Below are 57,671 nucleotides of genomic sequence, written 5' to 3'. Positions count from 1 at the left end.
ACGCCAATCATCGCGCCGCACAAAGTCCTAGTATTTTTGTCGGGAAAGCGCCAGCGCTCCAGGGCCCGGTGATTCGCCGTCAATCCGGGCTTTAAGCCACCAATAGCTGCATTTCGCCACCCATTCAAAATTTGCCCACAACCTCAAACCAATGGTCACGGCGCACACGGCTGGCACTCCACCCCCCTGTAGGAGCCGGCTTGCTGGCGATGGCGGCGTCACATTCAACATCAATGTGATTTCAAGGACGCTATCGCCAGCAAGCCGGCTCCTACAGGGGGGGCGGCGCCCATAGAGACCGGCACCGGCCCGCTGTCAAAAGATCAAAGATTCTCGTAGCGGTTCATGTCCAGCACGCCCTCTTCCACCGGGTCGGTTTCGTGGACGTACCGGCTCAGGTCATGGAAGTAGAACCAGAATTGCGGATGACTGCGGCGAATCCCCCAGCGTTCGACGATTTTCTCGAAGCGATTGGCGTCCTTGGCGTTTTCCATCGCCTCGACAAAGGCCGGCACCTGATCGGCGGGAATGTTGAACATGAAGTTCGGATAGCTGCTGAGCACACCCGGAAAGATCGTGAGCGTGTCGAGCCCCGGCTGATAACGCAGAGACTCACCGAGCAGGAATGCGACGTTGCTGTGCGCGCGGTTGCGCAACAGGCTATAAACCTCGCGTTTGCCGCTCGCGGCTTCGATACGCAACATCGTCGCTTCCGGCAGTTGATCAATGACCTTCAGCCCGGCGGCGGGCCGTGAGGTCAGGCGACTCAAGGCCTGCTCGGCGCTCTGCAAATCCGGGTCGATGTTCGGCCGCGAGCAATAGGCCCCGTCGCAACGGTTGATCGGATCGGGCTTGGCATTGAGCTCGCCGTAACGGGCCAGCAGTTGCATGGAAAAGTCGCGTTTCGGGTCTTTTTCGTCGAGGTTCAGTGCCGTCGGCTTGTCGTTGTCGATGGCCTCGTAATCCAGCCACATCTTGAATTTGCCGCTGCTCTGGTACCAGTCGTCGAGATAGTCGTCGCGTGAATCAGCGGGCATCAGGCGCAGGAAATTCTGCTCGGCGCCATTACGGATCAAGTCGAAATACAGGCGCGTCTGCGCTTGATGGGAAACGTTGCCGTACACGTCGAAGTTGACCGCCAACTGATAATACGTGCGCTCCAGCAACGGGAAATCGAACAGCCACATCGTTTGCGGCACATCGCCGATCAGGCCCTTGTTCACCGAGGCGCTGTCGAAATGCCGGAAGATTGTCAGCAGCGCATTGTCGTTGCCGGCCCACAAAGTCGACCAGCTCGGCGCGGGCGCGTCGGCGTAGTTGTCGCGGCGCAGCACTTCGTACTCGTTACGTTTGTCGCGATAGTCATGCCACAGGCTCAGCACGCTGCCGACATCGTCGTTCTGCCCCGGCATGGCCAGCAACGGCGTGGCCTGGCCGCGGTAGATCGGGTCGATGATGTAGAGATCGTGTTCCGGCGCCTGGAACAGCGCCCAGAAGTTGTCGCGAATCACATCCGTGGCGATCTGCCCACGGCACACCGGCCCGCGGATAAACGTGCGCACGAAATATTCGGCGTTATCGAGCATGAACTGATAGCGCGCCTGCGCCGGAATCGCCTCGAACGTGGCAAACGGATTGGCCCGGCGCTCCGGACCGTAGCCCGGCAAGGCATTGGCCTGCCAGTTGCCGTTGTAGAACAGGCTTTTGACCCGCGCCATCTTCGCCGCGCTCAGCGGGTAGGTGATGTGGGTCTTCTGCACGATCACGCCCTGCACCGGCCACAAGCGGTAATACACCTGCGTGCCCGGATCGTCATTCGGGCGGCGGGTGTTGATCAGGTCAATCGGCTGGCCGGTCGGCGTGCGCGAACGCACCCACTGGAAGAAATGCCCCGGTTCACCGTCCTTGAAGTAAATGTGGGCAAGGAACCAGTGCTCGAACAACCAGCGCCCCACCAGGCTCTGCCGGGCGCCCGGCGAGTTGAGCAGGTTTTCCCACTGCACCACCTGCAAGGCTTCTTTCGCCGAAGGCACCAGGCCTTGTTCATCGATCGGCGCACCCGAGGCCAGCCAGCGTTGCAGCGTCTGGTACTGCTGATCGGTCAGGCCGGTGACCGCCAGCGGCATGCCTTCCTTCGGATGAGCGCCCGCGTAACCGTCGAACTCGGCCGGCATCGCGCACATGTTTTCACGATTGAGGCCCAGGACGATGTCTTCCGGCAATTTGGCATTGGGCGTCAAAGGCGTTTTGTGACCCAGTTCCAGCATCCGCGCCATCAACGCGGCCTGGCTGCCCTGGGCGTCAAGTACCGGATAGAAGCCTTTTTGCTGCCAGGCGTGCTTGCCGAAGGCGTCATAAAACAACCGGGTCGGCGCGGCCGCCTGGCTGCGGTCGCCGTCGTAAACCGGGACTTTCGACGCACCGCGCGCCGCGCCTTCGCCGCTGCCCAGGTTGAGCTGACAGGCGGCGTCATTGCAGGCATGGCAGGCCACGCACTTTTCGGTGAAGATCGGTTGGATGTCGCGGGTGTAGGAAATGGCAGCGGAAGGCGCCAGGCCCTGCGCCACGGCGCCCCAGCTTAAAAACAGCAGCACGCTGCTGATGACGACGCGATACGACATGTCCCTGTTCCCGATCCTTGAAAAAACGCAGCGATTCTACCGGGACAGCGCGCCGACCAACATGAGCGATATTCATGCAATTCCCCGACATGCTCTAAAACCGCACAGGTTTGCTATGATTCCGCCCCTTCGTCATGGTCTTTCCGAGTAGTCCCAATGTCCGATCGCAGTGTTCGCCTTCAAGCCCTCAAGCACGCCCTCAAAGAGCGCATTCTGATTCTCGATGGCGGCATGGGCACGATGATCCAGAGCTACAAGCTCGAAGAACAGGATTACCGTGGCAAACGCTTTGCCGACTGGCCAAGCGATGTCAAAGGCAACAACGACCTGTTGGTGCTGACGCGCCCGGACGTGATCGGTGGCATCGAAAAAGCCTACCTGGATGCCGGCGCTGACATTCTGGAAACCAACACCTTCAACGCCACGCGGATTTCCATGGCCGACTACGGCATGGAAGAACTGGCCTACGAACTGAACGTAGAAGGCGCTCGCCTGGCCCGCAAGATCGCCGATGCGAAGACCCTCGAGAACCCGGACAAGCCGCGCTTCGTCGCCGGCGTGCTCGGTCCGACCAGCCGCACCTGCTCGCTGTCCCCGGACGTGAACAACCCCGGCTATCGCAACGTGACCTTCGATGAACTGGTGGAAAACTACACCGAGGCCACCAAAGGCCTGATCGAAGGCGGCGCCGACCTGATCCTGATCGAAACCATTTTCGACACCCTGAACGCCAAAGCCGCGATCTTCGCCGTGCAAGGGGTGTTCGAAGAGTTGGGCATCGAGCTGCCGATCATGATTTCCGGCACCATCACCGACGCCTCCGGCCGTACCCTGTCGGGCCAGACCACCGAAGCGTTCTGGAACTCCGTGGCCCACGCCAAACCGATTTCGGTCGGCCTGAACTGCGCCCTCGGCGCCAGCGAACTGCGCCCGTACCTGGAAGAGCTGTCGAACAAGGCCGGCACCCACGTTTCGGCGCACCCGAACGCCGGCCTGCCGAACGAATTCGGCGAGTACGACGAACTGCCGTCGCAAACCGCCAAGGTCATCGAAGAATTCGCCCAAAGCGGCTTCCTCAACATCGTCGGCGGTTGCTGCGGCACCACGCCGGGCCATATCGAAGCCATCGCCAAAGCCGTGGCCGGTTATGCACCGCGTGAAATCCCGGACATTCCCAAGGCTTGCCGCCTCTCCGGCCTGGAGCCGTTCACCATCGATCGCAGTTCGTTGTTCGTCAACGTCGGCGAGCGCACCAACATCACCGGTTCGGCCAAGTTCGCCCGCCTGATCCGTGAAGACAACTACACCGAAGCCCTGGAAGTCGCCCTGCAGCAGGTCGAAGCCGGCGCCCAGGTGATCGACATCAACATGGACGAAGGGATGCTCGATTCGAAGAAGGCCATGGTGACCTTCCTCAATCTGATTGCCGGCGAACCGGACATCTCCCGCGTACCGATCATGATCGACTCCTCGAAGTGGGAAGTGATCGAAGCCGGCCTGAAATGCATCCAGGGCAAGGGCATCGTCAACTCGATCAGCATGAAAGAAGGCGTCGAGCAGTTCATCCATCACGCCAAGCTGTGCAAGCGCTATGGCGCTGCAGTCGTCGTGATGGCCTTCGACGAAGCTGGCCAGGCCGACACCGAAGCGCGCAAGAAAGAAATCTGCAAACGCTCCTACGACATTCTGGTCAACGAAGTCGGCTTCCCGCCGGAAGACATCATCTTCGACCCGAACATCTTTGCCGTGGCCACCGGTATTGAAGAACACAACAACTACGCTGTGGACTTCATCAACGCCTGTGCCTACATCCGCGACGAACTGCCGTACGCCCTGACCTCGGGCGGCGTGTCGAACGTGTCGTTCTCGTTCCGTGGCAACAACCCGGTGCGTGAGGCGATTCACTCGGTGTTCCTGCTGTACGCGATCCGCAACGGCCTGACCATGGGTATCGTCAACGCCGGCCAACTGGAGATCTACGACCAGATCCCGGTGGAATTGCGCGACGCCGTCGAAGACGTGATCCTCAACCGCACCCCGGAAGGCACCGACGCCCTCCTCGCCATCGCCGACAAGTACAAGGGCGACGGCAGCGTCAAGGAAGCCGAGACCGAAGAATGGCGCGGCTGGGAGGTCAACAAACGTCTTGAGCACGCACTGGTCAAGGGCATCACCACGCACATCGTCGAAGACACCGAAGAATCGCGCCAGTCGTTCGCCCGCCCGATCGAGGTGATCGAAGGCCCGCTGATGTCCGGCATGAACATCGTCGGCGACCTGTTCGGTGCCGGTAAAATGTTCCTGCCGCAGGTGGTGAAATCCGCTCGCGTGATGAAGCAGGCCGTAGCCCACTTGATCCCGTTCATCGAACTGGAAAAAGGTGACAAGCCGGAAGCCAAGGGCAAGATCCTGATGGCCACGGTGAAAGGCGACGTGCACGACATCGGCAAGAACATCGTCGGCGTGGTACTCGGCTGCAACGGCTACGACATCGTCGACCTCGGCGTGATGGTGCCGGCCGAGAAGATCCTGCAAGTGGCCAAGGAGCAGAAGTGCGACATCATCGGCCTGTCCGGCCTGATCACGCCGTCGCTGGATGAAATGGTCCACGTCGCCCGCGAGATGCAGCGTCAGGACTTCCACCTGCCGTTGATGATCGGCGGCGCGACCACCTCCAAGGCACACACGGCGGTGAAGATCGAGCCCAAGTACAGCAACGACGCAGTGATCTACGTGACCGACGCTTCCCGCGCCGTGGGCGTGGCGACGCAGTTGCTGTCCAAGGAATTGAAAGCCGGTTTCGTCGAGAAGACCCGCCTGGAATACATCGACGTTCGCGAACGCACTGCCAACCGCAGCGCCCGCACCGAACGCCTGAGCTATCCGGCGGCCATCGCCAAGAAGCCGCAGTTCGACTGGAGCACCTACGCACCGGTCAAACCGACGTTCACCGGCTCCAAAGTGCTGGACAACATCGACCTCAAAGTCCTGGCCGAATACATCGACTGGACGCCGTTCTTCATCTCCTGGGACCTGGCCGGCAAGTTCCCGCGCATCCTCACGGATGAAGTGGTCGGTGAAGCCGCCACCGCGCTGTACGCCGATGCCCAGGAAATGCTCGCCAAGCTGATCGACGAGAAACTGATCAGCGCCCGCGCAGTGTTCGGCTTCTGGCCAGCCAACCAGGTGCGTGACGACGACATCGAAGTCTACGGCGATGACGGCAAGCCATTGGCCAAGCTGCATCATCTGCGTCAGCAGATCATCAAGACCGACGGCAAGCCGAACTTCTCCCTGGCCGACTTCGTTGCACCGAAGGACAGCGAAATCACCGACTACGTGGGTGGTTTCATCACCACCGCCGGCATCGGCGCCGAAGAAGTGGCCAAGGCGTATCAGGACGCCGGCGACGATTACAACTCGATCATGGTCAAGGCCCTGACCGATCGTCTGGCCGAGGCCTGCGCCGAATGGCTGCACCAGCAGGTTCGTAAGGATTACTGGGGTTATGCCAAGGACGAGACGCTGGACAACGAGGCGCTGATCAAAGAGCAATACACCGGCATCCGCCCTGCCCCGGGCTACCCGGCGTGCCCCGATCACACCGAGAAGGCCGCGCTGTTTGCGCTGCTCGACCCCGAAGCCGCCGAAATGCGTGCCGGCCGCAGCGGCGTGTTCCTCACCGAACACTACGCGATGTTCCCGGCGGCGGCGGTCAGCGGCTGGTACTTCGCTCACCCGCAGGCGCAGTACTTCGCAGTGGGCAAGATCGACAAGGATCAGGTGCAGAGCTACACGTCGCGTAAAGGTCAGGAGTTGAGCGTGACCGAACGCTGGCTGGCGCCGAACCTGGGTTACGACAACTAACCACTCTTCGCGCTGAGCATCGCCTCTGTAGGAGCGAGGCTTGCCCGCGAAGAACGATGACGCGGTTTTCCTGTAGGACTGCGGTGGCTTCTTCGCGGGCAAGCCTCGCTCCTACAGGATCCGGTTGGAATGTCTATGCTTACGATTCACACACAAGTGACGAGGGGTTTATGGACGATCCAGTCGACAACAAACCGCCAACCTTCTGGCAAATGCTGCACAGCGTCATGGCGGCGGCGTTCGGGGTGCAAAGCGGAAAGAACCGTGCGCGGGACTTCACCCACGGCAAGCCGAGTCATTTCGTGATTCTGGGGATTCTGTTCACGGCGGTGTTTGCGTTGACGCTCTACGGCATCGTGCAACTGGTGATCACGCTGGCCGGGGTTTAGCGCATCAGGGTTTGCAAGCTGAACGGGTAACGATAGGACACAGGCCGGCCCTTGGCCGACATTCGGCGGAAGTTCACGCCGTAGTCCGGCGATTCACCCATGGCCAGCATTCGCCTGGCGGTTGCCCTGTCGACCAGTTGCAGCAGCGGAATCTGGCGGTCACGGCCGCCGTACTGGCTGATGTCCACGCCCCGATCAAGGTCGTGCACCTGCACCAGCGCCCAACCACCCAAAGTGAAATGCCCGCCCAACAATACGCTCAACTTTCCATCGACCTTTGCCTGCAACGCGGCCGTCGAGGTATTGACCGCGCTGAACAATGCGTCCTTTCCGGGCACACCGCCCGTCTCCGAGTACGCCTGCATGGCGCCAAACGCCATTTCGTCATTGGCTGACCACACCAGCGAGACTTTCGGGTAGCGCCGGAACAGCAACTTTGCCTGTTCATATGCACGTTCGCGGGTCCAACCGCTGTAAACCAGTTGCCGCAAACGCACTTGCGGGTGCTCGGCCAGCGCTCGCATCATGCCTTGCTCACGCAGTTGCGCCGACGGCGTGATCTTCAGGCCGGAGAACGCCAGCAACTCAATCACCTGGCCGGGCGCCACGGGCGGATGCTGGCGAATCAGCTCCTTGGCCATCAGGTAACCGCCCTCCTCGTCGTTGGGCACCAGGCTGCCCAGTCGATCAGGGCGTTCACCCAACAGGCTCATTTGGTTGGCCGTCAGCGACGCGTTGACCATAAACAGCTTCACGCCGCTGCCTTGCGCCAGACGCAACACTTGCGGGGCAATGTACTGTTCGTTGGCGAAGATCAGATAGTCCGGACGATCGGGACCTTGCAGTGCACGGCGCGCTTGCGCCAGCGTGAGTTCCGGCATGCGCCGGGAATAGAGAATCCGCAGGTCGATACCCAGGTCCGTGGCGGCCGCCTGCATGAATTGCGAATAGCTGACCCAGAAGGCTTCGTCAGTTTCCCCGGGATTCAGGAACAACACCGATTCCGCACGCACAGCAGGGCCGTAAACCGTGCCGAGCAGCAACAGGAAGGTGTAGAAAAACTTCGACATTGATCGTCCGAGCCCCCGGAAATTCGCCGCGCATTATAGCCAGCGAACACCCGTAAAACGGCGTTTATTGCAGTTTTTGTCCGACAATTGTCGGGACCGGGCCCGGACGGGGTCGGTTATTGATGGCTGACCCAGAATACCGCTGTCCCCACGACCAGAATGATCAGAAACAGAATGGCCCAAGCATCGACCGTACTGTCAGGCTTTGAAGCTTTGGTAGGGTTGCTCATTGCATCGCCTCTTGTCGGTTTTATCGGTGATTGCATAAAGACTCGACCACAGTTAAGACGATGATTGCCCACACCACAAATACGGGTTTAGTAGTAACGATTCTCGTTAGTCGATTTGGTTCTTTACATATACTCAAACATCACTTTTGCGCATAACTCCAAACTGGTATCTTGCCCCGGCTCCGTTGGGAGTGCGCGGCCGTGCGCGCAGAATTGCCGAGGCAGTATCGGAGACTTTCCAGGCGAAAAACGCAACTGGATCCGACCGGCCCAAGCCTGAGAACAGGACTTATATGTACGTATACGACGAGTACGATCAGCGGATCATCGAGGACCGCGTCAAGCAGTTCCGTGATCAGACCCGACGCTATCTGGCAGGCGAGCTGAGCGAAGAAGAATTCCGCCCTCTGCGTCTGCAAAACGGGCTTTACATCCAACGCTTCGCGCCGATGTTGCGAGTGGCGGTGCCTTACGGCCAGCTGACTTCGCGCCAGACGCGAATGATGGCGAAGATTGCCCGCGACTATGACAAGGGCTACGCCCACATCAGCACCCGCCAGAACGTGCAGTTCAACTGGCCGGCGCTGGAAGACATCCCGGACATCCTTGCCGAACTGGCGACCGTGCAGATGCACGCGATCCAGACCAGCGGCAACTGCCTGCGCAACGTCACCACCGACCAGTTTGCCGGTGTCGCTGCCGACGAGCTGATCGATCCGCGCCCATGGTGCGAGATCGTCCGCCAGTGGACCACGTTCCACCCGGAATTCGCTTACCTGCCGCGCAAGTTCAAGATCGCCATCAACGGTTCGACTTCCGACCGTGCGGCCATCGAAGTCCACGACATCGGCCTTGAGCCGGTGCACAACGCCGCTGGCGAACTGGGTTTCCGTGTGCTGGTCGGTGGCGGCCTCGGTCGTACGCCGGTGGTCGGGGCGTTCATCAATGAATTCCTGCCGTGGCAAGACCTGTTGAGCTACCTCGACGCCATCCTGCGCGTGTACAACCGCTATGGCCGTCGTGACAACAAGTACAAGGCTCGGATCAAGATTCTGGTCAAGGCCCTGACGCCTGAAGTCTTCGCGCAGAAAGTCGACGCGGAAATGGAACACCTTCGCGGTGGCCAGACCACGCTGACCGAAGCCGAAGTGCATCGCGTCGCCAAACACTTCGTCGACCCGGACTACAAGGCGCTGGACAACCAGACTGCCGAACTGGCCGAACTCGACAAGCAACACCCGGGCTTCGCCCGCTGGCGCACCCGCAACACCCTGGCGCACAAAAAGCCGGGCTATGTTGCCGTGACCCTGTCCCTGAAGCCGACCGGCGTTGCGCCGGGCGACATCACCGACAAGCAGCTCGACGCCGTGGCCGACCTGGCCGATCGCTACAGCTTCGGTCAACTCCGTACGTCCCACGAGCAGAACATCATTCTGGCCGACGTCGAACAGTCCCAACTGTTCGCCATGTGGGGCGAATTGCGCGAGCAAGGTTTCGCCACGCCGAACATCGGTTTGCTGACCGACATCATCTGCTGCCCTGGCGGCGATTTCTGCTCGTTGGCCAACGCCAAGTCGATCCCGATCGCCGAATCGATCCAGCGCCGTTTCGACGACCTGGATTACCTGTTCGACATCGGCGAACTGGACCTGAACATCTCCGGCTGCATGAACGCCTGTGGTCACCACCACGTCGGCCACATCGGTATTCTCGGGGTGGACAAGAAAGGCGAAGAGTTCTACCAGGTATCCCTCGGCGGCAGCGCCAGCCGTGATGCGAGCCTGGGCAAGATCCTCGGCCCGTCCTTTGCCCAGGACGCCATGCCAGACGTGATCGAGAAACTGATCGACGTGTACATCGAACAACGTACCGAAGACGAGCGTTTCATCGACACCTATCAGCGTATTGGCATCGACCTCTTCAAGGAACGCGTCTATGCAGCGAATAATTAAGAACAACGAAGTCGTCGACGAAACCTGGCACTTGCTGCCCAAGGATTTCAACATCGACGAGATCACCAACTGCGACGACTACATCGTCCCGTTGCAGCTGTGGCGCGAACACAGCCGCATGCTCCTGGCCCGCGACGGCGGCCTGGGCGTGTGGCTGGATGCCGACGAAGAAGCTGAAGAAATCGGTGAAGACGTGGCGAGTTTCCAGGTCATCGCCTTGAACTTCCCGGCCTTCACCGATGGCCGCAACTACTCCAACGCCCGCCTCCTGCGTGATCGTTACGGTTTCAAAGGCGAACTGCGGGCGATCGGCGATGTGCTGCGCGACCAGTTGTTCTACATGCATCGCTGCGGTTTCGACGCCTTTGCAGTGCGCGCCGATAAAGACCCGTACGAAGCCCTGGAAGGTCTCAAGGACTTCTCGGTGACCTATCAGGCCGCCACCGACGAACCGCTGCCGCTGTTCCGTCGCCGCTGACCACATAAAGCCCTGACCCCATGGGGTCAGGGCTTTATCAGCTCCACCAATCTGCTATCGCTCGATCGGAATCGGTTGCCCCAAGGCCACCCAGTCCCGGTATAGCTGCGCACGGTTTTCCAGCACCGCGAAAACTGCAAGAGGGTTGTCGAAAGCGCCCTCCGGCATAGGTGTATTCCTGCTCAATCGCCCCCACAACTGGTCCGAAGCGTCTGCTTCCGTCAACAGTCGCCATACCCGTGCCTGAAGGTCTGGATAGTTGACCTGGAAATCCGGGGTGAGCGTCAATGTGTTCATGGTCCCTAAAAACCGCCCGCCACCTGGCTTGAGCGCCAGTCGCTGCCAGATTTGCAGCCGGGCATCGCGCAACCCTGCTTCAGTCCCGTTCAACCAGGCCAACGGATTCCCATAGTCAGGCCCCGCCGCACTCAACCACAAGTTGATCCCCGTTTGCTCTCGATGTGTTTTCAGTCGTCGCAACGTGTCTTCATCGGTCAACGGGTTGTTCCACAGCAGCACCCGGTCCCTGGCGATGGCCTGGTTCAGCACCGCCTGGGGGACCCGCGTGATCTGGTTATCGCGCAAATCAAGGGAGGTCAGGTACGACTCAGGCATGATCCCGACCGGGCATCGACTTATTCCGGTATTCCTCAGGTTGAGCTGGCGCAGGTTGTTCAAGCCGAGCACCACAGGCGGTACACCCAACGGGTTGTCGCTCAGGTCGAGGCTTTGCAGACTGGTCAGGTCGGTCAGTTGCGAAGCGGCGCGCTCACTGAATACCAGTTGGGTGGCGCGCAGATTGAGTGAGGACAGGTGTCTCAGCCCGCAAAGGGAAGGAGGCAAGGCGCACCCCTCGTGGCCGTCCCCGGAGAAATGACGCAAGTCGACGTTTTCCAGATTCAACATCTCAAGATTCGGAAAGCTCTCGAGAAAGCCGTTCAGACTGCCCTCCTCGGTCAGATGGAAGCCTTGCATCGACAATTCGAGCACATCGTCCAGCCGGACACTCAGGGTGGGCAGTCGGTGATAGTTCTCGAAGGCAAGATCGAGCCTGATGCCGCGCAGTTGCTCGCCTGAGTACAGGCGATTTAGTGGTGGCCCGCGTTTTTGCCAGATGGCGACAAGCTCTACGGCGAGCTCTGTCCTGATCGCTCGCTCCTCATTAAAGCCCGTTTGCAGGACATGCGCATTGTGCACGGCGATTTGTGCATGGCTCATACCCGCAGCGGCTTCGTCGCCCATGCCCAGCAAGGGAAGTTCGATGTCGGCAATGTCTTGCGCGGCTTGATCGACCCAGTCAATCAACTCGGTGTTGAGTTGGTGCAACTGCAGATTCAGCCCGTCGATGTGCGCCTGTACGGATACACCCGCGCGCTGTATGACCTGATCCGCGTCCGCGTCGGTGAAGTCCGGGTAAATGTCTTTGATCTGTAACCGGGTGGCCTGCAGTTTCATGGCGTCACCCTGAGGCGTCGTCGGGTAGCCTCCACCGCGCAGCCCCTGCCGTTCGAAGGTCAACCCGGAGTCGAGCCTTTGCAAGCCAAGCAGGGTTTCGGTTCGGGACAATGCATGATCGCTGAGGTTGAGCCGCAACTCGCTGGCTGGATCCAGCGACGTGAGATGCAACACTGAGCGCTCCTCCTCCGACAGCACGCTGAGGATCGCGTCGTAGAAATCCGTTTGCCTGCCTTGCCGCAGATAACGGTCTCCCACCTTGATGACGTTTCGGGAATGCGGGGTATCGAGGGGACCGCAACGGTCAAGAACCCGGCCAGTGGACGAACCGTCGAGGACCTCGATCCGTAAATCCTGAGGCCAGCCGGGCAGGTTTTTCAGGGAGTGCAATGCCAGCCTGTCCGAATCGACGTTCACCACCGAGCGCAGATAAAAGCCTTCATAGGCACGATTGAGCCGCACATGCTGTTGGTATTGCCGCGCCTTGCTGTCCAGACGTGCGAAAACCTGCCTGGCCTCGGCCATCTCGGGCGCTCTTTGGAGATCCACGCCATAGCGGTCGAGCATTTGTTCGATTGCGCTTGTTGGCAGGTCCGGGTATTGGTCCTGGAACAACCGGACCCATTCAAGCTCTGAACGTTGAAGTTCAGCGTAACGTTGGCCGAATAGAGCTGGGTCCCCGGCCGGCCCGAGATCCTGATCGATCCTGAAGCGATTGATGGTGTCAGCCAACAAGGGCGTCGGCGAGCGGCCAGTCTGGATCAACCGCAGCATGTCGTCGTCAATTGTGCTGACCTTGCCGATCTGCGCCAGCACTTCATCGCTGAACGACGCCACAGAGGGGCCAATTGCGCGCATGAGCTCGACGCGGGTCGCCGGCACCACGTTCGAAGGGCCTGGCGTTGGAGCAACGGCCACTTCCGGCACGGGCCTTGCGCCTTCCTCTGCTGAATCGACGATGACTGCGTCACCTTTTTGCGCCACCTCCGCGACGATCGGCAAGGCATTGAGCAAGCCAAAAACAGTGCGCGTCACGCCCTCTGAGCGTTCGCTGGATGTCTTGCCATTGACCACCTGATCAATGCCGTAGCCCGCATCGATAAGCCCGGCCAACGCCAAGATCCCCTCGCCTCCCGGAACGAACAACGCCAAGGGCCCAAAGCGGTTGACCCACTGCACAAGCGGCTCAACGACCGCGCTTAGATTGTCACGATTGACCTGGGCATCGTCACGGATGCTTTTGATGCTGGCCCGGGCGGCCTGCTTCATCGTCAGCACGCACTGGGCAAACGGGTCGGTGTCAGATGCCGGATCGTCGTAGCCAATGTACTCGTCCGGGTTCCAGTAGCCGTCGTTGTTGAAAAAACCGGCATTGTTCGTCAGCCAGTGTTTTGCCGGATACAACGCCATGCCATCCAGCGCCGTCAGAACACCGGCATGAAACGTACCGTCTTCGCGGTCATCTTCAGCAAAGTGGGCGGCCAATGCCTGCCTGGTCTCACTCACCCGGCCTTGAGCGACAATCCATTGGTGCAGTTGAACGGCATCGACGAATTCGTGCAGCGGAGAAGAGTTGCCGGGAATGTACAACAGCACTCTGGGGCTTGCTGTGTCACGAAAGGCCCAGATTTCGGTCGAGGTATAACGGTAGAGCTTTAGCCGGCCGATCCTGACCGAGGAAGGCGTGTGAGTCGGTGCTTGCAGCTGCCCGGTGGTGAGTGTTTCCCATGGCTGATCCGCTGGCAAACCCGCCGCTTGCATCGCCAGTTCCAGGCCTTTTGGCGACAGGCGCTGTTCGTGAAACTGCAACCAGGCGGCCATGACGAACGCCGCTTTGACCGACGTCCTCAGTGCGTAAGGTTCGGCTGCAACAAGCACGTCGTCGGCTGGCCAGGCCTGACCGAGATACGCTTCGTACAAGTCCTTCAGTTCCAGTTCCCAGACCCATTTCTTGTAATCGGCGGGCCTCAGGTTGATCTGTGTTGAAGGCCCGTAAACTTGCGGTGTGGTTTGGCGATAGATGCCTTCATACGTCTGGTGATTGCCGCTGCCGTGATCGGCGAACTCATCGACGTTTCTCACAATGCGTACGGCAGGCCCGATATCCGGCGGCGTGTACAGGCCGAACACGGTTTCAGCGAAACGCCCGTCACCCACAGACTGATAGTTGGATAACAACGTTTGCAGCAGCGATTGTGAGCTCGCCACTTGCCCTTGCTCAGTACCATCAATGGCAGGATGGCCCTTGTAGTTGTAATCAAGCGTAAACAACAAGGCTGTCTGCGGATCAATACCCTGGCCCCATTTCTCCTTGATCAGGTGTTCGCCAAACTGGCCGGGGGTTTGGGGCAGCGCGATATCCAGCGCGGCTTTCAGTTCGTCTCGCATTCGTGCAGAGGGCGCAGGATGCGGGCCGGCAGCGTTGTTATGAGGGAGCTCTTTCATGGTGCATTCCATTGCAATCATTTCAGGAACACCACCCTACCCAACCCGGGCTGCCGAAAAAGCCGGACCGATTGACAGTGACGATAGGAAATTTCGCTGCATGCGCACGGAAAGCGCGGCCTTGCGAGAGGCAAAAAAAACCGTGGAGGCTATCCACGGTTTCATTTTTCAGACGACGGTGTTTTGAAAAATCACCAGAAGCGTTGCTGGGTCAACCGACTCCACCAGCTCAGCAATACGCGGTCGACCGAACCGCTGGCCGCCATGCCGATGCGCTCTTGCAGGCTTTTGCGTTCAGCGTAGTGCAGGTGATAAAGCTCTGATTTCTTCGCGCGCTCGGCGAGGTATTCATCGCTGGTCTTGAGCTCGTCCACCAATTGCTTGTCCAGCGCCGCGATGCCGAGCCAGATTTCGCCGGTCGCCACTTCGTCGATGGCCAGTTGCGGGCGATAGCGGGAAACGAAGTTCTTGAACAGCTGGTGAGTGATGTCCAGGTCTTCCTGGAACTTCTCACGGCCCTTCTCGGTATTTTCGCCAAACACGGTGAGGGTGCGTTTGTACTCGCCGGCGGTCAGGACTTCAAAGTCGATGTCGTGCTTTTTCAGCAGGCGATTGACGTTGGGCAACTGCGCCACCACGCCGATCGAGCCGAGAATTGCGAACGGCGCGCTGATGATCTTCTCGCCGATGCACGCCATCATGTAACCGCCACTGGCCGCGACCTTGTCGATACACACGGTCAAAGGCACGCCCGCATCGCGGATGCGCGCCAGTTGCGAGGATGCCAGGCCGTAGCTGTGAACCATGCCGCCACCGCTTTCCAGACGCAGCACCACTTCATCCTTTGGCGTGGCCAGGGTCAGCAGCGCGGTGATCTCGTGACGCAGGCTTTCAGTGGCCGATGCCTTGATGTCACCGTCGAAATCCAGCACGAACACCCGCGGTTTTGCTTCGGGTTTCTTCTTTTGCTTTTTCTCGGATTTAGCCTCGACCTTGCGCAAGGCCTTGAGCTGGTCCTTGTCGAGCAAGGTCTGCTCCAGGCGTTCGCGCAGCCCTTTGTAGAAATCATTGAGTTTGCTGACTTGCAACTGGCCGGCCGACTTGCGTCGACCTTTGCTGCGCAATGCCGCGAAACTGGCCAGGACCACCAGAATGGCGATCACCAGTGTCACGGTTTTAGCCAGGAAACTGGCGTACTCGGACAGAAAATCCACAGTCACTCCTTCAATACAATGCGCAGCATAAACGCGCGCGGGATACCATCAGCATACCCATGCGCCGGCTTGGCGACCAGCCGTGAAACCTCTGGCAACAGGCCTGTAACGGGCATTTCAAACAAGCGTATGTTTTTTCATTGACAGCTCACCGCCATCCTCATAACCTCGCCGAACCTTCAACGTACCGGGATGACGCGGACGTGGGCACTATCTATTTGATTCGACATGGCCAGGCCTCCTTTGGTGCAGACGACTATGACGTCCTGTCGCCGACCGGTATTCGCCAGGCAGAAGTCCTCGGCCGGCACCTCGCCGAACTGGGTATCAGCTTCGACCGCTGCCTGTCGGGCGACCTGCGCCGTCAGCAGCATACGGCCAACAGCGCGCTGGAACAGTTCGCGGCCGTGGGCCTGCCGGTGCCGACCGTGGAAATCGATTCCGCGTTCAACGAATTCGACGCCGACGCGGTCATCCGCGCGCTGTTGCCGGCCATGCTCGACGATGAGCCCGAAGCGCTGGACATCCTGCGCAATGCCGCGCAAAACCGCGCCGAGTTCCAGCGTATTTTCGCGCTGATCATAGAGCGCTGGCTGGCCGGTACGTATGACACGCCGGGCCTGGAAAGCTGGCTGGGCTTTGTCGAGCGGGTGCAGGCCGGCCTGCATCGCATCCTCGAAAGCGCCGACAACACCCAGAAAATCGCCGTGTTCACCTCCGGTGGCACCATCACTGCCCTGCTCCACCTCATTACGCAAATGCCCGCCAGGCAGGCCTTTGAACTGAACTGGCAAATCGTCAACACCTCGCTCAACCAACTGAAATTCCGTGGTCGCGAGGTGGCACTGGCTTCTTTCAACAGTCATGCGCACCTGCAACTGTTGAAAGCACCGGAACTCATCACGTTTCGCTGAGTCCGGACTATTGTGACCCTGGCTGTAATCACCCAGCTCTAATTACCCAAGAAAGGATCGAACCATGACCTCCGTAGCTGATGCCGTACAAGCAATGAAAGCCAAGTTCAACCCAGCCGCTGCTGCCGGCCTGGACCTGGTTTTCGGTTTCCGCATCGACGACACCAAGAACTTCTCGCTGATCGTCAAGAACAGCACCTGCGAACTGCAAGAAGGCGAAAACCCGGACGCCCAGGTCACTCTGGTGATGGACGGCGAAACCCTGGAAGGCATCGTTGACGGTTCGACCGACGGCATGCAAGCGTTCATGGGCGGCAAACTGCGCGCTGAAGGCGACATGATGCTGGCGATGAAACTGTCCGAGCTGTTCCCAAGCTAAGACGGCGGTTCCCGCGCTCGGGAGCCTCTCTGGTTGCATACGAATCCCGCCCCTTGTGGCGGGATTCGTCGTTTTTCACCTTTGGAAAACGGCTGTCGGTGAATTTGCGGTCTATATTCCTTCTGGCCGCATGCGTCAGACATCGGCTGTTCTGTCCCCTTTTTCTTCTATGAAAGAACCGAGCGGAGAACACTGCATGAGCCCACCTGACGAGCACGACGGTTTCAACCGTCGACGTGTACTGCAAGGCCTTACGGCAGGTGCCGTCGGCGCCTGGATCAGCCCGCTAATCGCAGGGAGTAAAACCATGCCAGATGCCCCGGCCGACCTCATTCTGTACAACGGACGCCTGCACACCGTCGATCGCAAGAAACCCCAGGCCAGCGCCGTCGCGATCAAAGACGGACGCTTCGTGGTGGTCGGCAGCGACGCTCAGGCCATGGCCCTGCAAGGTCCCGGCACGCAAATCATTGATCTGCACGGTCGCACGGTGATTCCCGGCCTCAATGACTCGCACCTGCACTTGATCCGTGGCGGCTTGAATTACAACCTTGAGTTGCGCTGGGAAGGCGTGCCGTCCTTGGTCGATGCCTTGCGGATGCTCAAGGATCAGGCCGACCGCACACCCACGCCGCAATGGGTACGGGTGGTCGGCGGCTGGAACGAATTCCAGTTCGCCGAAAAGCGCCTGCCAACGATTGATGAACTGAACAAAGCCGCGCCGGATACGCCGGTGTTCGTGCTGCACCTCTACGACCGCGCCCTGCTCAACCGCGCCGCGTTGAAAGTGGTCGGCTACACCCGCGACACGCCGAACCCGCCGGGCGGTGAAATCCAGCGAGATGCCAACGGTGACCCGACCGGCATGCTGATCGCGCGCCCTAACGCGATGATTCTGTATTCGACCCTGGCCAAGGGCCCGAAACTGCCGCTGGAGTACCAGGTCAACTCGACCCGACAATTCATGCGCGAACTCAATCGCCTCGGCGTCACCAGCGCCATCGACGCCGGCGGTGGTTATCAGAATTATCCGGACGACTATCAGGTGATCCAGCAACTGGCCAAAGACCAACAGCTGACGGTGCGGATCGCCTATAACCTGTTCACGCAGAAACCCAAGGAAGAGCTGACCGACTTCAAAAACTGGACCGGCACGTCGCATTACGGCCAGGGCGACGATTTCCTGCGGCACAACGGTGCCGGGGAAATGCTGGTGTTTTCAGCGGCGGATTTCGAAGACTTCCTGGAACCACGCCCGGACCTGCCGCAAACCATGGAGCAGGAACTGGAGCCAGTGGTCCGGCACCTAGTGGAACAGCGTTGGCCATTCCGCCTGCACGCTACGTACAACGAATCCATCAGCCGCATGCTCGACGTGTTCGAGAAGGTCAATCGCGACATCCCGTTCGACGGTTTGCCATGGTTTTTCGACCACGCCGAAACCATCACCCCGCAGAACATCGAGCGCGTCAAAGCCTTGGGCGGCGGCATTGCGATTCAGGACCGCATGGCCTTTCAAGGCGAGTACTTCGTCGACCGCTACGGCGCCAAGGCTGCCGAACACACACCACCCATCGCGCGCATGCTCGCCGAAGGTGTACCGGTTGGTGCCGGCACCGACGCCACGCGGGTGTCGAGCTACAACCCCTGGACTTCGATGTATTGGCTCGTCAGCGGCCGCACCGTCGGTGGTCTGGAGTTGTATCCGCAAGGCTTGAGCCGCGACACGGCGCTGGAATTGTTCACCCACGGCAGCGCCTGGTTCTCTTCCGAGCAGGGCAAGAAAGGCCAGATCAAGGTCGGGCAACTGGCGGACCTGATTGCGCTGTCGGCGGACTATTTCCACATCGAGGACGAAGCGGTCAAATGGATCGAGTCGGTGCTGACGATTGTCGACGGCAAGATTGTCTATGGCACCGCCGAGTTCGAGAAACTCGGGCCGCCGCCTGTACCGGTGGTGCCGGAATGGTCACCGGTGGTGAACGTTCCGGGCCATTGGAAACCGTTGGCGCCGATGACGGCGCAGGTTCATCAGTGTGTCGGGGCTTGCGCCGTGCATGCCCATAGCCATGAGCGGGCGCGATTGTCTTCGGCACCGGTGAGTGATTTTCAGGGATTTTGGGGGGCGTTTGGTTGTTCGTGTTTTGCGTTTTGAATTGAACGGTGGAGAGCCTGGCCTGAGATTGACGTTGCTCCCACAGGGTTAACTTTGGACCCTGTAGGAGCTGGCTTGCCAGCGATGGCTGCGTATCAGGTGACGAGTTTTTTGTTGGTGTACATATCCGTTTCTGCGGTTGCTGCTGCTATTGGTTCCGCCCTTACGGCGGGTTACTTGGAAAAGCGCCAAGTAACCAAGCGCCCGCGCCCCTGACGTACGGTGGCTCGCTAAGGCTCGCCATACCCTCGCTCCGGTCCTGCTCCGTGGGCCCGCCGCCATCGGCCATCCATGGCCGGGGGCGGCTAACCCGGCATCCATGCCGGGTTGCCCACTGCGCAGAACCTCCACTCGGCCTTCCGACGGGGCAGATCAAGATCAAAAACCAAAGCAAAAGCGAGGCGGCCTGCCAGCCGACCTGGCTGTTCAGTCGTATACGCGCTCCCGCACGGTGGTGGTCCCACTAATTTTGAATGTTTGCACATCCCCTGTAGGAGCCGGCTTGCTGGCGATAGCGTCCGTCCAATCAATAAACAGGTGACTGACCCACCGCCATCGCCAGCAAGCCGGCTCCTACAGGGTTGTGCGTTTGCTTTCGCTTTTCACCACTCATCAGGCCGAGCGTTAGCTCGCCTTCCGCTTTTGATCTGAGCGCCCCCTCGAGAGGCCGAGCGCAGGTTCTGCGCAGTGGGCAACACGGCATGGATGCCGGGTTAGCCGCCCCCGGCCAGGGATGGCCGATGGCGGCGGGCCCACGGAGCAGGACCGGAGCGAGGGCATGCCGAGCCATAGCGAGGCACCGAACGAAAGGGGCAAGAGCCCTTTGGTTACTTTGGGGCTTTTCCAAAGTGACTCGCCGTAAGGGCGAAACCAATAGCCGCCGTTACCCCAACAACGGATATACACCCAATCAAAAAATGAGCCCCCCACAGTATCCGTTTACAATGCCAGCACCTCCCGCACCGGCCGCCCCATGGACATCGACCTCGCCCGCACCTTTCTGGAAATCGTCCGCCACGGCAGCCTCGCCGCGGCCGCTGAAAAACTCCACGTCACCCAGACCGCGATCACCGCACGCGTGCAGAAACTCGAAAGCCAACTGGGCAGCACACTGTTCGTGCGCAACCGCGCCGGCGCCCGTCTGACTCCGAACGGCGAAGCATTTGTGGTGTACGCCAATCAACTGGTCGAAACCTGGGACGCCGCGCGCCGGGACTTGCCACTGCCTGAGGGTTATCACGACGTATTGCACATCGGTGGCGAAGTCAGCCTGTGCAACCCGCTGATGCTCAGTTGGGCCGGCGAGCTGCGGGAGAAGATTCCCAGCCACGCGCTGCGCATGGAGATCCGCGACGGCGAAAACCTGCTGCGCCAACTGGAACTGGGGGTGTTGGACGCGGCGCTGGTCTACCAACCGGAGTATTGGCCGCGCCTGCAAGTCGAACAGGTGCTGGAGGAAAAACTGGTCCTCGTACGGTTTCCCGGTAAACCCGATCCCTATGTCTACATCGACTGGGGCCCGGATTTCCGCCGCCAGCACGATGCGGCTCTACCGGAAAAAGCCAAGGCCGCCCTGAGCTTCAACCTCGGCCCACTGGGCTTGCAATACATCCTTGAAAACGGAGGCAGTGGCTATTTCCGTACCCGCGTGGTGCAGAGTTATCTGGAAAGCGGCGTACTGGAACAGGTGCCCAAGGCCCCGGAATTCAGCTACCCGACTTATCTGGTCTATTCCCGCGACCGCGACTCGGCACCCCTGCAACGGGCCTTCGACCTGCTGCGTCAAGTCATCCAGTCCGATGAAGACTGGTCGCAACGCTGGAACCCGCTGACCTGAGTCCGCTTTTCACCGGATCATGGCGTTTGTGTCCTCAAGCTTCGGTCCGCCTTACACGGCGGGATCGTCTAATCTGCTGGGACAACAATAACCACAGGTGACCGCAGTGAGGCAGACCACCGAGGCTTTTCGCAACCGCTATCGCGCAGACATTCATCCCCTCTACAACCCCTGGTTGCACGGCGCCTTTGTGCTGCTGTTCGGTTTGCTGGCCATCGGGTTGTTCTGGAGCACCGTGCATCAGGTGCAACCGCTGGAATGGCTGGCGGTGCCGCTGACGTTATTGTTCTTCAACTTTGGCGTGTACATGGTGCATCGCCACCTGGGGCATCACAAACAGAGCTTCGCGCGGATGTTCTATGCCCGTCACGCCGGTGACCATCACAGCTTCTTTGCGCCCGGGCACATGACCTACGACAGTGCCCGTGACTGGCGGGTAATCCTGTTTCCGGCGTGGCTGATCGTGCTGCACACGCTCGTCATTACCCTGCCCGTCTGGTGGCTGCTTGAGCAGTTCGATGCCAACGTCGCCGGGCTTTTCGGTGGCTGCCTGGTCCTTGGTTACCTGACTTATGAAGTGTTTCATGCCTGCGAGCACCTGCCGCCCGAGAACCCGGTCACACGCTTGCCGTGGATCCGCCAGATGCGTCGTCTGCATGAACTGCATCACCGTCGCGAGTTGATGCAGGAACGCAACTTCAACATCGTTTTTCCGCTGATGGACTACCTGTTCGGCACGCTCTATTGGGAGCCCGAGCCGACCTACCTGACGAGAGCGCCCATGACCAGCATGCAGCATCAGATCAACATTGCCGGCAACCCGATTGACGTGCTCGCCTACGCCAGCACCGTGACCCGTTGGCCCGAATGGCACCCGTCGTCGCTCAAGGTCGATGGCCCGGGCGGCTCGCTGCATGCCGGGGCGCGGTTCGAGGAAGACATCCGCGCCGGCGGGCGCGAGGGGCATCTGAGCTGGGTGGTCGACGAGTACCTGCCCGGTCGCCGCTGGATCGCGCGGGCTCATGGTGACAACGGACTGTCGCTGGTGGTGACTTACGAATGCACGGCCGAGGGCGATGGCACGCGGTTTGTCCGTACCCTGGACTATCAGTTCAGCGGCCTGGCAATGCGCATCGCCAATCAACTGCTGCTCAAGCGGCGCATTGACCGTGAATCGGCAGCATCGATGCAGGCCTTGCGCGAGATGGCGCACAAACACCTGACCACCGCAGGAGCCAACGCGTGAGTCGAACCGTCAAGTTTCGTCATGTCGTGTTGTTGGTGATCGTGGCCATCGCAGCCTTTCTGCTGCTGATGCCGACCAAGGTGCAACCGGTGGCCTGGACTCCGCCGCCGGCACCGTCCCTCACCAGCGGCCCCTACGCCGACAATCAACGCCTCAAAGGTGTGGAGCGTGTCGGCGCGGCGGATATCGACGGGCCGGAAGCGTTGCTGCTGGAGAACAATGCGCTCATTACGGGCCTGCATGACGGCCGTCTGATCCGCACCAGCCTCGACGGCGAAGCCACCAAGGTGCTGGCCGATACCGGCGGCCGACCGCTGGGCCTGGCGCGTCACCCCAATGGTTTGCTGGTGATCGCCGACGGGATCAAGGGCTTGCTGTCGCTGGACGCCCAGGGTCGCTTGATTCCATTGACCACAGAGGCCAACAGCGTGCCCTTCGGCTTCACTGATGACGTGGTCATCGACAAGTCGGGGCACTACGCCTATTTCAGCGATGCTTCCAGCCGCTTCGGCTATGGCAGCGATGGCGACGCGATCATCGAGCATGGCGGCGACGGTCGCTTGCTGCGTTATGACTTCCAGACCGGTAAAACCACGGTCCTGCTGGATAAGCTGGAATTCGCCAACGGCGTAACGCTGGGCCCGGACGATGCCTTTGTGCTGGTGAACGAGACCGGCGCCTATCGCATCAGCCGTTACTGGCTGAGCGGACCCAAGGCAGGCACCCACGATCTGTTTATCGACAATTTGCCGGGCTTGCCGGACAACCTGGCGTTCAATGGCCGGGACCGTTTCTGGGTGGCGCTGTATGCACCGCGCAACGCCCTGCTCGATGCCACGGCGCCGCATCCCTTCGTGCGCAAGATGATTGTGCGGGCGATGACGGTCCTGCCCAAACCCATAGAGAAACGCGGGTTTGTCCTGGGGCTGGATCTGGAGGGAAAAGTGATCGCCAATCTGCAGGATGGCAGCAGCGGCAACTACTCACCGATCACCACGGTGCGTGAATATGGGGAGTGGTTGTATTTCGGCTCGTTGAAGGCCAGGCACATGGTGCGATTACCGCTCGCCACCGCGTTGTCGAACTGACCTGTAGGAGCTGGCTTGCCAGCGATGGCGTCATCGGGGCCACCATCGCTTCGCCAGCAAGCCAGCTCCTACAGGTTCGGTGTCGTTCAAAAGTTAACGGGGATCCATTTCGCTATGGGGTTCTGCGTTGTCGGTTTCCTTTCGGGAGCGACACGTCAGGACGGGACCTGAAGCTGTTGGACGATCTTCTCCTTGACCTGAAAGCGCTTCTCCTTGAGCTTCTTCACTGAGTCATCGCTGGACTTGGCCTGCTCTGCCTTCACCACTTCGGCATCCGCCTGCGAATACTTGTTGATCAGTGAATCCAGTAACGGATCCTTGGTGCGTTTTTGCTGGATATCTTCCTTTGAAAGTTTCAAATCCTGATAAAGGTCGTGTGGCACCGGCATGGAACACCTCCGTTTGTTGATCGGTGGCAAACGCGATCGATTGCGTTCACCAACTATCAGAATGGCCTCGGTTGGCGGGTTCTGTCGACCGCCTATCAGACCAGCGGTGTCCGTTCGTCGTCCTGGCGCTAGGTATTGAGGGTTCTGGCGAGGAACGGCGCGGTCCGGCTTTTTTTGCTGCTGGCGACTTTCTGCGGCGGGCCCGCCACCACAATCTTGCCGCCCTGATCCCCTGCACCCGGCCCGATGTCGATCACCCAGTCACTTTGGGCCACCACGCGCATTTCATGTTCGACGACGATCACCGTGTGCCCCGCCGTCACCAGCGTGTTCAACTGTTCGAGCAAGCGATCGACATCCCGCGGGTGCAACCCGGTGGTGGGTTCGTCAAGCACGTAAAGCGTTGCCCCGCGCTGGTTGCGTTGCAGTTCGGTGGCCAGTTTGATGCGCTGGGCTTCGCCGCCCGACAACTCGGTCGCCGGTTGGCCGAGCCGCAGGTAACCCAGGCCGATATCGCGCAGCACTTCCAGTGAGCGGCGAATACTCGATTGCTCAGCAAACACCTCGACCGCTTCATCTACCGTCAATTGCAATACCTGCGCAATGCTCAATCCCTGCCAGGTAATCGCCAGCGTCTCGGGGTTGTAACGGGCGCCGTGGCAAGTCGGGCATGGTGCGTAGACGCTGGGCATGAACAGCAATTCGACGCTGACAAAACCCTCGCCTTCGCAGGTCGGGCAGCGACCCTTGGCGACGTTGAAGGAGAACTGACCGGCGTCGTAGCCCTTGGCTTGCGCCTCGGGCGTGGCGGCGTAGAGTTTGCGCACGTTGTCGAACAGCCCGGTGTAAGTCGCCAGGTTAGAGCGCGGCGTGCGGCCGATCGGTTTCTGATCGACTTGCACCAGCCGCTTGATCGACTCCAGCCCTGCGCTGACCTGACCGCCACTGACTTGCGGTGCATCGTCCTCAAGGCTCAACTCTTCTGCCTCGCTGTCACTGGCGGCGCGCCCGAGATGCGCGCCCACCAGTTCCAGCAACGCCTGACTGACCAGGCTTGATTTACCGGAACCCGACACGCCGGTCACCGAGGTGAAACAACCCAGCGGAAACTCGACACTGAGGTTATTCAGGTTGTTGCGAGTGATGCCTTCCAGCCGTAGCCAATCGGCCGGCTTGCGGCTGGCTCGCGGCAGCCTGACCTGATCGGCAAACAGGTAAGCGCGGGTCTGCGAGTGCGTCACGTCGGCCAGGCCCTGCGGTGGACCGCTGTACAGAATCCGGCCGCCATGCTCGCCCGCCGCCGGCCCGACATCGATCAGCCAGTCGGCGCGGCGCATAGTTTCCAGATCATGCTCGACCACAAACAGCGTGTTGCCCGCCGCTTTCAAACGTTGCAGGGCTTCGAACAGCGCCTCGCCATCCGCCGGGTGCAGACCGGCCGACGGTTCGTCCAGCACGTAAATCACCCCGAACAACTGCGAACCCAATTGCGTCGCCAGGCGCAGGCGCTGCAATTCGCCGGACGACAACGTCGGCGTGCTGCGCTCCAGTGCCAGGTAACCGAGCCCCAGGTCCGTCAACGTGCTGACCCGCTCCAGCAAATCCTGGGCGATGCGTTGCGCGGCCAGGCGTTTTTCCACCGACAGGTTCGGCGTGTGGCGCACATCCGGTGCATGGGCGTGACCACTGGCGCCGTGGGCCACTCGCTGCTCACGGGCCTCGCGGGTCTGCTCGTGGGTCAAGACCTCGCCCGCCTCATCGGCCTGGTCGAGGTAACTGTGCGCCGCCACTGGTTTCAATACGTCGGCCACTTGCAGCAACGGCATTTGCGCCAACTCGCCGATGTCGTAACCGGCAAAGGTCACCGACAACGCCTCGCGTTTCAGGCGCTTGCCGTCGCACAGCGGGCAAGGGCTGCCGAGCATGAATTGCGAGACGCGCTTCTTCATCAGCGCACTTTGCGAGTGGGTGAACGTGTGCAGGATGTAGCGCCGGGCACCGGTGAAGGTGCCCTGGTAACTCGGCTCCATGTTGCGCTTGAGCGCGACTTTGGTTTCTTCGGGTGTGAGCCCGGCATACACCGGAACGGTCGGGGTTTCTTCGGTGAAAAGAATCCAGTCGCGCAGCTTTTTCGGCAGGTCGCGCCAGGGTTTATCGACGTCGTAGCCCATGGTCACGAGGATGTCCCGCAGGTTCTGTCCTTGCCACGCCGTGGGCCAGGAAGCGACCGCGCGCTGGCGAATGGTCAGGCTCGGGTCCGGGACCATCAGCGCTTCGGTGACTTCATAGACCCGGCCCAAACCATGACATTCAGGGCAGGCGCCCTGGGGCGTGTTCGGTGAAAAGTCTTCGGCGTAGAGCATCGGTTGCCCCGGCGGATAGCTGCCGGCGCGCGAATACAGCATGCGGATCAGGCTCGACAACGTGGTCACGCTGCCCACCGAAGACCGCGTGCTCGGCGTGCCCCGTTGTTGTTGCAAGGCGACCGCTGGCGGCAGGCCTTCGATGGAGTCGACATCCGGCACACCGACCTGGTCGATCAGACGCCGCGCATACGGCGCCACGGATTCGAAATAACGGCGTTGCGCTTCGGCGTACAGGGTCGAAAACGCCAGGGATGACTTGCCGGAACCGGAGACGCCGGTGAACACCACCAGCGCATCACGGGGGATATCGACGTCGATGTTCTTGAGGTTGTGTTCACGGGCCCCGCGTACCCTGACCATGCCGGAAGGAGGATTGGAGGTGCGCTTTGAAGTCATCAGGTGGCCTTGATCAAAAAGTTCGAAGGATTAACGCATTGCCAGGAATTTACGCAGATCCAAACTGTAGGAGCCGGCTTGCTGGCGATGGCGATTTCAAGTACGCCATCGCCAGCAAACGGAACGCCGCCCGGCCGCTCCTACAATTGGATCGGGGTTCAGCCGTTGAGGACGGTGCGGACCATTCGGGTCAGCGCCTCGGGACCATAGGGTTTGCTCAGCAAAAAGGTATCGGGGCTGAGCTGGTGATTGCGCGAAATAATGTCACGAGTGTGGCCGGACGTGAACAGTACGGCCACCGGTGGCGTTTGCACTTTGGCCCAGGCGGCAAGGTCCGAGCTTTTGATCAGGCCGGGCATGACCACGTCGGTGAAAATCAGCTGAACCACCACGCCTTCGAGCAACATCTGCATGGCGGCATCACCGTTGGCGGCGGTCAGGACCTGATAGCCCTCCTCGCTCAATAATTCCACCGCCGAAGCGCGCACCGCTTCATTGTCCTCGACCACCAAAATGGTTTCATGCCCACCGCGTTGCTGCGTGTCATGGGTCGCTGTTTCACTGAGCAACGGGCGCAGGCTGCGCGGAAAATACAGCTGCACCCGAGTGCCCTGTCCTTCGACGCTGGACATCTCGATGTGCCCGTCACTCTGTTTGACGAAGCCGAACACCATGCTCAACCCCAACCCCGTACCCTGACCATCGGCCTTGGTGGTGAAAAACGGTTCAAACGCTTGCGCGAGCACTTGCGGTGGCATACCAAGGCCGGTATCCGCCACGGCGACGCGCACGTAATCGCCAGGCGAAATACCTTTGCCCGCGCAAAACTTGCGGTCGAGGGTAACGTTCTCGGCGCTCAATTCAATGGTGCCTTCGCCCGCCATGGCGTCACGGGCATTGATCGCGAGATTGAGAATGGCGTTTTCCAGTTGGTTTCGATCGACGTTGATGTGCCAGGACGCTTGAGGCAACCGCACATCGATCTGGATGGTTTCACCCAACGCCCGTTGCAGCAGCTCGCCCAGGCCTTCGAAGATATGTCGTGGATCGCAGACCGCTGGCGACAGCGGCTGACGGCGGGCGAAAGCGAGCAACTGCGAAGACAGTTTCGCGCCACGCTCCACCGCTGCAATCGACGCAGAGACTCGACGCTGCACGTTGGCATTGTCCGGTTCATGCCGCGCCAGCAGGTGCAGGTTGCCGGCGATCACTTGCAGCAGGTTATTGAAGTCATGGGCCACGCCCCCCGTGAGACCGCCGATGGCTTCGAGCTTCTGCGACTGACGCAGTTGCTCTTCCGCCGCCAGCCGCGCTTCGACTTCGTCGGCGACGCGCTGCTCCAGGTTTCGGGTGAATTTGAGCAGGGATTCTTCGGCGGTCTTGCGTTCGTGGATGTCGATCAACACGCCGGGAAAGCGGAACGGCTCACCCTGCTCATCGAATTCGCAGCAACCGCTGGCCTGCACCCACAGGTAACTGCCGTCGGGACGCAGGACCCGATATTCGGCGTTGAAAGGCTCACCGGTGGTGATGGATTGATTGACTTGCTCATTGACCCAACTGCGGTCGTCGGGATGAATCCGCGCTTCGGCGAACTCCGTTGGCAGGTTGCCCAGGTCATGCTCGGCCGGGAAGGAAAAGGTCCGGGCAAAGCGTTCATCGCCGGAGAGCCGATTGCCTTTGATGTCCCAGACGAACGAGCCGAGCAAGGCACCGGCGTTCAACGCCAGCCGCACCCGTTCATTGTCGGCGTGGTAGGCGTCTTCGGCCTCCTGGCGCCGGCGTTCGGAAATCACATGCTCCGTGGTTTCGACCACCATCGCCATGACCCCGGCCGGCGTCCCCTCGTCATTCGCCACCGGGCTGTAATAGAGGTCCAGCCAGACGTTTTCGGGGACGCCGTCGCGCAACAGCACCAGCTCTTTGTTGCGATAGGACAACGTGCCGCCCGCCAGGCAAGTGTCGACTACGTGACGATTGAATTCGGCGACTTCCGGCCAGCCCAGCTCCACCGGAGAGCCCAACAGATAAGGATGTCGGCCACCGGCGAACGACGAGTACGCATCGTTATAGATCATGTAGCCGGGGCGGCCCCAGAGCATCACCATCGGCAGCGGCGACGCGAGCAGCAATTGCACCGCGCTGCACAGGCTGGCGGGCCAGGTCTCCAGGCTTCCCAGTTCAGTGCGACGCCAGTCGAACGCACGGATGCGTCCGGCCATTTCACCGTTCCATCCAGCACACCCGTGGCTATCGTCTAGAAACTGCATCGACTGGCTCTGTGTCCTGTTATTGGCGCCCGTTTGTTTCGAGCACTGCGGATGCCAATGGTTTCATAGAGGTTAGCTGATTCTGACGGCAATCTTTGCCCACCACAGATCCCTGTGGGAGCGAGCCTGCTCGCGAATGCTATTTGACATTCAACAATGATGTCGGCTGACACGACGCCATCGCGAGCAAGCCGGTCTCGCTCCCACAAGGTGCAACTTCAGATTCAGGTTTTGTGGCTACACCTCGATCAGGTGTTTGAGCGGGTGATACCCCGTCTTCAACGTGGCGGCGACGTCCAGGATCGCCTTCTCGATGCCGTTCAAATGGATGCATGTCAGTTCGATGGCGGCGCTCTGGTTGCCGGCCTCGATGTACTCGATCAAGCGCAGGTGCTCATCGTCGCGGCAGGCTTCGTGACTGTCGTCGTCCAGCGCGGCGGCGTACAGCGAGGCGCGGGAGATCAGTTTGCGGAACCAGTCCAGCAACACCGGGTTGTTCAGGCTTTGCGCGAGTTTGATGTGGAACTCGCCGAGCAGATGGATCAGCCGTTCATGGTCGCCATTGCGGTGCGCTTCATCCTCGAGCAACAGGTGATCGCGCAGGTCCCGGGTCACGGCGGTGTCACGACGCCGGCAGAGCTCGGTGACGATGCCGATCTCGATCAGGCGTCGCGTTTCAAACAGCGAACGGATCTCTTCATCGCTGGGCAACGACACCGATGCACCCTTATTGGGCTCGGTCGTCACCAATCCATCCGCCTCCAATTGCTTGAGCGCGGCACGAACCGACGTTCGGCTGACATTAAAAAGTTCGGCCAGCGAAGTCTCTCCAAGCTTCATGCCAGGACGCAGCGAACGCTTGCTGATCGCCTCGTAAACCCCTTGGTAGACGCGGTCGACCGTGGTCTCGAGTTTCTTCTCGGTCATCTCAACACTCCTTTAGCGCTAAACAACCGGCCCCAGGCGATGAGCAGCCTTTGAAAAAGGGGGTTGCACGAGCAGATTAATCCGGTTATTTGTAGATTGCATCCAGATATTGCATACAATAATTAGAGGATTGCACCATTATGGGTCAACCAATAGCTATCGAAGTGCGTAACGTCTCCAAGCGGTATTCCGACGATCCGGGGCTGGCTCCAGCCCTCGACAACGTGTCAGTCGACATTGCCGACAACGAATTCTTCACCCTGCTCGGCCCGTCCGGCTGTGGCAAAACTACCCTGCTGCGCACCATCGCCGGTTTCGAACACGTCAGCGATGGCGAGATCCGTCTCGCCGGCGAACCGGTCAACGACCTGCCGCCGTTCAAGCGCCGGGTCAATACCGTCTTCCAGAGCTATGCGCTGTTTCCGCACATGAGCGTCGCGCAGAATATCGCCTTCGGGCTCGAGATGCAGGGCCTTGATCACAAGGTTATTCCTCGGCGTGTCGATGAGATGCTGGCGCTGGTGCAAATGCAACACCTGGCCAGGCGCAAACCCGCCGAGTTGTCCGGTGGCCAGCAACAACGCGTGGCTCTGGCGCGCGCCCTGGCGCCAAAACCGAAAGTGTTGTTGCTCGACGAACCCCTGTCGGCGCTCGACCTCAAGCTGCGTAAAGAGATGCAGGTCGAACTCAAGCGCGTGCAGAAGGAAGCCGGGATCACCTTCATTTTCGTCACCCACGATCAGGAAGAAGCCCTGACCCTGTCTGACCGCATTGCCGTGATGTCCGCCGGCAAGATCCTGCAGATCGGCACCCCCAACGATATTTACGAACGGCCGCAGCATCAGTTCGTCGCCCAGTTCATCGGCGACATCAATTTCCTGCCCGGTCATCTCAAGCGCGGCCAGCAGAACGAAAAGCTCTTCGTGCCCAGCGGCATGCCGGTGGAGATCCCCTGCCCGGCCCAGGGTTTCGACGGCAACAACGTGCAACTGGCGTTCCGCCCGGAGCGCTCGCAACTGGTCGACGTCGGGCAGCCTCATCACCTGCGCGGCGTGATCGAAGCGGTGTTGTATGTCGGCACCGCGACGCTTTATCAGTGCCGATTGAACAATGACATCAAGGTCATGCTGCGCGAGAACAACGAAGGCCTGAACCGTGGCCGAGCGGTGGGTGATCGTGTCGCGGTCAATCTGCCGCCTCACGCCTGCTTGTTGATGGAGGCCTGAGATGAGCGTCAGCAGCACTTCCCCCGCTCTCAACCGCGCGCTGTTGCTCAGCCCGGTGGTTCTGACTTTGCTGGCACTGATCGCCATTCCGCTGGGCATCATGGGCTACATCAGCCTGTTGCCGCGCAACGTCTACGGCGGCGTCGACTGGCAAGCCAACTGGCAATTGCAAAGCTACGTGCAGCTGTTTTTCCAGGAAGGATTCGACGGTGAACTGGAGCTGAACTGGGTCTACGCCCAAGCCTTGTTGCGCTCGGTGTTCCAGGCCGGCGGCACGACGTTGTTGTGTTTCCTGTTCGGCTTCCCGGTGGCGTTGTGGATGTCGAGCCTGACCCCGCGCCGGCGCAACCTCATGGTCTTGCTGATCACCATTCCGTTCTGGACCAACCTGCTGATCCGCAACTACGCGTGGCTGATCATCCTGCGCGAACACGGTTGGGTCGCGCAGAGCCTCAACACGCTGTTCCCGCAGGCGGGCGGCATCACCCTGCTCTACAACGACTTCGCCGTCAGCGTCGGGCTGGTTTATAGCTTCCTGCCGTTCATGATTTTGCCGATCTATTCGACCCTGGAAAAACTCGACTGGCGCCTGGTGGAAGCGGCCTACGACCTGGGCGCCAACCGCTGGCACGCGCTGAAGCGAATCATCCTGCCGCTGTCGATGCCCGGTGTGATTGCCGGCGCGCTGCTGGTGTTCGTGCCGAGCCTCGGCGCCTTCATCACCCCGGCGATTCTCGGCGGCGGCAAGACGCTGATGATCGGCAACCTGATCCAGCAACAGTTCGGCACCGCGCGCAACTGGCCGCTGGGCAGTTCGCTGTCGTTCCTGTTGCTGGGGATTCTGCTGCTGTCGCTGGTGGGTTACGCCCTCTATAGCCGCAGCGCCGCCAAAACTCTACGTCGGGGAGCCACCGCATGATCGCCCTGCACCTGAAAAAACTGCCGCTGACCCGCGAAGTCAGCCTGCTGATCCTCGCGTACCTGTACGTACCGATCTTCGTGCTGATCGCCTACAGCTTCAACGCCAACCGCTCGGCGACGGTGTGGACCGAGTTTTCGTTCGCCTGGTACGGGCGGATTCTGGCCAACCCGTCGATCCAGACCGCAGCGCTGAACTCGATCATCGTCGCCAGCATCGCCACGGTCTGCGCCACGGCCATTGCGCTGCTCGCGGCGCTGGCGACTTACCGGCCGTTCTACGGGCAGAAAATGGTCGAGGGCGGGATCAACCTGCCGCTGATCCTGCCGGAGATCGTCACCGCTGTTGCCACGCTGCTGCTGTTCATGGCGCTGGGGATCAAGCTCGGTTTGTTGACGGTGATTGTCGCGCACATCGGCTTCTGCATTCCCTTCGCGTACCTGCCAATTCGTGCACGGCTCAATGATCTCGACAAAAGCCTGCTGGAGGCGGCGAACGATTTGTATGCCAACCCGTGGCAGGTGTTTCGCCGGGTGACGTTGCCGTTGCTGTGGCCGGCGGTGCTGTCCGGTTCGGTGCTGGCGTTCGTGGTCAGCCTCGACGATTTCATCATGACGTTCTTTGTCGCCGGGCCGGGTTCGACGACCTTGCCGGTGTACATCTTCTCGGCGATCAAGGCCGGCGTGACGCCGGAGATCAACGCGATCTCGACCCTGATGCTGGTGATTTCCATCGTGCTGGTGGTGCTGGCCTTCTGGCTGGGACAGCGCGGCAAAAACCAATAAATCCTGGAGCGCACAAAAACATGAAAATGAAAAACATGTGTTTCGCCGTCACCGGTCTGGCCCTGAGTTGCTTCACGGCGTTCGGCGCACAGGCCGCCGAGCCCAAGGAGTTGTTCTTCTACAACTGGACCGATTACTACCCGGTGGACCTGCTGGCCAAATTCGAAAAGGAGACCGGCATCAAGGTCACCATGGACGGCTACGACAGCAACGAAACCCTGCTCGCCAAGTTGCAGGCCGGTGGTGCGGCGTATGACGTGATCGTGCCGTCGCAGTCGATCATGCGCACGCTGATCAATCAGAACCTGCTGCTGGAAATCGACGCATCGGCCCTGCCCAATTTCCAGCACGTCAAACCGGCGTTCCGCGACCCGAGCTTCGACCCTGGCCGCAAGTTCTCGGCGCCGTACCTGTGGGGCACCACCGGGTTTTCCTATGACAGCGCACGCGTGCCGGGCGGCAAACTGGACGATTCGTGGAAGGAATTCTTCGAGCCACGCAAGGAACTGCAAGGCCAGCTCGCCGCACTCGACACCTCCAGCAGCGTGATCAACGCCGCCAGCCACTATCTCAACGTCGACGAATGCAGCGAAAACCCACAGGACGCCAAGCGCATTCTGGAACTGCTGCAAAAGCAGAAACCGTTCCTGAAGATGTACAGCTCGGACAACACCGTCGACCGCATGGCCTCCGGTGAAGTGATCATGATGCAAAACTGGAACGGCTCCACCGCCCGGGCCACGTTGCAGAAGAGCAGCATCAAGTACGTGTATCCGCGCGAAGGCCTTGCGATGTTCCAGGACAACTTCGCCGTACCGAAAAGCGCGCCGCACCCCGGCAACGCGAAGATCTTCATCGACTGGATGATGAAACCGGAAAACGCCGCCGCCGTGTCCAATGCGATCGCCTATGCCAACGGCATTCAGAGCGACAAATTGATCGACGCCAAATGGCGGGTGATGGACGCGATCAACATGCCCGACGAGTTCGCCTCGCGCCTGCGCCCTGAGAAAGAGTGCAGCAACAAGGCGCGTGAGCTGCAGGACCGGATCTGGTCGAAGCTCAAGGGCTGATTGCTCGGCTTGAGACCGAGTTGCGGCCTTCGCGGGCAAGCCTCGCTCCTACAAGAGCAGCGCAGGACCTGTAGGAGCGAGGCTTGCCCGCGAAGAGGCCCGCCCAAACACCACAAAACTCGAGGTTTGAAATGAATCACCCCCGCTGGCTGCGCAACGTGCGGCCCTACGGTTCCACCGCTGAAGACCTGCTGATCGAAAACGGCCTGTTCAAACAACGCCGCCCGGCATCGTCCGCGCCACTGAATGCCACCGACATCGACGGCCAGAACCAGCTCCTCACCCCGGCCCTGGTGGAAAGCCACGTCCACCTCGACAAAACCCTCTGGGGCCAACCCTGGCGCCCGAACAGCGCCGGCCCGACGCTCAAGGACTACATCGCCAACGAGCGCCGCGTGCTGCGTGAAGTTCAGAGCCCCATCGCCGAGCGTGCCGGTGCCCTGCTGGAAAACTGCATCGCCCGTGGTTCGCTGACCATGCGTTGCCACGTCGACATCGACCCGGATTTCGGCCTGCGTCATGTCGAAGCCATGCAACAACTGCGCGAACGCTACCGCGACCTGATCGACCTGCAACTGGTGGTATTCCCGCAAACCGGCCTGATCAGCCGCCCCGGCACCGCCGAGCTGATGCGCGAGGCCATGGCCCTGGGCGTGGAAAACGTCGGGGGGCTCGACCCGTGCGGCATCGACAACGACCCCGTCGCCCAACTGGATTTCGTGTTCAAACTGGCCAGTGAATTCGACCGTGGTGTCGATATTCACCTGCACGACAAAGGTGAACTGGGCCTGTGGCAAATCGCGCTGATCGCCGATTACACCGAGCATTTCGGGCGCCATGGCCGAGTGATGATCAGCCACGCCTATTGCCTCGGGATGTTGCCTTGGAGCCAGGTCAAACCCGTGGCCGAGCGCTTGGCGGCGTTGGGCATTTCGTTGATGAGTTCGGCACCGGCCGATTGTGCGGTGCCGCCGTTCCTGGCGTTGCGCGAGGCCGGGGTGAACGTGTGCCTGGGTTCGGACGGCATCCGCGACGCCTGGTCGCCCATGGGCAACGGCGACATGCTGGAACGGGCGATGCTGCTGGCGTTCCGTTTCGACTTGAACAAGGACGAGGAACTGGCGGCGGCGTTTGCAGCGGCGACGGTGAATGGTGCGCTGGCGTTGGGCTGCGAGGATTATGGCGTGGAGCTCGGTCAACCGGCGGACTTCCTGTTGATGCCGGTGCAGACGCTGGGTGAAGCCGTGGTGTCGCGGCCGCTGCGACAGGTCTATCGGCGCGGCGAGCTGATTGCCGCGGGTGGTCGACTGCTGGAAAGCCGGTTGTGAAGCGCATCGCCCTGAAAAGCAGCTGCGTGGTCGGTTTCGACGGCACGCAGCATGTGCTGTGGCGCGACGGCGAAGTGGTGTTCGAGGGCTCACGTATTGTGTTTGTCGGGCGTGGTTATTCGGGGCCGGTGGATCAGTGGATCGATTACGGCAACGCGCTGATCGGTCCCGGCTTCATCGATCTGGATGCACTCGGCGACCTCGATTCCACGGTGCTGACGCTGGACAACTGCGAAGAACGCGACATGGGGCGGATGTGGTCCGAGGACTATCTGGCGGCAGGTCCACGGGAGAGTTACAGCGCGGATGAAGAGGTTTTCAAATACCGCTACGCCTTCACGCAACTGATCCGCAACGGCATCACCACCGCCATGCCGATCACCTCGATGTATTACCGCGAGTGGGCCGAGACCTACGACGAATTTTCTGCGGTGGCTGGCGTGGCGGCCGAGCTGGGACTGCGGACTTACCTCGGGCCCTGCTACATGAGTGGCATGAGTTATTGGCGCGCCGATGGCAGCCTCGGGCATCACTGGGATGAAGCGCGGGGCCTGGCCGGGCTCGACGCTGCGGCCCGTTTTTTCCAGGATTTCGACGGTGCACATGACGGTTTGATTCGCGGCGCGCTGCTGCCGGATCGCATCCAGACCTGCACCCCGGCGCTGTTGCAACGCACTGCCGCACTGAGTCGCGAGCTGAATGCGCCGATGCGCTTGCATTGCTGTCAGGGCCTCGGCGAAGTGGCGATGGTCGACCAGTTGCGGGGCGTTTCGCCGCTGGCCTGGCTGGAGCAGTTGAACCTGCTGACCCCGCGCAGCCTGCTGCCCCACGGCATTTACACCCAAGGTGATGCAGACCTGCAACGGCTGGTGGATGGCGGCGCGAGCCTGGTGCATTGCCCGGTGGTGTTTGCCCGGGACGGCGAGGCGCTGAACTCGTTCGGACGCTATCGGGCCAAGGGCATCAACTTTGCGCTGGGCACCGACACCTGGCCGGCGGACCTGCTGGAGAACATGCGTCAGGGGTTGAACATCGCTCGCTTGATGGAGGGCGGCGGTTCGCTGACCAGCGCCCTGGATTTTTACAACGCGGCCACACTCGGGGGCGCCAAGGCTTTGGGGCGTGACGACATCGGTCGTCTGGCACCGGGAGCCAAGGCCGACATCACGGTGTTCAACCTTCGCGGTCTGCACCTCGGGCCGCTATTCGACCCCTTGAAAAACCTGGTGCTCGCCGGACGCGGTGATGACTGCATCGCCAGCTACATCGACGGCCGCTGCGTGATGCAGGACGGGCAGGTTCAAGGCGTCGACTACCCCGCCCTGCAACGCCAGGCCCAACGACAATTCGAAACACTGATGCGCAGCCACAGCGACCGGGCCTTCGGCCGACCGGACTGGAAAAGCCTGTTCAAACCGGCCATCCCGTTCGCCGATGACTACAGCGCACAAGCGCCGCTGAGTGCGATTGATCCCCTTCCTTAGAGATTTCTGCCCATGCAAAGCTTCGACTTCAGCACCCTCAGTGCGCGGGACAAATACAAGATTCTGATCGGCAGCGTGGTGCCTCGGCCCATCGCGCTGGTCACCACGATTGATGGCGAAGGACGGATCAACGCCGCGCCGTTCAGCTTCTTCAATGCGCTGTCCGCCGACCCGCCGATCCTCGCACTGGGCGTGGAAAACTATGGGGACCAGAGCCCCAAGGACACCACGCGCAATATCCAGCTCAATCAGGAATTCACCGTCAATATCGTCAGTGATGCGCTGGTGGAAGCGATGAATGTCTGCGCCGTGCCTTTCGCTCCTGGTTTCGACGAACTGACCGCCGCCGGACTCACTGCGATTCCCGGCACCACAGTCAAATGCCCGCGGATCGGCGAGGCGCCCGTGGCGCTGGAATGCCGACGGATGATGGCGCTGTCCATCGGGCAGTCGCGGGAGATTATTTTTGGTGAAGTGCTGATGGCGCATGTGCGGGATGAACTGATCGACCCGAAAACCCTGTACATCGATCAATTGGGGCTCGATGCGATCGGGCGAATGGGTGGGCATGGGTACGCGCGTACGCGGGATTATTTCGATTTGCCGACCCGGTCGTTGCAGGCGTGGACGGATGCGCCGGGCGGTGGCGAACGGTTTTGGCCAGAGGCTAAATAATCAGAAAGTCACCACAACCTGTAGGAGCCGGCTTGCTGGCGATGGCGCCATCATGGCCACCACCGCTTCGCCAGCAAGCCGGCTCCTACAGGTTCGGTGTTGTGCAGAAAATTAACGGCATGATCCTTCAATGGAAATCCCGGCTGCGTACGTTGATGCCATCCAGTAGCGGACTCAGGTCGCTCAAGCGTCCGGCAATCAAATGCCGCACCTCGCCTTCCTTCTCCCAGCGCCCGTCGACCTTGAGCAACTGCGAGCCGACCAACACCTGCCGTTGCCGATCAGCCAGGTCACGCCAGACCACCACGTTGACGTTGCCGAACTCGTCTTCAAGGGTGACGAAAGTCACGCCACTGGCCGTGCCCGGACGCTGCCGACCGGTCACCAGCCCGGCGACGCTGACCGGGCGGCCATGCTCGACGTCCAGCAACTCCCGCGAACTGCGACAGCGCCGGGCTTTCAACTCACCCCGCAACAGGGCCAGTGGATGCGGGCCGAGGGTGGTGCCGAGACTGTTGTAATCCGCCAGCAGATCTTCGCCCACCGTGGGTTTGGGCAATGCCACCGCGTCCTCTTCCTGGCTCGGCAAACCGGCGAACAAGCCCAATTGCTTCTGCACCCCCGCCACTTCCCAGCGTGCTCGATGACGATCACCGGCCAGCCCACGCAACGCGCCGGCATCGGCCAGTTGCTCCTGCGCACGGGCATCGAGCCGCGCCCGTCCGCCGAGGTCGGCGATGTCGATAAACGCCCCCTTGGACCTCGCGGCTTCGATACGCCGCGCATCATCTTCGCGAAAGCCCTTGATCATCCGCAGCCCCATGCGAATCGCCGGCTGCGCACCGATGACGGGTTCGAGGCTGCAATCCCAGTCGCTGGCACGCACGTCCACCGGGCGGATCTGCAAATGATGCCGGCGCGCATCCTGCAGAATCTGGTCCGGGCTGTAGAAACCCATGGGCCAGCTGTTGATCAGCGCACAGGCGAAGGCCGCCGGTTCGTGGCATTTCAACCAGCAACTGGCATAGGTCAGCAAGGCAAAACTGGCGGCGTGGGACTCGGGAAATCCGTAGCTGCCGAAGCCTTTGATCTGCTCGAAAATCTGCGCGGCGAATTCGGGTGTGTAGCCGTTTTTCTTCATTCCGGCGGCCAGGCGATCCTTGTGTGGTTCCAGTCCGCCATGGCGTTTCCAGGCGGCCATGGAACGGCGTAATTGATCGGCTTCACCGGGGCTGTAGTCGGCAGCAACGATGGCGATCTGCATCACCTGCTCCTGGAACAGCGGTACGCCGAGCGTGCGCTTGAGTACCGCTTCCAATTCTGGAGACGGGTAAGTCTCGGGCTCCTGTTTGTTCCGCCGTCGCAGGTACGGATGCACCATGCCACCCTGGATCGGCCCCGGCCTGACGATCGCCACTTCGATCACCAGGTCATAAAACTTCCGGGGTTTAAGCCTCGGCAGCATCGACATCTGCGCCCGGGATTCGATCTGGAACACGCCGATGGTGTCCGCATGACCAATCATGTCGTAGGTTTGCGGGTCTTCGGACGGGATCGTCGCCAGGCTTAAATCAAGGTTGCGGTGCCGTCGCAGCAGATCAAAGCAGCGGCGGATGGCGCTGAGCATGCCCAGCGCAAGAATATCGACCTTGAGCAAACCGACCGCGTCCAGATCGTCCTTGTCCCACTGGATGATGGTGCGCTCGGCCATGGCGGCGTTTTCCACCGGCACCAGACTGTCCAGCGGCTGTTCGGAAATGACGAAGCCGCCCGGGTGCTGGGACAGGTGCCGGGGGAAACCGATCAGTTGCCCGGTCAGGCTCAGCACCCGGTGCAACACCGGGCTCTCGGGATCGAAACCGCCTTCACGCAGGCGCTCCACCGGTGGTGTTTTATCACTCCAGTGGCCGCAGCAATCGGCCAGGGCATTGATCTGGTCCGGCGGCAAACCCAACGCCTTGGCCACATCGCGTACCGCGCCGGCCGCGTGGTAGGTGCTGACCACCGCAGTCAGCGCCGCACGGGTCCGGCCATAACGCTGAAACACGTACTGCAAGACTTCTTCGCGTCGCTCGTGCTCGAAATCGACGTCGATGTCCGGCGGCTCGTTGCGCTCTTTGGAGAGAAAGCGCTCGAACAACAGCGTGGTGCGATCCGGATCGATTTCCGTGATTCCCAAGGCATAACACACCGCCGAGTTGGCGGCTGAACCACGGCCCTGACAGAGGATTTTTTGCTCACGAGCAAACCGGACGATGTCGTGAACCGTCAGGAAGTAACTTTCGTAGCCCAGTTCGGCAATCAGCTCCAGTTCCTTGTCGATCTGTTTGAGCACCTTGGCTTGCGGGCCTTTTGGCCAGCGCCATGTGATCCCCTCTTCGGTCAAATGACGCAACCAGGACGAGGCCGTCTGGCCTTCGGGCACCAGTTCGCGGGGATACTGATATCGCAACTGGCCAAGGTCGAAGGTGCAACGCCGGGCGATGGTCAAGGTTTCATCGAGCAATGCTTGCGGGTAGATCGATTGCAGCACGTCGAGGCTGCGCAGATGGCGCTCGCCGTTGGGGTGCAGGCGCAACCCGGCCTCGGCCACCGGCAGGTGATGACGGATTGCGGTCATGGTGTCCTGCAAGGCGCGCCGCCCGCGCGTGTGCATGTGCACATCGCCGCTGGCCACTGCCGGGATTCGCAGCTCCCTTGCCAACGTCATCAACGCACTCAATCGCCCGGTATCGTCCTGGCCGCGATGTAACTGGACCGCCAGCCACAGGCGTTCGGCGAAGGCTTGCTTCAGCCAGTGACCGGTTTGAAAATCATCCGGCGCATCCGGCACCCACAACGCCAACAGCCCCGGCAAAGGCTCGCTGAAATCCTCCCGCAGCACCTGATACCGGCCTTTCTGCGAACGACGCCGCGCCCGGGTAATCAGCCGGCACAGGTTTTGGTAGCCCTCAAGGCTCTCCACCAGCAGCACCAGTTTCGGACCGTTCTCGATGCGCACTTCGCTGCCGATGATCAGTGGCAGCTCCACGGATTTGGCCGCTTGCCAGGCGCGGACAATGCCCGCCAGCGTGCATTCGTCGGTGATCGCCAGCGCCTGATAGCCCAGTTTTTTCGCCCGCTGAAAAAGTTCGAGGGCGCTGGAGGCGCCACGCTGGAAACTGAAGTTCGACAGGCAGTGCAGCTCGGCATAATCAATGCTCATGCAAACCACCCCTGCAACCACAACGGGCCGTCCTCACCGACCGTACGATAGGCCCAGCCCTGTTGGCCGGAACGGGTTTCGATCAGGTAGTAGTCGCGGCGCACATCGGCGCCGTCCCACCAACCGGACTCGATGCGCTCCGGCCCCATGAGGATGCGCGTCGAACCTTCGTGTACCGCTTGCGGCTCCGTCAGCAACCAGCCCGGACGCTGCACGCCAGGCATCACCGCGCAGCGCTGGCTCTCGGCACTGGCCTGCCACGCGCACTCCGGCCGGTGATCGGCCTGGAACCGCAGGCCCTGCACCGCGTCATCCCCCAACCGCGCGCGCAAGCGTTCGCGCAGTTGTTCCCAGGGCAAGGACTGCTGCGGACGATCATCGAACAGCTCCTGATACTGCGGAACGAAGGCCGGCAAGTCTTCGGCGCGCAAACGAAAACCGCGCACCGGCGCCTCGACCTGAACCTGTTCCAGCCGCCCTCGGGCCAGTTCGAAGAGCATCGCCGGATCGCGCTCGGCGCTGAGCAGGCCGACCTTGATCACGCTGTCCGGCAAGCCGGCATGTTCCAGATGCAGGTCAAAACGCTGCACACCGCTGTCGCGGCCGCACAGGAACGCCGACAGATCGCCGGTCAGCCGACGTAACGGAAACAGCAGCGCCTGATGGGATTGCACGTCGAAATTGAGTTCGATGCGCACATCGAAGCGGTCCGGCGGCAGGTAGAACGCCAGCGCCAGCCGTCGTTCGCCAGACAGCGCGTCCAGGTGCTTGAGCACCTGAGCCTCGAAACGCCGTGCCAGACTCTGTCGCGGTAACGCCTGCACTTGGCTCAAGGTGCGCAACCCCATGCGCGACAATGCCGTGGCCACTGCCGGCTCCAGAGCGATCCGGTCGACAGGCAATTGTCCCAGATGATGCTGCAAGGCTTGAGCGTCCGGCACCACCAGACCGTCATACGCATTGGCCAATACCCGCGCCGCCACCGGGTTCGGCGCGGCAACAATCCGATGACGAAAGCCCAGTTCGCCGAGTTCGGTGCGCAAGCGCGCTTCGAATTGCGGCCAGTCGCCAAACAATCCCAGGCTGGACTCGATCTCAAACACCACCGCACGCGGGTAATGCACGCTGACCTGGGAGCTGAAGCGGTAGGCCCAGGCCGCGAGAAACTGCTGCCAGTGCTCGATCTCGGCCACGTCGTATTCCGCCGTGACAAAGTCTTTGCTCAAGGCCTGTGCGGCGGTCATCGACATGCCAGGGCGCAAGCCCAGCGCCCGCGCCGAAGCGTTGACCGCCTGCAACACCCGACGCTGCGCCGAACCGGTCAGCAGCGCCAGCGGCTCATCGGGATCGGGGCGCTGACGCAGTACCGCGTCCAGCGCCAATTGCGGGAAGAGAATGCACACCCAGCGCATGGCAACCTCAATGCCCCACAGGGAAGGCAATCGGCGCCGAGCGGGCTAACCCGCCCCGGCACTTGAGCACGCGCAATTGTGCAGGCCTGGCATCGATGGCGATGCGCAGCGCGGCCGGTGACGGGTTGATCGCTTCATGGATCGAGCGGTAGGCGAATGCCAGGGTCGAGCCGGTTTCCGCCGCCACCTGCAAGCGCCGCAAGGCGCGGTCATCCGCCTTGTGCGGCCAGCACAGCACTGCGCCGCAACTGCCCGAACGCAGGCATTGTTCCGCCGCCCACAGCGCATCGCGCTCGCTGGCCTGGATGATCGACAACTGGCGCAGATCAACCCCGGCGTTCTGCCAGGCTTGCGGATACGGCACGTACGGCGGCGCCACCAGCACGATGCGCTCACCGGCCGCCGACAACCGCGCCAGCGCCGGCCACACCAGTTGCAACTCGCCGACGCCCTGCCCGGCCAGGAGGATTTCGGTCAGCGCCGCTTCCGGCCAGCCGCCAGTGGGCAACGCCGCATCCAGCGCCACATGCCCGGTGGGTTGCGGGCTGACCGTTGGTGGCGCAGGCCGGCCCTTCCAGACCTGGCCGCCATTGAACAGCGTGTCCAGCGCAACGACGGCGCCCATCACCCTTGCCTCACCAGACCGCAGAACACCCCTTCGATGGCCAGGTCCTGATCGGCCTCGACGATGATCGGCTTATAGGCCGGGTTGCGCGGCAACAGGCGCACCGCATCGCCGACCCGCTCGAAACGCTTGATGGTGACTTCGCCGTCAAGCCGCGCCACGACGATCTGGCCATTGAGCGCTTCGGGATTGCGATGCACGCCCACCAGGTCGCCATCGAGGATGCCGTCCTCGATCATCGAGTCCCCCTGGACCCGCAGCATGTAATCCGGCACCCGGGAGAAGATCGACGGGTCGAGCAGCAAGCGGCTGTGCACCTCGGCATCGGCACCGATCGGCGCCCCCGCCGCCACCCGGCCGAGGACCGGAATGTCCAGCAGCTCGGGGCGCGCCGGTTGCCCGAGCAAACGAATGCCTCGGGCCTGATGCGGATTGACCTCGATAAAACCGGCTTCGGTCAGCGCCAGCACATGCTTGCGCGCCACGCTACGGGAGGCGAAACCAAAGGCCTCGCTGATTTCAGCGAGGCTCGGGGACTGACCGTGCTCCGCGATTCGATCACGGATAAACGTCAGGATGGCAGTACGGCGGGGAGTTAAAGTCGTCATGGAGTACATTTGTACTCTTTTGACTTTTTTATGGCAAGGCCCGCCAGTCAGCTCCCCTTTATCACGGGGCCCGGCATACCGCACATCCGGAGTCAGGCCCTACAACGTCCGCTGGCCATTGCCGATATCCTTGGCTTTCTCGATCCCCCACTCCATCGCGGCCTCCATGTCGAGAAAATGCAACGCCGGGTGATCATTCTCCTCAATGGCCGAGCCATCGGGTCGGTATACCCCGATGAACATTCCCAACGAACCGTCTCGCAGGATCTCGGCCTTGACCTTGATGCTGCAATCGTTCGACAGCGTTTCCGTATGAACCATGTGGCGCTCAGTCATCATCGCGTTCCTCCGGGTGATTGAATCCAGTAAAGGCGATCTGCAGTCCCTGTTTCAAGTTCGACCCATCCGCCAAAAGGCGTGATTTATGGGGCACAAGACAGCGGCGTAATGCCACCTATACTACAAGCCACCGCCCCCTCGGGGTCTGCAATCCCAACAATAAAAAGCAGAGGTGGAACATGGTCTGGCAGCAAATCTACGATCCGTTCGGCAACCCGGTCATTTCAACCATCATGGCAGCTGTGCCGGTCGTGGTGATGCTCGCAGCCCTGGCCTTTTTCCACATCAAGGCCCATCTGGCGGCCTTGCTCGCCCTCGCCTCGGCGCTGGTCATCGCGATTTTCGCCTTCGGCATGCCGGCGAACATGGCAGGCTCGGCCGCCCTTTACGGCGCCGCCAACGGCTTGCTGCCGATCGGCTGGATTGTGCTGAACATCATCTTCCTGCACCGACTGACCACCGAAAACGGCTCATTCAAAGTGCTGCAGGACTCGCTGGCGCGCATTACCGACGATCGCCGCCTGCAACTGCTGCTGATTGCCTTCTGCTTCGGCGCCTTCTTCGAAGGGGCTGCCGGTTTCGGCACACCCGTGGCGGTGACCGGCGCGATTCTGATTGGCCTGGGCTTCTCGCCGCTGGCGGCGTCGGGCCTGGCGTTGATCGCCAACACCGCGCCCGTGGCGTTCGGCGCTCTCGGCACGCCGATCATTACCCTGGCCAAAGTGACCGGCCTGGACGAAATGGAACTGTCGATGATGGTCGGCCGGCAATTGCCGTTTTTCTCGGTGATCGTGCCGTTCTGGTTGATCTGGGCCTTTGCCGGGTGGCGCAAGATGCTGGAAATCTGGCCGGCCATCCTGGTCGCCGGGGTCAGTTTCGCCGTACCGCAGTTCCTGGTCTCCAACTATCACGGGCCGATGCTGGTGGACGTGATCGCCGCGCTGATTTCCATGGCCTGCCTCACCGGTTTTCTCAAGGTGTGGAAACCCGCGACCGTGCACACCTCCGCCGCGCTGTCCGGGCGCGTCGACAACTCCAAAATAGCCGAAGAGCATGACGAGAAACCCATCGCCAGCGCGACCTTCGCCAGCGATGCCAAGCCTGCGGTCATGCGCGCGTGGATGCCGTGGATCATCCTCACGGTGTTCGTGTTCGCCTGGGGCACCCAAGGCTTCAAAAACCTGTTCGATACCCGCCCGGCGATTGATCCCGTGACCCACTCGGCCAAGCTCGACCCCCAAGGCAAACCGCTGCGCGAAGCGAACCCGATCTTTGCGCCGGTCGTCACCTTCGGCACGATCCACCAGCAAATCGAAAAGGTCCCACCGGTGGTGCCTGCGCCTAAAACCGAGGACGCGGTCTACAAGTTCACCTGGCTGACCAGCACCGGCAGCGGCATCTTGCTGGCGGCGATCTTTGGCGGGCTATTGATGGGTTACTCCATCCCGCAGTTGGTCAAACACTATCTGCGCACGATCTGGGTCGTGCGTTACTCGCTGATTACCATCGTCGCGATGCTCGCGCTCGGCTTCCTCACCCGTTATTCGGGGCTGGACGCGACCATGGGCCTGGCGTTCGCTGCGACGGGCATCTTTTACCCGATGTTTGGCACCTTGCTCGGCTGGCTCGGTGTGGCACTGACCGGTTCGGACACGGCGTCCAACGTGTTGTTCGGCGGGCTGCAGCGGGTGACGGCCGAGCAATTGGGGCTGAGTCCGGTGTTGATGGCTGCTGCCAACAGTTCCGGTGGGGTCATGGGCAAGATGGTCGATGCGCAGTCGATCGTGGTGGCTTCCACTGCTACGCGTTGGTATGGGCATGAGGGGGAAATTCTGCGTTATGTGTTCTTCCATTCCGTCATTCTGGCGATTCTGGTGGGGGGGTTGGTGACGTTGCAGGCTTATGTGGCACCGTTTAGTCATATGGTGGTGGGTGGGCATTGAGCGCTGGGGGCATATCCGTTTCTGCGGTGATGGCGGCTGGCGGTTTCGCTCTTACAGCGAGTCACTTGGAAGAGCCCCAAGTAACCAAGGGCTCTTGCCCCTGTCGTTCGGTGGCTCGCTAATGCTCGCCATGCCCTCGCTCCGGTCCTGCTCCGTGGGCCCGCCGCCATCGGCCATCCATGGCCGGGGGCGGCTACCGCGGCATCCTTGCCGCGGTGCCCACTGCGCAGAACCTCCACTCGGCCTCTCGAGGGGGCGTGTACCGCAAAAGCAAAAACGAGGCGGCCTGCCAGCCGACCTGGCTCTTCTGACGTGTGCACACTCCCGCACTGTGGCTGCCGCACTAATTTTCGATGTTTGCACATTCCCCTGTAGGAGCCGGCTTGCTGGCGATGGCGGAGGGTCAGACACCTGTTTGTTGACTGAACGGACGCCATCGCCAGCAAGCCGGCTCCTACAGTTGATCGTGTATGTTCCGAACACACATGCATTTCCCTTGTAGGAGCCAGCTTGCTGGCGATGGACGTCAACGATAACGAGGGCTGTCTGAATGAACGCGTTGCCCCGACGCTTTTCGCCGGCAAGCCGGCTCCTACAGGGAATCGCGTTTGCTTTTGATTTTCACCACTCATCAGGCCGAGCGTTAGCTCGCCTTCAGCTTTTGATCTGGCGGTACACGCCCCCTCGAGAGGCCGAGTGGAGGTTCTGCGCAGTGGGCAACCCGGCATGGATGCCGGGTTAGCCGCGCACGGCCAGGGATGGCCGATCGCGGCGGGCCCACGGAGCAGGACCGGAGCGAGGGCATGCCGAGCCACAGCGAGGCACCGAACGAAAGGGGCAAGAGCGCTTGGTTACTTGGCGCTTCTCCAAGTGACTCGCCGTAAGGGCGAAACCAATATCAGCCATCACCAAAATAACGGATATACACACAAAACCTGAGTAAACAGCCCGCTGCCCGGACACACACGATCGGAGTATCGTAAAACGACCATGAACATTCTCTACGATGAACGCGTTGACGGAGCGCTGCCCGACGTCAACAAGTCAGCACTGTTGCAAGCCCTGCAAACCCGTTTGCCGGCCCTGGAAGTGCTGCATCAGCAAGAAGAACTCAAGCCATACGAATGCGACGGACTCTCGGCCTATCGCACCACGCCCCTGCTGGTGGTCCTGCCACGCCATCTCGACGAAGTACAAGGCGTGCTCCGGCTCTGCCATGAAATGCACGTGCCGGTGGTCGCCCGTGGCGCCGGCACCGGTTTGTCCGGCGGCGCGTTACCGCTGGAAAAAGGCGTGCTGCTGGTCATGGCTCGCTTCAACAACATCCTGCACATCGACCCGGCCGCCCGCACCGCACGGGTCCAGCCCGGCGTACGCAACCTCGCTATTTCCCAGGCAGCAGCCCCCTTCGGCCTGTACTACGCGCCCGACCCTTCCTCACAGATCGCCTGTTCCATCGGCGGCAACGTCGCCGAAAACGCTGGCGGCGTGCATTGCCTGAAGTACGGCCTGACCGTGCACAACTTGCTCAAGGTCGACATCCTGACCGTGGACGGCGAGCACCTGACATTGGGCTCCGATGCCCTCGATTCACCCGGCTTCGACCTGCTGGCACTGTTCACCGGTTCCGAAGGCATGCTCGGGGTGATCACCGAGGTCACCGTCAAACTGTTGCCCAAACCGCAGTCCGCCAAGGTGCTGCTGGCGGCGTTCGACTCCGTCGAAAAAGCAGGACGAGCGGTAGGTGACATCATTGCCGCCGGCATCATTCCAGGCGGTCTGGAAATGATGGACAACCTGGCGATCCGTGCCGCTGAAGACTTCATCCACGCTGGCTACCCCGTGGACGCCGAAGCCATCCTGCTGTGCGAACTCGATGGCGTCGAAGCCGATGTCCACGATGACTGCGACCGCGTGCGCCAGGTGCTGGAACAGGCTGGCGCCACCGAAGTGCGCCAGGCCAGGGATGAAGCCGAACGCGTGCGTTTCTGGGCCGGACGCAAGAATGCCTTTCCGGCGGTGGGTCGGCTCTCGCCGGATTATTACTGCATGGACGGAACGATCCCGCGCCGCGAGTTGCCCGGCGTGCTGCGCGCCATTGCCGCGTTGTCCGCCGAGTATGGCTTGCGCGTCGCCAACGTTTTCCACGCCGGTGACGGCAACATGCACCCGTTGATTCTGTTCGACGCCAATCAAACGGGTGAGCTCGACCGCGCCGAAGCGCTGGGCGGCAAGATCCTCGAATTGTGCGTGAAAGTCGGCGGCAGCATCACCGGCGAACACGGCGTGGGCCGCGAGAAGATCAATCAGATGTGCGCGCAGTTCAACGCCGATGAGCTGACGCTGTTCCATGCCGTCAAAGCCGCGTTCGATCCCGGCGGTTTGCTCAACCCCGGCAAGAACATTCCGACGCTGCACCGCTGCGCCGAATTTGGCGCCATGCACGTGCACCTGGGTCAGTTGCCCTTCCCTGATCTGGAGCGATTCTGATGCGCAGCGAACTCGATATCGATGACAGCGGCGTGCTGCTGGAGCAGGTCAATCAAGCGCTGGAAAACGCCACGCCGCTGCGCATTCAGGGCTCCAACAGCAAGGCGTTTCTGGGGCGCATCGTTGCGGGCGAAGTACTCGACACGCGCAGCCACCGAGGCATCGTCAGCTACGACCCGACCGAGCTGGTGATCACCGCCCGCAGCGGCACACCCTTGTCCGAACTGGCGCACGTGCTGGATGAAGCACAGCAAATGCTGCCCTGCGAACCACCGTCCTTTGGCGACGATGCCACCGTCGGCGGGATGATCGCCAGTGGCCTGTCGGGACCGCGTCGTCCCTGGTCAGGCTCGGTGCGCGACTTCGTCCTCGGCACACGGGTCATCACGGGGCACGGCAAGCATTTGCGCTTTGGCGGCGAAGTGATGAAAAACGTCGCCGGTTACGACCTGTCGCGCCTGATGGCCGGCAGTTTCGGCTCCCTTGGGGTGATCACCGAAGTCTCGCTCAAGGTCCTGCCCAAACCACGGCAAACCCTGAGCATCAGCCTGGAAATGGACAGCGATCGTGCCTTGCTGCGTCTCGCGGAATGGGGCCAGCAGCCGTTGCCGATCAGTGCCGCGTGCCACGACGGGCAACGCCTGCACTTGCGGCTTGAGGGCGGCGAAGGCTCGGTGGCGGCGGCTCATGACCGTTTGGGCGGTGAGCTTCTGGACGCCTCGTATTGGGCGGATCTCAACGAGCACCGACTGAGTTTCTTCGACGAGGGCCAGCCACTGTGGCGCCTGTCCGTGCCGCACAACACGCCGCGGTTGTCCCTGCCCGGCCGGCAACTGCTCGACTGGGGCGGCGCCCAGCGCTGGCTCAAGTCTGACGCCGAAGCGGCGTTCATTCGCCAGGTCGTGGATGAGGTCGGCGGCCATGTGACCTGCTACAGCCATGGCCTGATCGACAGCCCGTTCCAGCCGTTGCCTGCCGCGTTGATGCGCTACCACCGCAGCCTCAAACAACAACTCGACCCACGGGGCATTTTCAACCCGGCACGCTTGTACGCGGAGCTTTGAACCATGCAGACAACCCTGAGCGAAACCGCCCGGCAGCTGCCCCGCGCCGAAGAAGCCGAAAGCATCCTGCGCACCTGTGTGCACTGCGGCTTCTGCAATGCCACCTGCCCGACCTATCAATTGCTCGGCGATGAACTCGATGGGCCACGGGGCCGCATCTACCTGATCAAACAGGTGCTGGAAGGCAATGAGGTCACGCAGAAAACCCAACAGCATCTGGACCGCTGCCTGTCGTGCCGCAATTGCGAAACCACCTGTCCTTCCGGAGTCGATTATCACAACTTGCTCGACATCGGCCGGGCGGTGGTCGATGCGGCGGTGCCGCGCTCCATCGACCAACGTCTGTTGCGTGAGGGATTGCGCGGCGTCGTCCTTAATCCGGGACTGTTCAAAGCGCTGATCAACAGCGGTCAGGTTTTTCGGGCACTGCTGCCCAACACCTTGCAGGCAAAGTTGCCTCGCCATGTTTATCTCCCCCGGCCACGCCCCACCACGCGCCATGCCCGTCAGGTGCTGATGCTCGAAGGCTGCGTACAGCCGAGCCTGTCGCCCAACACCAATGCGGCGGCGGCGCGGGTGCTGGATCGACTGGGTATCAGTGTTACTCCGTCCAGCGAAGCCGGATGTTGCGGCGCGGTGGAATATCACCTCGACGCTCAGGCAGCCGGCCTCGACCGCGCTCGCCACAATATCGATGCGTGGTGGCCGAGTATCGAGAAAGGTGCGGAAGCCATCGTGCAAACCGCCAGTGGCTGTGGCGCCTTCATCAAGGACTATGGCCATTTACTCGAACGCGATCCGGCCTACGCCGAGAAGGCAAAAAGAGTCAGCTCGCTGGCCAGGGACCTGGTGGAAGTGTTGCGCGACGAACCGCTGGAAACACTCGGCATCCACAGTGACCAGCGCCTGGCCTTCCATTGCCCCTGCACTTTGCAGCACGCGCAAAAGCTCGGCGGCGCGGTGGAAGCGCTCCTCGCTCGACTCGGTTTCAACCTCACACCTGTGCCCGACAGCCATTTGTGCTGCGGGTCGGCGGGCACTTATTCGATCACCCAACCCGAACTGTCCCGGCAACTGCGCGACAACAAACTGAATGCGCTGGAAAGTGGCCATCCTGAAGTTATCGTTACCGCCAATATCGGCTGTCAGTCGCATCTCGACGGCGCGGGCCGGACCCCGGTGCGGCACTGGATCGAACTGCTCGACGCGGCGCTGCCCTCATCGATCACCGGAGATTCCCCATGAAAAGCAAAGCCGTCCTGAGCCAGACCGAAGTCAGCCGGATCCTCGCGGCCGCACGCACCGAAGCACAAAATAACCAATGGGCCGTGACCATCGCGATCGTCGACGACGGCGGCCATCCCCTCGCCCTCGAACGCCTCGACGGCTGCGCGCCCATCAGCGCTTACATCGCCACCGAAAAGGCACGCACCTCGGCGTTGGGCCGGCGCGAATCCAAAGGTTATGAAGACATGGTCAACGGCGGGCGCTTCGCGTTTTTGTCGGCCCCCTTGCTGACATCCCTGGAAGGCGGCGTGCCGATCATCGTCGACGGTCAGGTGGTGGGTGCGGTTGGCGTGTCTGGCGTAAAAGCCGAGCAGGATGCGCAAGTGGCGAGCGCCGGGGCGCAATGCCTGAACTGAACCGTGCTCGATGAACGTAATCAGAAGAAACAAAAAAGAGACTTACGTCTCTTTTTTTATGCGCGGCTAGAATTGATAGTTGTCGCCGCTTTTTCGAACTGACAGAGCAACCGTCCACTTCAAAGGAAGCGCAAAGATGAATCGTCTTACTGCGAAAGACTTTGCCCCTGAGCTGCTCGAACTCTACGACTACTACGCCCACGGTATGATCAACCGGCGAGAGTTTCTCGACCGGGCGGCGTTATTCACCCTTGGCGGCCTGACCGCCAGTGCGCTCCTCGCCGCCCTGAGTCCCGACTATGCCTTGGCCGAACAAGTGGCGTTTACCGACCCGGACATCATCGCCGAGTACGTCAACTACCCCTCGCCCAAGGGCCACGGGCAGGTTCGGGCCTATCGGGTGCGTCCGGCAAAAGCCACCGGCAAAGTGGCGGCCGTGGTCGTCGTGCATGAAAACCGCGGGCTCAACCCCTACATCGAAGATGTTGCCCGACGCGTGGCCAAGGCCGGGTTCATCGCCCTTGCCCCCGATGGCCTGACGTCGGTGGGCGGCTATCCCGGCAACGACGACAAAGGCCGGGAGCTCCAGGCGACCGTTGATCCTGAAAAGCTCATGAATGACTTTTTCGCCGCGATCGAGTGGCTGATGAAACTCGATACGACCACCGGAAAAGTCGGCATCACCGGCTTCTGCTATGGCGGTGGCGTCGCCAACGCGGCTGCCGTGGCCTATCCCGAACTCGGGGCTGCCGTGTCCTTCTATGGCCGGCAACCAGACGCCAGGGATGTCCCCCGGATCAAGGCGCCGGTGATGCTTCACTTTGGCGAACTGGACACACGCATCAACGAAGGATGGCCCGCCTACGAGCAGGCATTAAAAGCAGCCGGCAAAACCTATGAAGCCTACATCTACCCCGGCGCCAACCACGGTTTCCATAACGATTCCACGCCTCGATTCGATGAGGCCGCAGCCAAACTTGCCTGGGAAAGGACGCTAAACTGGTTCCGGCGATACCTGTCTTAGCGCCGCAAGCAATAAGTGGTCTTGAATTTTTATTGCTGTTTCCAGGTTTTTAAAGAGTGCATCACACATGAATAACAATGATTTTCTGTCGCAACAGAAACCACCCTTCAGCATTGTCCTGGTCAACTACAAAACCATCGAAATAACCCGGATTTGCCTCGACCTGCTACATCAGCACCTGGGCGACAGCAACATTCCGGTCTGGGTGGTTGATAACGACTCGGCCGATGAAAGCACCGACTATCTGCGCACACTGGACTGGATCAACCTGATTGAGCGAAAAGCTCCCGAACCGGAACATGGTCATATCGCGCATGGCAAAGCACTCGACCTGGTGCTGGAACGGGTTGAGACCGACTTTCTGTTCCTGCTGCACACCGATACGTTTATTTTCGACAAAAATGTATTTTCAATGATGTTGAACAAGTGCATTAAAAACCCGAATGTCGTGGCCGTCGGGTGCACAGAACAACTTAACCGCGGCACCACCAGAACCCTTTGGCGCTTTAGCTCACGACTGGTAAAACATCACGTCAGACGCCTGAAACTGTCCTTGGGACTACGTTCCAGAGAGCCAAAGCCCTACAGGGAAGTTTATTTGAAAAGCTTCTGTACCTTATGGAACTGCAAGCTGATGAAGCAACACGGCATGCATTTCCTGATGGATGAGCGCGTACCCGGTTATACCCTCCAGGACCGTATGACCCAGTTGGGCTATGTTGTTGAGCTGTTGTCCCCGCGCAAGATATTCAGCTACCTCGACCATATTCAAGCGGGCACCGTCGCGGCCGCTGGCGGTTATGCGACAACGCACAGACGAACGAAGATGTACAACGACATCCTTAAACGTTTGAAAGGTGACAACAACCAGGTATCGGCAGCGCGTAACAAGTAGCGCGCCCCTCTTGCCGGAAGCACTCGCAGGTTGTTATGAACAGACAATTGGAGCGGTAATGACACCGATCACTCAGACACTCCCCATCGTCACCACCCCGGAGCTGGATTTTGACCAGAACGCTGCCAGCACTTTCGGTCACTCGCTAGCCAGTACTTATGCTCAAGCCACCCCCTTCCCACACATCGTCATTGACGATTTTTTACCGCAGGACCTGATTGCGAGCATCTGCGCGCATTTTCCCGTCGAGCCAACCAACAACGAAATGCTCTATGAGCGCGGCTATAAGGGTCAGCACAAACGGCAAGTCAGCCCCAACGAATGCGATCCCTACTTGAAGACGGTTTTCAACGCTTTCAACTCGGCGCCCATGTTGCAGTTTCTTGAAAAACTCACAGGTATCGAGGGTTTGATTCCCGATCCTTACTTTACCGGCGGCGGACTGCACGAAACGAAAAAGGGCGGTTTTCTGGGGGTACACTCGGACTTCCGGCTCAACAAAAAGTTGAATATCGAGCGCAGACTGAATGCCATTATTTACTTGAATCAGGATTGGCAAGAGGCGTACGGCGGCAACCTGGAACTATGGGACGTCGGGATGAAGACGTGCCTCAAGAAAGTCCTGCCGATCTACAACCGCTGTGTCATTTTCAACACCGACAAGGACAGCAATCATGGACACCCGGAGCCTCTGACGACGCCGGAACACATCACACGCCGGTCCATCGCGCTGTACTACTACACCGCAGCAACCGTGGTGGCTGATCCTGCGCAAAGAAACAAAACCCACTACAAACCAAGGCCCAAGGATCGCTTGAGCCTCAAGTACTACCTCAACAAACTCATCAAGAAAAAAAACTGACGGCACCTGCGGTTATCCGACCACATCGATCAACTGCTCGCGTTGTGCCCCCGTCAGCATCGGGCCGAAACCGGCACCGGCGTTGTCCGCCATGTAACGCGGGTTGCCGGTGCCGGGGATGACGCAGGTCACTGCCGAATGCGCCAGCAAATACTTGAGCGCCAATTGTGCCCAACTGGTGACGCCGACTTGCGAGGCCCAGCCGGGCAGCGGTTTGCCCTTCAAGCGGGCAAGCAAATCACCGCCGCCAAATGGCCGGTTGCAGATCACCGCCACGCCGCGTTCGCGACACAGCGGCAGGATGCGTTTCTCGACCCCGCGATCGTCCAGCGCATAGTTGATCTGCAAGAAATCCAGTGGCTCGGCTTTGAGCACCGCTTCCACTTCCTCATATGCCGACGCGGTGTAATGGGTGATGCCGATGTAGCGAATCCGCCCTTCTTCCTTCCACTTGCGCAATGTAGGCAAATGGGTTTTCCAGTCCAGCAGGTTATGAATCTGCATCAGGTCGATCCGGTCGGTCTGCAGCAGTTTGAAGGATTGTTCCATCTGCGCGATGCCTTCTTCGCGGCCACGGGTCCACACCTTGGTGGCCAGGAACGCTGGTGAACGCGGCTTGTGGATCGACAGCAGTTCGCCGATGGTCTGCTCGGCGCGGCCATACATGGGTGAGCTGTCGATCACCGTGCCGCCCTTTTCAAATAACGCGCTGAGAACGGCGGGCAGGTTTTTGTAGGCCGGATCGGCAGGTGCGACATCAAAGCCGCGATAGGTGCCCACGCCGACAAGGGGCAATGGCTCGTTGCTGGAAGGAATGGCGCGGGTCAGCATGTTCTTGCCTCCTGTTTCCTTCGACGGCGCGGTGGCTGCAAAGGCCGGATCGAAAGTGAGCACCGCCGAAGCACCGGCAGCCAGCGTGAGTATTCGTCGACGCGTGTATCCATCAGTGTGGCTCATGGTGGTGTCCTTCCACTCTTTTGCGCTTGTTGCGCGGCAAACGGCACGATTACCAGCGCCACGAGTCCTCTGTTAGCCAAGAGAATAGCTGCCGGCGGTAATTCGTCCTTGCTTGAAATACAACGAGGTCGCAAGTGCTGGTGGGCGGCAGCAATTGCTTGGGTGTATATCCATTATTTTTTGTGATGGCGGCTGGCGGTTTCGCCCTTACGGCGAGTCACTTGGAAAAGCCCCAAGTAACCAAGGGCTCTTGCCCCTTTCGTTCGGTGCCTCGCTAATGCTCGCCATGCCCTCGCTCCGGTCCTGCTCCGTGGGCCCGCCGCCATCGGCCATCCCTGGCCGGGGGCGGCTAACCCGGCATCCATGCCGGGTTGCCCACTGCGCAGAACCTGCGCTCGGCCTCTCGAGGGGGCGCTCAGATCAAAAGCTGAAGGCGAGCTAACGCTCGGCCTGATGAGTGGTGAAAAGCAAAAGCAAACACGATTCCCTGTAGGAGCGAGGCTTGCCCGCGAAAAACGTCCGGACAACGCGTTCATTCAGGCAGCACGCGTTATCGTTGACGCCCATCGCCAGCAAGCTGGCTCCTACAATTTTGAGTCGTGTGAACCCAATCCCCGTGTAGGAGCCGGCTTGCTGGCGATAGCGTCCGTCCAATCAATAAATGCGTCGACTGACCCACCGCCATCGCCAGCAAGCCGGCTCCTACAGGGGATCGGTGTACATGTCCGGAATGGGTGAGCGCAGCAGAGAAGGACAACGCGTACCCCCAAAGAGCCAGGTCGGCTTTCAGGCCGCCTCGGCGGCTGTGGCGGTAGTCGCCCCCTCGAGAGGCCGAGTGGAGGTTCTGCGCAGTGTGCAACCCGGCATGGATGCCGGGTTCGCCGCGCACGGCCAAGGATGGCCGATCGCGGCGGGCCCACGGAGCAGGACCGGAGCGAGGGCATGCCGAGCCACAGCGAGGCACCGAACGAAAGGGGCAAGAGCCCTTTGGTTACTTTGGGCTGGGCCGGCACTCCGGCTTTTCCAAAGTGACTCGCCGTAAGGGCGAAACCGCCAGCCGCCGCAACCCAAAAAACGGATATGCACACGGCCAGCGTTTTTATGACATGGCACCTGATCCAGAACACCTGTCCCCAAGGATAAACAGCTAAGCTGCGGCTGCATCGGCGCACCGTAAAGCGCCGTCTCTGGAGACGCAACATGGCTCGTGCCCCCGGCGCATCGGCGCAACCCCGTGCCGATACACCTGACCGTTGGCTGGACGTACTGGCCGGTCTGTCGATTGCCGGTTTGTTGCTGCCCGAGGCAGTCGCCTATTCCAGCATTGCCGCGTTGCCGCCACAGGCCGGGGTGATTGCCTTGTTTGCCGGGCTGCTGTGTTACGGACTGTTCGGCACCAGCCGGTTTGCCATCGTGTCCGCGACCTCGTCGTCAGCGGCCGTTCTGGCTGCCGCCACCGCCACGCTGGCCAATGGCGATCCGGCCTTGCGCATGAGTCTGGCGATCGGCCTGGTGCTGATGACCGGAGGTTTCTTCCTGTTGGCCGGGTTATTCAAACTCGGCAGCGTCACTTCATTCATCGCCAAACCGGTGCTGCGCGGCTTTGCAGTGGGGCTGGCCGTGACCATCATCCTCAAACAAGTGGCGAGCATCGTCGACGTCCACTTGACCACTGGCAACCTGATCCGTTTCCTGCCGCAACTGCTGGAGCAGTGGCCGCAGTGGAATAAAGTCGGGGCATTGGTCGGGGCGGTGGCGTTGCTGGTGTTGTGGCTGTGCGCGCGGGTCAGGCGTTTGCCTGGCGGTTTGTTGGTGGTGACGCTCGGCATCGCGGCGGGCCAATGGCTGAACCTGCCAGCCTACGGGGTCAAGCTGATCGGCGTCATCGATCTGAGTCTCGAAGTGCCGCAGCTCCCGGTGTTGCCGTTCACTGACTGGTTGCGCTTGGGTGAACTGGCGTTCGCCATGGTGATGATCCTGTATGCAGAGTCTTACGGCTCGATCAGCTCGTTTGCGCTCAAACACGGCGACCGGGTGTCTTCCAACCGCGATTTGCTGGCCCTCGGTGCGGCCAATCTTTTATCGGGACTGTTTCATGGCATGCCCGCAGGCGCTGGTTATTCAGCGACATCGGCCAATGAAGCGGCGGGGGCCGGTTCGCGTCTGGCCGGGATTGTGGCGGCCGGGGTGGTGCTGCTCATCGTCCTGACGGTGTTGCCGTGGATCGCCCTGACTCCCGAGCCGGTGCTGGCTGCCATCGTCATTCATGCCTTGGCCCGTGGCTTGAGCCTGCAACCGTTGGGCCGGTATTTCATCTGGCGTCGCGACCGCCTGCTGGTGATTTGCGCGGTGGCGGCGGTGCTGGTGTTGGGCGTGCTGGACGGCTTGCTGCTGGCAGTGGCAATCAGCGTGGTGCTGATGCTGAAGCAGATGTCATCGGCGGATATCCAGGTGTTGGGGCAAATGGCCGGAGGTCACGATTTTATTGACCTGCAACGACATCCCGACGCGAAGGAAATCCCCGGTGTGCTGATCGTGCGGCCCAGCGAGGCGCTGTTTTTCGCCAATGTGGAGCGCATTCTCGGTGGTGCATTACGCCTGGCGCGGCACGCACAGCCGCCGGTGCATACGGTTATCCTCAGTCTCGAAGAGTCGCCCGATCTGGACGGCACCAGCATCGAAGCGCTGGAAGCGTTCTTTTTGCAGGTGCGCGCCGAGGACAAACTGCTGATCCTGGCGCGGCTCAAGCATCAGGCAAAAGCGGCGCTGTCGAAGTTGCCGGCGCAAGAGCTGGAGCAGGTGATTCTCAGCGGCCTGAGTGTGGACGGGGCGGTGCAACAAGCCCTCAAACCAACCACATAAACCTGTAGGAGCGAGCCTGCTCGCGATAGCGGTGGGTCAGTCAAGGGAGGTATTAACTGACCCACCGCTATCGCGAGCAGGCTCGCTCCCACAGGGGATTGGTGCAAACCTTTCGGGCATAAAAAAACGCCGCTCATCTCACGATGGGCGGCGTTTTTTACAGCGTTGTAACGTTAGGCTTGAACGACCGGGATATTGGCGTTCGCAGCAACTTCACGGAACTCGGCGATCTGGTCGAAGGACAGGTAGCGGTAAACATCAGCCGCCATGCTGTCGATCTTGCCAGCGTATTCCATGTACTCCTCGACGGTCGGCAGGCGACCCAGGATGGACGCAACGGACGCCAGCTCGGCCGAAGCCAGGTAGACGTTCGCGCCGTCACCCAGACGGTTCGGGAAGTTACGGGTCGAAGTCGACACCACGGTGGAGTTCGGCTCTACACGTGCCTGGTTACCCATGCACAGCGAGCAGCCTGGCATTTCCATGCGTGCGCCAGCCTTGCCGTAGATGCCGTAGTAGCCTTCTTCGGTCAGTTGGTGAGCGTCCATCTTGGTCGGCGGCGAC

Annotated in this window: 42 protein-coding genes (1 of these 42 cut by a window edge); 27 read left to right on the top strand and 15 right to left on the bottom strand. The window is 60.9% G+C overall.

Features of this window, described 5'->3' with window-relative positions:
- Positions 1-323: 323 nt before the first annotated feature.
- Positions 324-2,621 carry a fatty acid cis/trans isomerase gene (locus IB245_RS09645; protein ID WP_192227414.1) on the bottom strand — a complete coding sequence of 766 codons (2,298 nt, stop codon included), beginning with the start codon at positions 2,619-2,621 and terminating at the stop codon, positions 324-326.
- 156 nt (positions 2,622-2,777) lie between these two features.
- Between IB245_RS09645 and metH the strand changes: the two genes are divergently transcribed.
- Both metH and IB245_RS09635 read left to right on the top strand, forming a co-directional pair.
- Positions 2,778-6,488: a methionine synthase gene (gene metH, locus IB245_RS09640; protein WP_192227413.1), complete on the top strand. Its 3,711-nt coding sequence runs from the start codon at positions 2,778-2,780 to the stop codon at positions 6,486-6,488.
- Between the two features lie 170 nt (positions 6,489-6,658).
- A complete protein-coding gene (locus IB245_RS09635) occupies positions 6,659-6,877 on the top strand; it encodes a DUF2970 domain-containing protein (protein ID WP_192227412.1) in 219 nt (72 codons plus the stop codon).
- Here IB245_RS09635 and IB245_RS09630 read toward each other — a convergent pair.
- Positions 6,874-7,947 carry an ABC transporter substrate-binding protein gene (locus tag IB245_RS09630; protein WP_192227411.1) on the bottom strand — a complete coding sequence of 358 codons (1,074 nt, stop codon included), beginning with the start codon at positions 7,945-7,947 and terminating at the stop codon, positions 6,874-6,876. The genes IB245_RS09635 and IB245_RS09630 overlap by 4 nt on opposite strands.
- Positions 7,948-8,470: 523 nt before the next feature.
- Here IB245_RS09630 and IB245_RS09625 point away from each other — a divergent pair.
- The gene (locus tag IB245_RS09625) at positions 8,471-10,129 is read left to right on the top strand and encodes a nitrite/sulfite reductase (RefSeq protein ID WP_008035698.1); all 1,659 of its coding nucleotides are present in this window, start codon (positions 8,471-8,473) and stop codon (positions 10,127-10,129) included.
- Positions 10,113-10,607 (top strand): DUF934 domain-containing protein, encoded by a 495-nt coding sequence (locus tag IB245_RS09620; protein WP_008035700.1) that lies wholly within the window; start codon positions 10,113-10,115, stop codon positions 10,605-10,607. The genes IB245_RS09625 and IB245_RS09620 overlap by 17 nt, the downstream gene beginning before the upstream one ends.
- 54 nt (positions 10,608-10,661) lie before the next feature.
- Here the strand turns inward: IB245_RS09620 and IB245_RS09615 are convergent, their stop codons facing one another.
- Positions 10,662-14,507, bottom strand: a complete 3,846-nt coding sequence (locus tag IB245_RS09615; protein ID WP_192227469.1) for a leucine-rich repeat domain-containing protein — start codon at positions 14,505-14,507, stop codon at positions 10,662-10,664.
- Between IB245_RS09615 and IB245_RS09610 the strand changes: the two genes are divergently transcribed.
- Positions 14,506-14,694: a hypothetical protein gene (locus IB245_RS09610; protein WP_192227410.1), complete on the top strand. Its 189-nt coding sequence runs from the start codon at positions 14,506-14,508 to the stop codon at positions 14,692-14,694. The two genes, IB245_RS09615 and IB245_RS09610, sit on opposite strands and share 2 nt — an antisense overlap.
- Positions 14,695-14,698: 4 nt before the next feature.
- Here IB245_RS09610 and sohB read toward each other — a convergent pair whose 3' ends face one another.
- Positions 14,699-15,721, bottom strand: coding sequence for a protease SohB (gene sohB / locus IB245_RS09605; protein WP_008035703.1), 1,023 nt, complete (start codon positions 15,719-15,721; stop codon positions 14,699-14,701).
- Between the two features lie 203 nt (positions 15,722-15,924).
- Here sohB and IB245_RS09600 point away from each other — a divergent pair, with 203 nt between their 5' ends.
- The 6 genes from IB245_RS09600 to IB245_RS09575 all read left to right on the top strand — a co-directional run bounded on the left by IB245_RS09600 (position 15,925) and on the right by IB245_RS09575 (position 23,340).
- Positions 15,925-16,635: a histidine phosphatase family protein gene (locus IB245_RS09600; protein WP_008035704.1), complete on the top strand. Its 711-nt coding sequence runs from the start codon at positions 15,925-15,927 to the stop codon at positions 16,633-16,635.
- 64 nt (positions 16,636-16,699) lie between these two features.
- Entirely contained in the window at positions 16,700-17,014 is a 315-nt protein-coding gene (locus IB245_RS09595) for an SCP2 sterol-binding domain-containing protein (protein ID WP_007976511.1), read from the top strand.
- A 307-nt stretch (positions 17,015-17,321) separates the two neighbouring features.
- Entirely contained in the window at positions 17,322-19,169 is a 1,848-nt protein-coding gene (locus IB245_RS09590) for an amidohydrolase (protein ID WP_192227468.1), read from the top strand.
- Positions 19,170-20,142: 973 nt separating this feature from the next.
- A complete protein-coding gene (locus tag IB245_RS09585) occupies positions 20,143-21,006 on the top strand; it encodes a LysR family transcriptional regulator (protein WP_192227409.1) in 864 nt (287 codons plus the stop codon).
- A 106-nt stretch (positions 21,007-21,112) separates the two neighbouring features.
- On the top strand, positions 21,113-22,252 hold the full coding sequence (locus IB245_RS09580; RefSeq protein WP_192227408.1) for an SRPBCC family protein: 1,140 nt from the start codon (positions 21,113-21,115) through the stop codon (positions 22,250-22,252).
- Positions 22,249-23,340: an SMP-30/gluconolactonase/LRE family protein gene (locus IB245_RS09575; RefSeq protein ID WP_008031538.1), complete on the top strand. Its 1,092-nt coding sequence runs from the start codon at positions 22,249-22,251 to the stop codon at positions 23,338-23,340. The genes IB245_RS09580 and IB245_RS09575 overlap by 4 nt, the downstream gene beginning before the upstream one ends.
- Positions 23,341-23,495: 155 nt before the next feature.
- On the opposite strand, the gene IB245_RS09570 is transcribed toward IB245_RS09575, so the two are convergent.
- From IB245_RS09570 to IB245_RS09555, 4 genes are all read right to left on the bottom strand, one after another.
- A complete protein-coding gene (locus IB245_RS09570) occupies positions 23,496-23,729 on the bottom strand; it encodes a hypothetical protein (protein WP_008031536.1) in 234 nt (77 codons plus the stop codon).
- 128 nt (positions 23,730-23,857) lie between these two features.
- Positions 23,858-26,491 (bottom strand): excinuclease ABC subunit UvrA, encoded by a 2,634-nt coding sequence (locus IB245_RS09565; RefSeq protein ID WP_192227407.1) that lies wholly within the window; start codon positions 26,489-26,491, stop codon positions 23,858-23,860.
- A 158-nt stretch (positions 26,492-26,649) separates the two neighbouring features.
- Positions 26,650-28,713: a PAS domain-containing sensor histidine kinase gene (locus tag IB245_RS09560; protein ID WP_192227406.1), complete on the bottom strand. Its 2,064-nt coding sequence runs from the start codon at positions 28,711-28,713 to the stop codon at positions 26,650-26,652.
- Between the two features lie 285 nt (positions 28,714-28,998).
- Positions 28,999-29,688, bottom strand: a complete 690-nt coding sequence (locus IB245_RS09555) for a GntR family transcriptional regulator (protein ID WP_008031530.1) — start codon at positions 29,686-29,688, stop codon at positions 28,999-29,001.
- A gap of 140 nt (positions 29,689-29,828) precedes the next feature.
- Here IB245_RS09555 and IB245_RS09550 point away from each other — a divergent pair, with 140 nt between their 5' ends.
- From IB245_RS09550 to IB245_RS09520, 7 genes are all read left to right on the top strand, one after another.
- A complete protein-coding gene (locus IB245_RS09550; RefSeq protein WP_192227405.1) occupies positions 29,829-30,914 on the top strand; it encodes an ABC transporter ATP-binding protein in 1,086 nt (361 codons plus the stop codon).
- A 1-nt stretch (position 30,915) separates the two neighbouring features.
- Positions 30,916-31,833 carry an ABC transporter permease gene (locus tag IB245_RS09545; protein WP_008042584.1) on the top strand — a complete coding sequence of 306 codons (918 nt, stop codon included), beginning with the start codon at positions 30,916-30,918 and terminating at the stop codon, positions 31,831-31,833.
- Entirely contained in the window at positions 31,830-32,618 is a 789-nt protein-coding gene (locus IB245_RS09540) for an ABC transporter permease (protein WP_092269384.1), read from the top strand. Before IB245_RS09545 ends, IB245_RS09540 begins: the two co-directional genes overlap by 4 nt.
- Positions 32,619-32,638: 20 nt before the next feature.
- Complete coding sequence (locus IB245_RS09535) at positions 32,639-33,691, top strand: extracellular solute-binding protein (RefSeq protein ID WP_192227404.1); 1,053 nt, start codon at positions 32,639-32,641, stop codon at positions 33,689-33,691.
- 131 nt (positions 33,692-33,822) lie between these two features.
- A complete protein-coding gene (locus tag IB245_RS09530) occupies positions 33,823-35,019 on the top strand; it encodes an amidohydrolase family protein (protein ID WP_192227403.1) in 1,197 nt (398 codons plus the stop codon).
- A complete protein-coding gene (locus IB245_RS09525; RefSeq protein ID WP_192227402.1) occupies positions 35,016-36,503 on the top strand; it encodes an amidohydrolase family protein in 1,488 nt (495 codons plus the stop codon). The genes IB245_RS09530 and IB245_RS09525 overlap by 4 nt, the downstream gene beginning before the upstream one ends.
- A 12-nt stretch (positions 36,504-36,515) precedes the next feature.
- Positions 36,516-37,178 carry a flavin reductase family protein gene (locus tag IB245_RS09520; RefSeq protein ID WP_008031517.1) on the top strand — a complete coding sequence of 221 codons (663 nt, stop codon included), beginning with the start codon at positions 36,516-36,518 and terminating at the stop codon, positions 37,176-37,178.
- 127 nt (positions 37,179-37,305) lie between these two features.
- Here IB245_RS09520 and IB245_RS09515 read toward each other — a convergent pair whose 3' ends face one another.
- From IB245_RS09515 to IB245_RS09495, 5 genes are all read right to left on the bottom strand, one after another.
- Complete coding sequence (locus IB245_RS09515; protein ID WP_225609842.1) at positions 37,306-40,383, bottom strand: error-prone DNA polymerase; 3,078 nt, start codon at positions 40,381-40,383, stop codon at positions 37,306-37,308.
- Entirely contained in the window at positions 40,380-41,795 is a 1,416-nt protein-coding gene (locus tag IB245_RS09510) for a Y-family DNA polymerase (protein WP_192227400.1), read from the bottom strand. Before IB245_RS09510 ends, IB245_RS09515 begins: the two co-directional genes overlap by 4 nt.
- A 7-nt stretch (positions 41,796-41,802) precedes the next feature.
- Complete coding sequence (gene imuA / locus IB245_RS09505) at positions 41,803-42,420, bottom strand: translesion DNA synthesis-associated protein ImuA (protein WP_192227399.1); 618 nt, start codon at positions 42,418-42,420, stop codon at positions 41,803-41,805.
- Complete coding sequence (gene lexA, locus IB245_RS09500) at positions 42,420-43,037, bottom strand: transcriptional repressor LexA (protein WP_008034491.1); 618 nt, start codon at positions 43,035-43,037, stop codon at positions 42,420-42,422. Before lexA ends, imuA begins: the two co-directional genes overlap by 1 nt.
- 90 nt (positions 43,038-43,127) lie before the next feature.
- Positions 43,128-43,364 carry a hypothetical protein gene (locus IB245_RS09495; RefSeq protein WP_032832733.1) on the bottom strand — a complete coding sequence of 79 codons (237 nt, stop codon included), beginning with the start codon at positions 43,362-43,364 and terminating at the stop codon, positions 43,128-43,130.
- A 182-nt stretch (positions 43,365-43,546) separates the two neighbouring features.
- Here IB245_RS09495 and IB245_RS09490 point away from each other — a divergent pair, with 182 nt between their 5' ends.
- The 8 genes from IB245_RS09490 (at position 43,547) to IB245_RS09455 (ending at position 53,288) form a co-directional block, all read left to right on the top strand.
- Entirely contained in the window at positions 43,547-45,310 is a 1,764-nt protein-coding gene (locus IB245_RS09490) for an L-lactate permease (protein ID WP_008042563.1), read from the top strand.
- Between the two features lie 990 nt (positions 45,311-46,300).
- Positions 46,301-47,800 carry a glycolate oxidase subunit GlcD gene (gene glcD / locus IB245_RS09485; protein WP_192227398.1) on the top strand — a complete coding sequence of 500 codons (1,500 nt, stop codon included), beginning with the start codon at positions 46,301-46,303 and terminating at the stop codon, positions 47,798-47,800.
- The gene (gene glcE, locus IB245_RS09480; protein WP_192227397.1) at positions 47,800-48,864 is read left to right on the top strand and encodes a glycolate oxidase subunit GlcE; all 1,065 of its coding nucleotides are present in this window, start codon (positions 47,800-47,802) and stop codon (positions 48,862-48,864) included. Before glcD ends, glcE begins: the two co-directional genes overlap by 1 nt.
- Before the next feature lie 3 nt (positions 48,865-48,867).
- Positions 48,868-50,109, top strand: a complete 1,242-nt coding sequence (glcF, locus tag IB245_RS09475) for a glycolate oxidase subunit GlcF (RefSeq protein ID WP_192227396.1) — start codon at positions 48,868-48,870, stop codon at positions 50,107-50,109.
- Positions 50,106-50,507, top strand: coding sequence for a heme-binding protein (locus tag IB245_RS09470; RefSeq protein WP_192227395.1), 402 nt, complete (start codon positions 50,106-50,108; stop codon positions 50,505-50,507). Before glcF ends, IB245_RS09470 begins: the two co-directional genes overlap by 4 nt.
- Before the next feature lie 136 nt (positions 50,508-50,643).
- Positions 50,644-51,531, top strand: coding sequence for a YghX family hydrolase (gene yghX / locus IB245_RS09465; protein ID WP_192227394.1), 888 nt, complete (start codon positions 50,644-50,646; stop codon positions 51,529-51,531).
- 67 nt (positions 51,532-51,598) lie between these two features.
- The gene (locus IB245_RS09460) at positions 51,599-52,426 is read left to right on the top strand and encodes a glycosyltransferase (protein ID WP_192227393.1); all 828 of its coding nucleotides are present in this window, start codon (positions 51,599-51,601) and stop codon (positions 52,424-52,426) included.
- 58 nt (positions 52,427-52,484) lie between these two features.
- Positions 52,485-53,288 carry a 2OG-Fe(II) oxygenase gene (locus IB245_RS09455; RefSeq protein WP_008043901.1) on the top strand — a complete coding sequence of 268 codons (804 nt, stop codon included), beginning with the start codon at positions 52,485-52,487 and terminating at the stop codon, positions 53,286-53,288.
- A 12-nt stretch (positions 53,289-53,300) separates the two neighbouring features.
- On the opposite strand, the gene IB245_RS09450 is transcribed toward IB245_RS09455, so the two are convergent.
- Positions 53,301-54,245: an aldo/keto reductase gene (locus IB245_RS09450; protein WP_008043900.1), complete on the bottom strand. Its 945-nt coding sequence runs from the start codon at positions 54,243-54,245 to the stop codon at positions 53,301-53,303.
- Positions 54,246-55,445: 1,200 nt separating this feature from the next.
- On the opposite strand from IB245_RS09450, the gene IB245_RS09445 reads away from it, so the two are divergent.
- Positions 55,446-57,107, top strand: coding sequence for a SulP family inorganic anion transporter (locus tag IB245_RS09445; RefSeq protein WP_192227392.1), 1,662 nt, complete (start codon positions 55,446-55,448; stop codon positions 57,105-57,107).
- A gap of 173 nt (positions 57,108-57,280) precedes the next feature.
- Here the strand turns inward: IB245_RS09445 and acnB are convergent, their stop codons facing one another.
- Positions 57,281-57,671, bottom strand: the 3' portion of a protein-coding gene (acnB, locus tag IB245_RS09440; RefSeq protein ID WP_032832425.1) for a bifunctional aconitate hydratase 2/2-methylisocitrate dehydratase. It continues 2,219 nt past the right edge of the window; 391 of the gene's 2,610 nt are visible here — the last part of the coding sequence; its start codon lies beyond the right edge, outside the window; the stop codon is at positions 57,281-57,283.

It is taken from the genome of Pseudomonas sp. PDM02 (genome assembly GCF_014852285.1).
Classification (GTDB): Bacteria; Pseudomonadota; Gammaproteobacteria; order Pseudomonadales; family Pseudomonadaceae; genus Aquipseudomonas; species Aquipseudomonas migulae.
This window is presented reverse-complemented; position numbering and strand designations above follow the sequence as displayed.

Excerpts from the sequence above, each read along its gene's own strand:
- IB245_RS09570 (WP_008031536.1), bottom strand. The coding sequence starts at position 23,729 with ATGCCGGTGCCACACGACCTTTATCAGGATTTGAAACTTTCAAAGGAA.
- glcF (WP_192227396.1), top strand. The coding sequence starts at position 48,868 with ATGCAGACAACCCTGAGCGAAACCGCCCGGCAGCTGCCCCGCGCCGAA.
- IB245_RS09555 (WP_008031530.1), bottom strand. The coding sequence starts at position 29,688 with ATGACCGAGAAGAAACTCGAGACCACGGTCGACCGCGTCTACCAAGGG.
- IB245_RS09610 (WP_192227410.1), top strand. The coding sequence starts at position 14,506 with ATGGTGCATTCCATTGCAATCATTTCAGGAACACCACCCTACCCAACC.
- metH (WP_192227413.1), top strand. The coding sequence starts at position 2,778 with ATGTCCGATCGCAGTGTTCGCCTTCAAGCCCTCAAGCACGCCCTCAAA.
- lexA (WP_008034491.1), bottom strand. The coding sequence starts at position 43,037 with ATGTACTCCATGACGACTTTAACTCCCCGCCGTACTGCCATCCTGACG.
- IB245_RS09565 (WP_192227407.1), bottom strand. The coding sequence starts at position 26,491 with ATGACTTCAAAGCGCACCTCCAATCCTCCTTCCGGCATGGTCAGGGTA.
- IB245_RS09540 (WP_092269384.1), top strand. The coding sequence starts at position 31,830 with ATGATCGCCCTGCACCTGAAAAAACTGCCGCTGACCCGCGAAGTCAGC.
- IB245_RS09445 (WP_192227392.1), top strand. The coding sequence starts at position 55,446 with ATGGCTCGTGCCCCCGGCGCATCGGCGCAACCCCGTGCCGATACACCT.
- IB245_RS09545 (WP_008042584.1), top strand. The coding sequence starts at position 30,916 with ATGAGCGTCAGCAGCACTTCCCCCGCTCTCAACCGCGCGCTGTTGCTC.
- glcD (WP_192227398.1), top strand. The coding sequence starts at position 46,301 with ATGAACATTCTCTACGATGAACGCGTTGACGGAGCGCTGCCCGACGTC.
- IB245_RS09550 (WP_192227405.1), top strand. The coding sequence starts at position 29,829 with ATGGGTCAACCAATAGCTATCGAAGTGCGTAACGTCTCCAAGCGGTAT.
- IB245_RS09585 (WP_192227409.1), top strand. The coding sequence starts at position 20,143 with ATGGACATCGACCTCGCCCGCACCTTTCTGGAAATCGTCCGCCACGGC.
- IB245_RS09530 (WP_192227403.1), top strand. The coding sequence starts at position 33,823 with ATGAATCACCCCCGCTGGCTGCGCAACGTGCGGCCCTACGGTTCCACC.
- IB245_RS09595 (WP_007976511.1), top strand. The coding sequence starts at position 16,700 with ATGACCTCCGTAGCTGATGCCGTACAAGCAATGAAAGCCAAGTTCAAC.
- IB245_RS09520 (WP_008031517.1), top strand. The coding sequence starts at position 36,516 with ATGCAAAGCTTCGACTTCAGCACCCTCAGTGCGCGGGACAAATACAAG.
- IB245_RS09630 (WP_192227411.1), bottom strand. The coding sequence starts at position 7,947 with ATGTCGAAGTTTTTCTACACCTTCCTGTTGCTGCTCGGCACGGTTTAC.
- IB245_RS09490 (WP_008042563.1), top strand. The coding sequence starts at position 43,547 with ATGGTCTGGCAGCAAATCTACGATCCGTTCGGCAACCCGGTCATTTCA.
- IB245_RS09635 (WP_192227412.1), top strand. The coding sequence starts at position 6,659 with ATGGACGATCCAGTCGACAACAAACCGCCAACCTTCTGGCAAATGCTG.
- IB245_RS09470 (WP_192227395.1), top strand. The coding sequence starts at position 50,106 with ATGAAAAGCAAAGCCGTCCTGAGCCAGACCGAAGTCAGCCGGATCCTC.
- IB245_RS09515 (WP_225609842.1), bottom strand. The coding sequence starts at position 40,383 with ATGAGCATTGATTATGCCGAGCTGCACTGCCTGTCGAACTTCAGTTTC.
- yghX (WP_192227394.1), top strand. The coding sequence starts at position 50,644 with ATGAATCGTCTTACTGCGAAAGACTTTGCCCCTGAGCTGCTCGAACTC.
- IB245_RS09615 (WP_192227469.1), bottom strand. The coding sequence starts at position 14,507 with ATGAAAGAGCTCCCTCATAACAACGCTGCCGGCCCGCATCCTGCGCCC.
- IB245_RS09455 (WP_008043901.1), top strand. The coding sequence starts at position 52,485 with ATGACACCGATCACTCAGACACTCCCCATCGTCACCACCCCGGAGCTG.
- imuA (WP_192227399.1), bottom strand. The coding sequence starts at position 42,420 with ATGGGCGCCGTCGTTGCGCTGGACACGCTGTTCAATGGCGGCCAGGTC.
- IB245_RS09590 (WP_192227468.1), top strand. The coding sequence starts at position 17,322 with ATGCCAGATGCCCCGGCCGACCTCATTCTGTACAACGGACGCCTGCAC.
- IB245_RS09560 (WP_192227406.1), bottom strand. The coding sequence starts at position 28,713 with ATGGCCGGACGCATCCGTGCGTTCGACTGGCGTCGCACTGAACTGGGA.
- IB245_RS09645 (WP_192227414.1), bottom strand. The coding sequence starts at position 2,621 with ATGTCGTATCGCGTCGTCATCAGCAGCGTGCTGCTGTTTTTAAGCTGG.
- IB245_RS09450 (WP_008043900.1), bottom strand. The coding sequence starts at position 54,245 with ATGAGCCACACTGATGGATACACGCGTCGACGAATACTCACGCTGGCT.
- glcE (WP_192227397.1), top strand. The coding sequence starts at position 47,800 with ATGCGCAGCGAACTCGATATCGATGACAGCGGCGTGCTGCTGGAGCAG.
- IB245_RS09535 (WP_192227404.1), top strand. The coding sequence starts at position 32,639 with ATGAAAATGAAAAACATGTGTTTCGCCGTCACCGGTCTGGCCCTGAGT.
- IB245_RS09510 (WP_192227400.1), bottom strand. The coding sequence starts at position 41,795 with ATGCGCTGGGTGTGCATTCTCTTCCCGCAATTGGCGCTGGACGCGGTA.
- IB245_RS09460 (WP_192227393.1), top strand. The coding sequence starts at position 51,599 with ATGAATAACAATGATTTTCTGTCGCAACAGAAACCACCCTTCAGCATT.
- IB245_RS09620 (WP_008035700.1), top strand. The coding sequence starts at position 10,113 with ATGCAGCGAATAATTAAGAACAACGAAGTCGTCGACGAAACCTGGCAC.
- IB245_RS09625 (WP_008035698.1), top strand. The coding sequence starts at position 8,471 with ATGTACGTATACGACGAGTACGATCAGCGGATCATCGAGGACCGCGTC.
- IB245_RS09495 (WP_032832733.1), bottom strand. The coding sequence starts at position 43,364 with ATGACTGAGCGCCACATGGTTCATACGGAAACGCTGTCGAACGATTGC.